Consider the following 56,098-nt stretch of genomic DNA (forward strand, 5'->3'; position numbering starts at 1 on the left):
GCGGGCGGGTGGGCGCCCTCCAGGCTGTCGGGAGCGCCTGGGAGGCCGGGGCGTGCGGAGGAGCCGGGGAGGTTCGGGGAGTCGACGACGCCTGGAGAACCGGCGGCGCCCGGGCGGGTGTAGGCAGTCGCCGCGGCAGAGGAGGAGACGGGGGCAGAAGACGAGACCGGGACGGAGGAGGAGACGGGGGCGGGAGCGGCAGAGGCAGCTCCCGAAGCGATGGGAGTGGCAGAGGCAGTGGAGGCGGCAGGTGGTGAGGAAGCAACAGGGACATCGGGGGCGGTGGGGGCAGACGCGGCGGTCGGGGCGGTGCAGCGGTCCGTCCCAGGAAGGTCCACGGCGTCGGGCAGGGTCTCGCCGTGACCGTGACCGGCGCGCAGGCCGCTCCCGTCATCGCGCTGCTCCGCTTCGCGGGAACCGGCCCGGCGACGGCTCCCACCGCTCTCCGCCGGAGCGCCGGAACCCGCCTCTGCCTCGCCCCCGCCACCGGTGGTCGCGGTGTCCACGTGTGCGGTCTGCCAGGTGCGCGGCGGCGCCGCGGCCGCCGGTTGCCCGGTCACGGCCTCGGATCCGCACAGGGACCCGGCCGCCCGGGCGCCGGTGGAGCGCCCGCCGGGCAGCCATTGCCCGGCCGGGGTGCTCGGCGTGACAGCCGCTTCAGCGTCGGCCCGAGCCGAGGAGGCCGTGGCGGCACGGTGGAGGAGCGTGCCGAGACCGCGGGTGGTCAAGGCGGGCGCCTGATCCGCCGAGGGCCGCCGCGGAGCGGGGGTGAGTCTGCCGTGACGGTCCCCGGTGGCGGGCACGGCGTTCCCGGAGTCCCTGCCTCCGCCAACGGCGGCTTCGCCGGGCGGCTCCTCCGGGGCCGCGGGGCCGGGGCCGGTCTCGTCGGCGAGGCGGTGCAGGAGGATCCCGTGCCGGAAGGCCACCTCTCCCACGTCGGCGCAAGTACCCCCGTACACGTGGAGCCGGTTGCCCGACTCGGTCACGACCTCCAGGGCACGGCGGGCGGTGCGGGCCTCCCGGCCGAGCAGCGCGGCGAGTCGGGCGGCGTGCGGGGTGTGGACGGCGACACGCGGGCGCAACCGTGTGGCGGCGAAGGACTGCACGTCCTGGTCCGCGACCAGCCGCCCGGCGGCGACGGCGACGACCCGGTCGGCGACGCGCGCGGCCTGCCGGGGATCGGAGGTGGTGAACAGAACGGTGCCCCCGTGGGCGGCGTGAGCCCGCAGCACTCCGCTCAGCCACCCGGCCTCGCGGGGGGAGAGGCCGGCGGCGGGTTCGTCGAGGACGAGGGTGTGCGGGTCCCCCAACAGGGCGGCGGCGATGCCGAGTCGGCGTTCCATGCCGAGGGAGAGGGTGCCGAGCCGCTGGTCGCGGAGTTCGGCGAGGCCGACCACGTCGAGGAGTTCGTCCGCGCGTTCGACGGGCACCCCGGTGGCCGCACAGAGCATCCGGAGCTGTCCGCGGACCGTACGGGCCGGGTGACCGGGCACGTCACCGAGGAGGACGCCGACCTCGCGGAGCGGGTGGGCGACCCGGTCCAGCGGACGGCCGCGGAAGTAGGTGACGCCCCGGCCCTGTTCGAGGCCGAGCATGAGCCTCAGGGCCGTGGTCTTGCCCGCGCCGGCCGCGCCGAAGAGGGCGGTGACGCGGCCCGGCCGCGCCTCGAAGGTGAGGTCGTGCACAGTGGGCGGCCGGTTGCGGCGGGGAGTGCTGGTCAGTCCGATGGCCTGGAGCATCGCTTCTCTCGCGGGAGGTGAGACCGCTCGGCGGCAGGGCGGGTACCGCAGCACGATAACGCCACATTTCGGACTTTCAGCGCAGCGTCTCGGAAGGTCGGCGAAGGCCGGTGCACCGCCGGCACCCGATGGAAGGCATCAGCGGCGGCCCGCGACGACCGCTGTCACACTTCCGGTCGCAGCATCGGAGGGTTGAGCAGGGTCGCACCACCGGCGCGGAACAACTGCGCGGGGCGCCCGCCCTGCCGCGTCGTGGTCCCGCCCGCGGGCACGAGGAAGCCGGGCGTGCCGGTGACCTTGCGGTGGAAGTTCCGCGGGTCGAGGGCGACGCCCCAGACCGCTTCGTACACCCGCCGCAGCTCTCCGACGGTGAACTCCGCGGGGCAGAACGCGGTGGCCAGCGAGGAGTACTCGATCTTGGACCGCGCCCGCTCCACACCGTCGGCCAGGATGCGCGCGTGGTCGAAGGCGAGCGGGCCCGCCTGTTCGCCGCTCCTGTCGGGACCGCTGTCGGCGCTGAGCAACTCCTCCACGGCGGCCCAGCGCACGCTGTTGGCGTCGCCGCCGGGTCGGGGTGCCGGCAGGTCGGGGGCGAGGGCGAGGTGGGCAACGCTGACCACGCGCATGCGGGGGTCGCGCAGGGGGTCGCCGTAGGTGGCGAGCTGCTCCAGGTGGGCACCGGCCCCGGGGGCGGCTTCGGGGTCCCCCGGCTCGTGCACGCACAGCCCGGTCTCTTCCGCCAGCTCGCGGGCGGCGGCCGCGTCCAGGTCCTCATCGGGCCGTACGAATCCCCCGGGCAGTGCCCAGCGGCCCTGGAACGGCGGCTCGCCCCGCCGCACGACCAGCGCGCACAGGGCGTCACGGCGAACCGTGAGCACGACCAGGTCGACGGTCACGGCGAAGGGCGGGAAGGCCGAGGGGTCGTAGGGGGGCATGACGCGATCATAGTCGTCTTCCTGACGATAAACACGCCCTCGGCGATCTTCCCGCGATGCTGCGCGCACTGTGGTCACACCCCCAACTGGAGTCCGGGGGCCGCTTCCTCCACCATGCCGAGACCCAACCTGCTGACGCGCACGGCGAACGGTTCCCCCGCGACGCGCAGCCCGGCAAGCCTGATCGCCCCCAGCGGAGCGCAGCGTACCGGCTGGAGGGCCACCGTCCGGGCGGGAGCGTCGGGCCGGATGCCCGCCAGCGCCACCAGAACGTGCACGGCGGCGGCCGCAGAGACGGCGGCCGGGCGGCAGGCTGCCGGGTGCGGCACGGGCGCGCCCCCTGCCGTTCGCTGCTCCCCCGCATACATCTCCGGTAGCCGGTACGCAAAGGCCTCGGCGGCATCGAGCAGGCCGCGCAGCAGTCCGGCCGCCTCCCTCTCGTAGCCCGCGGCCGCGAGCCCGGCGACGGCGACGGCCGTCTCATGGACCCGCACGGCCCCCGCGCGGTGGCCGAACGGGTTGTACGCGGCTTCCTTGGCGGCCAGCCCGCGCAGCCCCCAGCCGCTGTCGCAGGAGGGGCTCCCCAGCAGCCTCGCGAGCTGTTCCGTCTGAACCTTGTCCAGCAGGCCCTCGGCGATCCGCCCCACACCGAGCATCCCGGTGTCCAGCAGATGGGCGGCTCCACCTCCGAGCACCGGGACCGGCCGTCCCTCCACGGTGAGCGCCGCCGCCGGCCGCCCACCCGCCGGGTCCTCGCACCAGAAGTCCGCCCCGAACCGGAGACGCAGCGCCCGTGCCCAGTCCCGCCATTCCTCGGCCCCGGGCCGGTTGCATGCCTCCAGCAGGTCGGCGCCGAGCAGCGCCGCGCGGTGAGCATGAGCCTGGGTCTCGGCGCGGCTGACTCCCGCGCCGGGCCCCGGCTCGGCGACGAGCCCGCTCTCTCCGGCCGCGCCCCGCAGCCATCGCATGCACCGCTCCGCGGTCGGCAGCAGTTCGGCCAGTTCCTGCTCGGGGAGCCCCCACAGCCGGGCCTCGGCGAGCACGGCGGGGAAGGCCAGGGTCGCCTCGATCCCCGTGCAGACCGGTGGGAGGTACGGCCCGGCGTCCCGCAGTGGGCCGGCCACACGCCCCTCCGACGCACCCGCGCCGGTCCGCACGGCCCTGGCGACGCTGCGCAGCGTGCCCGCCGCGAGCTGCGTACCCAGGGGGAGCAGCATGCGCGCGGCCCACAGCGCCTCGGCGGGGGCCGCGCCGCAGCGCCACGGCACGCCGGCGGCGAGGTGGATGTCCGCCGGGTGCGCCGGGTCCCGCACCAGGAGGGCCCGCACGTCATCGAGGCTGGTGCGGAGCAGCGGCTCCACCCGCGGGTCGTCGCCCTCGGCGAGGCCCTCCGGAAGGCACTGCCCTCCGCTGCGTGCGACCGGCCGGGCCGCGCGGCCCGCGTGGACACCGACCTCGATGGTGCGGCGTGCCCCGGGGCCGAGGACCAGCTCCCAGCGCAGCACGCCAGCCGAGGCCAGGGCGTCCTTCGGCGGCGGGTCGGCAGTGACGACGGCCTGCGCGCCGTCCGGTGCCGACCAGCGCAGCCCTGTGCCGTGGACGGAGGCGCGCAGTTCCGGTCCCGCCCGGCCGGCGGCCACGGCACCGAGCGCGGCCAGGTCCGTGCCGAGGGCCAGTTCGACGGGAAGGCGCAGGGGGCGCCCCGTGGCGTTGCCGAACGTGATCCGCTCGGTGCCGTCGGCGTCCCGGGTCCGTTCGACCGTGGCTCCGGGGTCGGGCCCGAGGTCGGCGGGTGTGCGGACCGCGCCGAGGAAACGTGCCCGGTCGGAGGCGGCCATGCGCCCCTGGAGGACGAGTGGTTCCTGGTCGAAGACCCGGAGTCGACTGCGGGAGAGCAGTCGGCGACCCGACTGGTAGACGCCTTCGAGTCCGCGGCCGACAAGCTGACCGTCCTCGGCGGAGAGCGCCATGCACGGCAGGGCGACGCAGACGAGCGCACCGTGCACGGAGAGGGGTTCCGCCACCCGGGCGGCAGGGAACGGCACCGCTCGCCCTGCGGCGGGCTGCCTTTCGCCCGGTGGGCGGGCCGGGGCCGCGTCGGGGCCTGTGGATGCGCCCGGTGGCACGGCCGGGCCGCCGGACGGCCGGCCCGGGGGCGCGCCGGCGGGACGGGGGGAGGGTGCGCGGGCAGTGCGGTCCATGGGTCGTCTGCTGAGCCTTCTGTGCGCTCCGGACAGCCGCTGGAGGTACGGCGGCACGGGTCGGTCGACTCCGCCACAGACGTGAACGCCGCACGGCGCACCCTGGTCACGCCCGCGCCCCCCGCCCCGGTGCTGTGTCGCCCCGGCCACCGGCACGGCTTCCGTTCCCCGCCCGGGTCCGTGGACTGCTCCCTGCACCGCCCGGAGCGGCGTGGGAGGGACGGCTCCGCACCTCACCTCCCGTCCCGGCTCCGGCTCCGGCTCCGGCTCCGGCTCCGGCTCCGGCTCCGGCTGAGTGTGGGGTCCCGGGCGTCTGCGGCGCGTCCACGGACGGCACGGCGGAGGCGGGCGGGCTCGTCGCGGTGCGCCCGGAGCCGTCGGCGGGGCGCGCCTGCGCCGGGCCGAAGGCACGGGTGGCGGTCGGCGAGGCCACGGCGTGGGGTCGGGGCGTGCGTCGCGGCTCGCCCCGGGGCGGGCGGGGCCCCGACCGGCCACTGCCGGAGGGCGAGGGAGTGCCGGAGCCTGCGGCCGAGGCGGCCCGCGCCGTACGGCCCACCCGGGACGTGCGGGCGCGCATCCGGCGCCGCGCGCCCGCACCGGGCAGGCGCCCGCTCGGCCGCGAGGCACCGGTCAGGGCGCCGGTCGCCTCCCTCGCGGCGCGCTCACCCCGCAGGCACTGCCGCAGCGACTCCGGATCCACCTGCTCGTTGCACGCCTGGTGGAGGAGCCTGGCGAAGACGTACTCCGGGTCGGCTTCCAGGGCGAGCCCGAGGGCCACACGGGCGCTGGGCTCGTCATGCGTGGACCAGGCCACCCAGCCGGCCAGGCACAGCGGCGCGGCGGCGTGCTCTCCGTAGGCGCCGACGCAGCGCCGAGCCAGCGCCCGCCACAGCCGCAGCGCGGGGGCGGCGTCCGCACCCTCCATCCATTCGGCAGCCCGGTCCCTGGTCAGGCGGTCCTGAAGTCCGACGATCAGCTCTGCCGCCTCCTCGTGTGTGAGGAGCCGGTCGTCCGCGGCGTCGGCCTCCGCCGGGACCGGGGGCTGGGGCCGGTCGGCGAGGCGCCGGATGAGCCGCCCGGCCCTCCGGATCGTCTCCTCGCGCACCCGCTCGCAGCCCTCGGTGCCCACCATCCGGTGCAGGAGTGCCGCGCTCGCCTCATCGAGCGCACTGAGCTGCTCGGCCACGGCTCCGGTGGTCCAGGGCCGCAGCCGCGCCTGCATGTCGCGCAGCGAACCCCGGAGATGGATCCCGGAGTACGCGGCTGCCGCCGCCATCACCGACGTGCCGGGCTCGGCCAGTGCCCGTCCGCCCGGCGGGCAGCAGTCACTGTCGGGGCAGCAGTAGGACCAGAAGCGGCCGGCGGAGATGCACAGTGCCTCGTACACCGGCACGTCGAGGGCGCCGCAGGCGGTGCGCAGCTTCTGGGCGAGGGGCCGCAGCCGCTCCATGACGCCCCGGCCCGTCTCCCCTTCGCCGGGATCCTGGCAGAGGAAGACCACGATGCCGTCGGGCCTCGCGCCCTTCCGCTCGCTTCCGCCCACCAGGCACTCGGCGAGCTGCTCGGCGACGGGCTCCCATTCGCGCGGGGAGCGGGGGATGCCCAGCCGCAGCCGCCCGCCGAACCTGCCGCGCTCGCCGTGCAGGGCCAGCAGCACCACGCTGTCCGTGGGGTGGAAGCCGAACATGTACGGCAGGGCGTCGGCCAGTTCGGCCGGACCGCGCAGGGTGAGCTGCGGCCCCTGTCCGAACAGGACGCGGTCGGGCCGTGCCGGCCCCTGCCCGACTCCGTTCTGAGTGCTCGCGCCGTCCTGTGGGCTCGCGACGTCCGCCGTGCCGCGGCCGTCACCCGTTCCGGCCGGACCGTCCGTCGCCCCCGCAGCGCCGCCCGCCTGCCTCTCCGGCGTGCGCGCCCCGTGCCGGCCCGCTCCTCCCCGCATACGTGTCTCTCCCGCCGTGCCGTGGTCGTCAGCCGTCCCGTCCCCGTCCGGCCGGGCGGTGTCGTCGGGACCCGTGATGTCGTCGTGTCGTTCGTTCATGGCATGACGGTCCCGCGTCCCCGGCCCCCCGTCGAGCCCTGTGGAAAACCCCCGGCCTGCGGCGTCTGCGCTGTCCACAGGGCTTGACGGCGGCCGGAAGCGGGGGCGGCCCTGCGCCGTTCGACCGGCCTGTTCGCCCGGTGTCAGTCCTGTGCTGTTCCATGTGAGGCATGGACCACACGCAGCAGGGAGATCTCCGCGCGACCGCCGACGCCGTGCTCGCCCGCCTGGTCGGCGACGCCACCGGCACGGCCAGGCTGCGCGAGGACCAGTGGCGGGCGATCGAGGCACTCGTCGCGCACGGCAGACGCGCCCTGGTCGTGCAGCGCACGGGCTGGGGCAAGTCGGCGGTGTACTTCGTGGCCACCGCGCTGCTGCGGGCGTCGGGTTCGGGCCCGACCGTGATCGTTTCGCCGCTGCTCGCGCTCATGCGCAACCAGGTGGAGTCCGCGGTCAGGGCCGGCATCCACGCACGGACCATCAACTCGTCGAACCCGGAGGAGTGGGACGCGATCCAGGAGGAGATCGCCGAGGGCCGGGTCGACGTCCTGCTGGTGTCCCCGGAGCGGCTCAACTCGCTGGGCTTCCGTGAGGAGGTGCTGCCCCGGCTCGCCGCCGCGGCCGGGCTGCTCGTCGTGGACGAGGCGCACTGCATCTCCGACTGGGGCCACGACTTCCGGCCCGACTACCGCCGGCTGCGCAGCATGCTGGCGGAGCTTCCCCCCGGCGTGCCGGTCCTGGCGACCACGGCGACCGCCAACGCACGCGTGACGGCGGACGTCGCCGAGCAACTCGGCACGGGGGCGGGCACCGACGCGCTGGTGCTGCGCGGGCCCCTCGACCGGGAGAGCCTCAGCCTGGGCGTGATCCGGTTGCCCGACGCGGCGCACCGCCTGGCCTGGCTCGCCGACCACCTCGGTGAGCTGCCGGGTTCCGGGATCGTCTACACCCTCACGGTCGCAGCGGCCGAGGAGGTCGCCGCGTACCTCCGCCAGTGCGGGCACACGGTGGCTTCGTACACGGGCCGTACGGAGGACGCCGACCGGCGCAGGGCCGAGGAGGATCTGCTGGCCAACCGGGTCAAGGCGCTCGTCGCCACGTCGGCGCTCGGCATGGGGTTCGACAAGCCTGACCTCGGGTTCGTCGTGCACCTGGGCTCGCCCTCCTCCCCCATCGCCTACTACCAGCAGGTGGGCCGGGCCGGGCGAGGAGTGGAGCACGCCGAGGTGCTGCTGCTTCCGGGCCCGGAGGACGAGGCGATCTGGCAGTACTTCGCGTCCGTCGCGTTCCCTCCCGAGGAGCAGGTGCGGCGGACCCTGGACGTGCTGGCGGGCGCGGGCAGGCCCCTGTCGCTGCCGGCCCTGGAGCCGCTGGTCGAACTGCGGCGCACCCGGCTGGAGACCATGCTCAAGGTCCTCGACGTGGACGGCGCGGTGAGCAGGGTCAAGGGCGGCTGGACCAGCACGGGGCGCCCGTGGTCGTACGACGCGGAGCGGTACGAGCGGGTGGCGCGGCAGCGGGCCGCGGAACAGCAGGCGATGCGGGACTACGTCGCGGCGTCGGGGTGCCGGATGGAGTTCCTGCGGCGGCAGCTGGACGACGAGGAGGCGGCCCCGTGCGGACGCTGCGACAACTGTGCGGGGCCCCGTTTCGACCCGAAGGTGTCGGCGGCCGCCCTGGACCTGGCGCGTGGCGAGCTGCGCAGGCCGGGTGTGGAGCTGGAGCCGCGGCGGATGTGGCCGACCGGTCTCGCGGCGGTCGGGGTGGACCTCAAGGGCCGCATTCCCGCTGGGGAGCAGGCGTTCGCGGGCCGGGCGCTCGGCCGGCTCTCGGACATCGGCTGGGGCAACCGGCTGCGGCCGCTGCTGGCGGAGCAGGCGACGGACGGGCCGGTGCCGGAGGACGTGCTGGACGCGGTGGTGCAGGTGCTGGCCGACTGGGCCAAGGGGCCGGGCGGGTGGGCGTCGGGCGGACCGGACGCGCCGCCCCGGCCCGCCGGGGTGGTGACCGTCCCATCGCGCGGCCGACCCGAGTTGGTGGCGTCGCTCGGCGCGCGGATCGCCGCCGTGGGCCGGATGCCGCTGCTGGGCTCCCTCGCCTACGTACCGGAGGAGGCCGGTGCGCGGATCTCGCGGACGAACAGCGCGCAGCGGCTGTGCGGTCTGCACCGGGCCCTGACCGTGCCGCCCGTGCTCGCCGAGCGCCTGGCGTCCGCCGACGGTCCGGTGCTGCTGGTCGACGACTTCGCGGACAGCGGCTGGACGCTGGCGGTCGGGGCGCGGCTGCTGCGCCGTCAGGGCGCACCCGGTGTGTTTCCCCTGGTCCTCGCGGTCGCAGGCTGAGACCGGCGGTAACGGAATTCACCACGTCGGAATTGGGCCCCATACCATCCCATTCCCGTCAGGGGCCCCAATTGCTCGTTGCCGCCCACCCATGCCGCCCGCAAGAATCGGATTGAGCCCCTACACGGCCATTCGCGGTCCGACAGGGCCGTGTGGCGGCACGCCCCCACCCGTCCCTGCCCGCTCTGTGGGCGCGTATGCGAAGGGAGGACCGTGACCTTCGGATTCGCTCCGTCCGCAGCCGCTTCGTTGACCACGCCGACCGCCTCCGCCAACCGGCTCGCGCGCATTCTTGAACCGGACGAGTGGGCGGCCGCCGAAATTCCCCTGCTGCGCAATCCCCGTGAGGTGGTCACCGGATTGCACGCGCGGCATCGACCGACACCGGGAACCGTCGTCGTCGCCGTGCTCGACCACGGGGAACGGCTCGCGGCCAGCGCCTCGTTCCGGCCCCGGCCGACCGCGGCCGACGGATGGGAGTTCCGCAACGCCCTGCTCGCCCACCTGCGCCGTGTCGTCCCGCACGACCTGCGGCGGCGCGTCCCCGTCCGTACCGCCGTGCTGCTCTCCTGCCGGGAGGGCGACGAGCGGTGGACGGCCGAGGACGGCGCGTGGTTGTGGGGTCTGCGGGACGCCTGCACCCTGCACGGCCTGCGCTGCGGTGCGTACATCACGCTGACGCAGGGCGGCTGGCAGGTGCTGGGTGACGGGCGCGGCGGGCGGCACCCCCACTCCGCATCCCCCGCGGGCGACCTGGCGGATGCCCTTGCCGGCGGGGACCAGGAGGCGCCGCGGCGCGCGAGCGGCGCCGCCGGGCCCCTGCGGCGCACGGCTGCGCGCTGAGGCGCAGCACGGGTCGGCGGAGTCACGACGGCGCACGCCGGGCGCTGCCCCACGGTGTCCCGCGCCTGCCGCCCCGGTGCAGCCGCCGCCGAGCCTCGGGCTCGGCGTGCGGCAACCGGCATGAGGCGCCCGGCAACCGGCCTGCCGCCCCCGCCCCCGCTCCCGTGGGGTGCCGAACCGCGGGCGGGCCGACCGTCGCTCCTACGGAGCGGCTCAGCCGCTCCTAGGCCGCGAACCGCTGCACACACGCCGCACGGCCGCGCCGCCGCCGTGCGCGCTGCGGCGCACGCGCCCCGTACCACCCTGGGCAGGGGCTCGGCGCGGCCTGCGGACCACGCGGCACGGTGCGCCGCTCGCCGTCCGCTGCGGCGTGCAGGCGAGGCGCCGTCAGACGCCCGCGCCCAGCACGGCGTTGACCCGCTGGGGGTCACCGCACACGATCAGCAGCGTGCCGGCGCGGTTCAGGGCCGCCGGCAGGGCGCGGACCGTGGCGGCCTCGTCGCCGCCATTGACGGCGACGACCACCACGGGCCGGTCCGAGGCGCGCTCGACGGCGGACGCATCCGCGAAGAACACGTCCTCGCGGGCGTCGTGCTGAGCCCAGTACGAGGCTTCGCCGAAGGACAGCTCGTGCGCCGCCCACGGGTGCTGCTCCCCCGTCGTGAGCACCAGGATGTCGCCGGGTGCACGGCCGCTCTCCAGCAGGAGGTCGACCGCCTCCTCCGCGGCGTCCACGGCACCGTCCGCCGGGGCGGGAATCAACTGGATCTGGGGTCGGGCCTTTTGGCTACCGGAACGATTCTCCGCCGCCGGCTTCGGCCTGGCAGGACCGGGAGCCGGGCTGCCGGGCCGGGGTGTGGCCGCGGAACGCGGTCCGGGTACGGGACGGGGTCCGGGTACGGGACGTGGGGTCGGCGCGGGCCGGCCGGCGGCCGGCGTGGCGCGGGGACCCTGGGCACTCTCGTGAATCTGAGGCTCCTCGGGGATGAGAGGCATAAATGCATATGTATCAAACGCCGTTGCGGAAAGCATCGGCGGGTCACGTGCCCGGTCGCGGCCCGTGGGCCCGGACCGGGCGGAGAGTCAGCGGTCAGAAGTCGAAACCGAGCTGGCCCCCGCTCTCCAGGGCTGTCGCGTCGGCGGGGACACGGACCTTCTTCAGGTGCCGCCACTGCGGCAGCGCGTCCAGGTAGGCCCAGGACAGCCGGTGGTGCGGGGTGGGACCCCGCTCCGCCAGCGCGGCCTTGTGCGTGGGCGACGGATAGCCGGCGTTGGCACCGAATCCGAAGGGCGCGTATGCGGAGGACTCCTCCCCCAGCGCCGCCATGTAGGCGTCGCGCCGCACCTTCGCGAGCACGGAGGCCGCGGCCACCGCGACGCAGGACTGGTCGCCCTTGATCACCGTGCGGACCCGCCAGGGGTCGCCGAGGTAATCGTGCTTGCCGTCGAGGATCACCGCGTCCGGCCGCACCGGCAGTGCGTCCAGCGCGCGGACCGCCGCGAGCCGCAGCGCCGCCGTCATCCCGAGTGCGTCGATCTCCTCGGGGGACGCGGAGCCCAGGGAGTGGGCGGTGACCCACTGTGCGAGTTCCGCGGCCAGTTCGCCGCGCCGCTTGGGCGTCAGGAGCTTGGAGTCGGTGAGTCCGGTCGGCGGTCGGCGCAGTCCGGTGACGGCCGCGCACACCGTGACGGGCCCCGCCCACGCCCCGCGTCCGACTTCGTCGACTCCGGCGATGACTTTGGCGCCGGTGGTCGCCCGGATCGAGCGCTCGACGGTGTGGGTGGGAGGTTCGTACGGCATGGCGCCTGACAGGTTACGCCGCCCGTCCCGGCCCGCAACACCCGGATGCCGTTTCTGCGCGGTACCGGTGCCGTGCGGCCGTCGGCAGCCGTACGGGACAGCGGGGCGACGGCGGCGGGGCGGCACTCACCGCCGCGGCACGCCACCATCGTAGGCCCCGCGTGCGGCGCGCGGACACGGGCCGCCGGACGTCAGTACGCGGGCCCTGCCGGGAGCCAGCCCGGCAGGGCCTCGGTCCGCTCCCGCCAGTCCGCCGGCGGCGCCCCGGCCGGTGCCGCCGCGACGACGCCGCCCACGATGGCGCAGGTGGTGTCCACGTCCCCGCCCACCTGCGCGGTGGTCCAGAACGCCTGCTCGTAGTCGTCCAGGGCCCGGGCCGCCGACCACAGGGCGAACGGCACGGTGTCGTGCGCGCTGGTGCGCCGTCCGCAGCCGAGGACGGCGGCGACGGTCTGCGGGTCGCCGTAGTCCAGCATGTCCCGTGCACGCCGCAGCCCGGCGCCGACGGCGCTGCGCGGTACGAGGGCGATGACGGCGTCCAGGAAGTCCGTGGCCTTCGGCGGGCCTGCCGGGGCGGCGGCCAGTGCTGCCGCGGCCGCCACCGCCATGCAGCCCACGACGGCCTCGCGGTGCTGGTGCGTGGTGTACGAGGAGATCTCGGCCTGGTGGGTGGCCTGCTCGGGATCATCCGCGTACCAGGCGCCGAGCGGCGCGATACGCATGGCGGCGCCGTTGCCCCAGGAGCCCTGTCCCTGGAACAGGGCGGCGGCGAGCTCCCGCCAGTCGCCGCCCTCCCGGATCAGCCGCAGCATCCGGTTGACCGCGGGACCGTAGCCGCGGTCGAAGTCGTGGTGCTCGGCGAAGGAGCGGGCGAGGGAGTCCTGGTCGATGCGGCCGTGGGCGGCGAGGACGGAGACGACGGAACAGGCCATTTCCGTGTCATCGGTCCACTGCCAGGTGCCGGGGGGCAGCTCGCGGCGCTTCAGCAGGGGGTAGTGGGCGGGCACGAAGAACTGGGAGCCCAGGGCGTCTCCCACGGCCAGCCCCCGCAGGCTGGCCAGGGCGCGCTGGAAGCGCTGGGCGGAAGCGGAGTCAGCGGTCATCGCACCGCCACTCTATCCGGTGGGAGGGCGCCGCCCGGGGTGACGCCGTGCACGCCGGCACCCGCGGCGAGGCCGCTGCGCCGCGCCACCTCTCCCGCTCCGCAGGGCCGTGGCGGAGGGAGCGGCGCCGTGTACGGATCCGACCCGCGGACCCGCCAGAGGGGCTGACCGGGTCACCGCACCCTGTCGCGTCCTCCCGGGTCGGCCCCCGTCCGCGGCCTCAGACGGTCCACGCCGCGTCGAGGTCCACGACATCCCCCGTCAGGGCCACCACGTCGACGGCGAGCTGGGCGCGCAGCGCGAGCCGTTCCACCCGCTCGGTGCGGTACTTGCCGTGCTCGGCGGCGGAGCGCCACATGGAGAGGACGACGAACTCGTTCCCGGGGGCCTCGCCGAAGAGCCCGCGCAGCATGCCGGGGGATCCCGCCATGGCGGGGTTCCATACCTTCTCCTGCATGAGGGCGTAGTGCTCGACCCGGTCCTCCCGGATCCGGCTGTGGGCGACGCGCACGACGTCGGCGTCGGTGAAGCGCGGCTCGAAGCCCGTCTTCACGTCGAAGCGGTGATCGAACAGCCGCACCTGTGCGTCCGTGTAGGTGCCGGTCTGCGCGGCGGCCAGCCGGTCGTGGGAGCGGGCCATGAAGGAGTCGTAGAAGGCCCGGCTCTCCCAGAAGGAGAACACGTGTGCCACACCGGGGCGCAGTCGGCTCCATCCGCCGCCCTGCCCGCGGAACCCCGGCTCCCCCGGCAACCCCGCCCATTTCCGCTGCCCCCTCTCGAACCCCCGGCGGTCCACGACGGTGCAGCGCATCCACTTGACCAGCACCGCGCCATCGTACGGCGCGTGGCCCGGCCGGGTCCCGGCCACGGCGGACCCCGCCCCGGCTGCGGGGGCGTTCTCCCGGCTCCCGGTGAATCCGGGCGCGCCCGCGTGAGCCGTGCCGCCAGAATGGGCGCCCATGAGCTCCCTGCACGTGAATCCCCTGTTCGCCCGGCTCGACACGGCGCAGCGGGTGCTCGTGGCGGGCGCCGGCGGGGGCTTCGACGTCTTCGCCGGGCTGCCGCTGGCACTGTCGCTGCACCACCAGGGCAAGCGGGTCCACCTGGCGAACCTGTCCTTCAGCGCACTGGCGGGGCTGCCGTCCGAGGCGTGGCTCGCGCCGGACGTGGCCGTCGTGACACCTGAGACGGGAGTGCACCACCGGTACTTTCCCGAGCGGGTCCTCGCGGAGTGGCTCGCGCTGCACGGGCTGCCGAGCACGGTGTACGCCTTCCCCCAGGTCGGCGTACAGCCGCTGCGCGCGGCGTACCGGGCACTGATCACCCACCACGCCGTCGACGCGGTCGTCCTGGTCGACGGCGGGACGGACATCCTGATGCGGGGCGACGAGTCGGGGCTCGGCACGCCCGAGGAGGACCTGGCGAGCGTGGCGGCGCTGGCCGGCCTGGCCCCTGGGGACGGAGCGGCGCCCGAGTGCTTCGTGGCCTCGATCGGCTTCGGCGTGGACGCGTACCACGGGGTGAGCCACGGACTCGTCCTGGAGAACATCGCGGCGCTGGAGCGGGACGGCGCCTACCTGGGGGCGTTCTCCGTCTCCCGCTCGACGCGGGAGGGCGCGCTGTTCCTCGACGCCGTGGCCTACGCCCAGAGCCGGACGGAGGACCGTCCCAGCATCGTGAACGGCTCCATAGCGGAGGCGGTGCGCGGCTCCTTCGGGGACGTGCGGTTCACGTCCCGTACCGCCGACAGCGAGCTCTTCGTCAACCCGTTGATGGGGCTGTACTTCACCTTCGAACTGGCGGGTCTGGCGCGCCGCTGCCTGTACCTGGAGCAGATCGAGGACACCCATCCGATGCGGCAGGTGAGCAGCCGTATCGCGGAGTTCCGCGAGGACGGTGTGACCCGGCAGCGGCCACCGCGCGGCATTCCGCACTGACGCTCCGTGACACCATGTGCAAGGAGACCGGTGCGGGCGGCAGTTGGCCGGGCCGCACGGACAGGCAGCAGAGAGGGGGAGCCGATGAGCAGCCTCAACAAGGGGATCGCCAAGGCCGAGGTGGACCTCAGGTGGGACCCGAGCACGGGCGGCGGGCCCGTGCACGACCTGGACATCATCGCCGCGGTGTACCGGGCGGAGGACCCGTACGGGGAGCCCGCCTACCTGGTGCACTTCGACAGCCGTTCGCCGGACGGCACGATCACGCTGACCCGGGACAGCCGCACCGGGCAGGGCTTCGGCGTCGACGAGTCGATGGTCCTGGAGCTGGACCGGCTGTCCGACGCGTACGCGCGCGTGGTGGTGGGTGTGGCCATCCAGCAGGGCGGCGGCCAGGTCGTCTTCGGGCAGGTGGCACACACACAACTGGTGCTGAAGGAAGGCTACGACGAGCTGATGGCGGTCGACTTCAGCGGTCTGCGGGACGCCACGGCGGCGACCGTCGTGGAGTTCACGCGGGAAGGGGGCGGCCCCTGGCGGATGCACCCGCTCGTGCGCGGCTTCGACGGCGATCCGCAGTCCTTCGCCCGCGACATGGGCGCCCGCCTGCCCTGAGCCCGTCTCCGTCCCCGTCCCGGAGCGTGCGCCCGGCAGGGGCCACGGGCACAGGATCACGGCCATGCGGCGCTGCGCCTCCTGGACGGGCGGGCGCGGTACCCGCCGGCACGCCCTTCCCCCCGAGCCCTGGGCAGGGGTGCGCGCGGGGCTGGACGACAGGGGCCTGCCGCGGGAGCGCCGGGCCCGAGCAGTCCCGGACGCAGGGAGCGGCAGGGGTCTCGGCGGCGTACGCGGCGGCCCGAGCCCTCCCGGCGCACGGGCGGAACGGCGAAGGGGACCGGCGCTCGGCCGGTCCCCTTCGTCAGCGGCGGTTCAGGAGCACGCCGGCCGCCACGGCCGACGCGTCACCACCCGTTCTCAGCTGCACCCGCTGGTGGAGCCGCAGCCCTCGCAGATGTAGCAGGAGCCGGCGCGCTGCATCTTCGTGCCGCAGGAGAAGCACAGCGGGGCGTCGGCCTGGATGCCGAGCTGCATCTCGACGAGTTCCGCGGACGTGTGCGCCTGCTGCGGCGCCGGGACCTCGGCCTTCGCCTCGGGGGCGGCCGGCTTCGGGGCCTCCGTGGCCCGCGGGGCGGACTGGGCGAGGCCCTCCACGTCGACGTCCTCGTCGACGGGCTCGTACGAGCCGGTCTCCAGGTGGCGCTGGCGCTCCTCGGCGGAGTGGATGCCGAGTGCGGAGCGGGTCTCGAACGGCAGGAAGTCCAGCGCGAGGCGGCGGAAGATGTAGTCGACGATCGACTGCGCCATCCGGACGTCCGGGTCGTCGGTCATACCGGCCGGCTCGAACCGCATGTTGGTGAACTTCGAGACGTACGTCTCCAGGGGGACGCCGTACTGGAGGCCGACGGAGACCGCGATGGAGAAGGCGTCCATCATGCCCGCGAGGGTGGAGCCCTGCTTGGACATCTTGAGGAAGACCTCGCCGAGGCCGTCGTCCGGGTAGGAGTTCGCGGTCATGTAGCCTTCGGCGCCGCCCACCGTGAAGGAGGTGGTGATGCCGGGACGGCCCTTGGGGAGCCGCTTGCGGACCGGGCGGTACTCGACGACCTTCTCGACCTTGGTGGGCACCACCGCCGCCTCGGGCTCGGCCTTCTTCTCCTCCTCCTTCTTCTTGGCGGAGAGGGGCTGGCCGACCTTGCAGTTGTCGCGGTAGATCGCCAGGGCCTTGATGCCCAGCTTCCACGCCTCGAAGTAGATCTCCTCGACCTCCTCGACGGTCGCCGACTCCGGCATGTTGACCGTCTTGGAGATGGCGCCGGAGATCCACGGCTGGATGGCCGCCATCATGCGGACGTGCCCCATCGGGGAGATGGCGCGCTCGCCCATGGCGCAGTCGAAGACCTCGTAGTGCTCCTGCTTGAGGCCGGGGGCGTCGATCACATTGCCGTGCTCGGCGATGTGGGCGACGATCGCCTCGATCTGCTCCTCCTGGTAACCCAGGCGGCGCAGGGCCTGCGGGACGGTGCCGTTGACGATCTGCATCGAGCCGCCGCCGACCAGCTTCTTGAACTTGACCAGCGCCAGGTCGGGCTCGACACCGGTGGTGTCGCAGGACATGGCGAGGCCGATGGTGCCGGTGGGGGCGAGCACGGACGCCTGGGAGTTGCGGAAGCCGTTCTTCTCGCCGAGGCGGATCACGTCCTGCCAGGCCTCGGTGGCGGCGGCCCAGACCGGGGTGTCGAGGTCGTCCATGCGGACCGCGGTGCCGTTGGCGTCGGCGTGCTGCTTCATGACGCGCTGGTGCGCCTCGGCGTTGCGGGCGTAGCCGTCGTACGGGCCGACGACGGCGGCCAGCTCGGCGGAGCGCCGGTAGGCGGTGCCGGTCATCAGGGAGGTGATGGCACCGGCGAGGGCGCGGCCGCCGTCGGAGTCGTACGCGTGGCCGGTCGCCATCAGCAGGGCGCCCAGGTTGGCGTAGCCGATGCCGAGCTGGCGGAAGGCGCGGGTGTTCTCGCCGATCTTCTGGGTCGGGAAGTCCGCGAAGCAGATCGAGATGTCCATCGCGGTGATGACGAGCTCGACGACCTTCTGGAAGCGCTCGGCGTCGAAGGACTGGTTGCCCTTGCCGTCGTCCTTCAGGAACTTCATCAGGTTCAGCGAGGCCAGGTTGCACGAGGTGTTGTCCAGGTGCATGTACTCGCTGCACGGGTTCGAGCCGTTGATGCGGCCGGACTCGGGGCAGGTGTGCCAGTGGTTGATGGTGTCGTCGTACTGGATGCCGGGGTCGGCGCAGGCCCAGGCGGCCTCGGCCATCTTGCGGAAGAGCGACTTGGCGTCGATCTCCTCGATGACCTCGCCGGTCATGCGGGCGCGCAGGCCGAACTGCCCGCCGGTCTCCACGGCCTTCATGAACTCGTCGTTCACGCGGACCGAGTTGTTGGCGTTCTGGTACTGGACGGACGTGATGTCGTCGCCGCCCAGGTCCATGTCGAAGCCCGCGTCGCGCAGGGCGCGGATCTTCTCCTCTTCCTTGACCTTGGTCTGGATGAAGTCCTCGACGTCCGGGTGGTCGACGTCCAGGATGACCATCTTGGCGGCGCGGCGGGTGGCGCCACCGGACTTGATCGTGCCCGCGGAGGCGTCGGCACCGCGCATGAAGGAGACCGGGCCCGAGGCGTTGCCGCCGGAGGACAGCAGCTCCTTGGAGGAGCGGATGCGGGAGAGGTTCAGGCCGGCGCCGGAGCCGCCCTTGAAGATCATGCCCTCTTCCTTGTACCAGTCGAGGATCGACTCCATTGAGTCGTCGACGGACAGGATGAAGCAGGCGGAGACCTGCTGGGGCTGCGGCGTGCCGACGTTGAACCACACCGGCGAGTTGAAGCTGAAGATCTGGTGCAGGAGGGCGTAGGCGAGCTCGTGCTCGAAGATCTCGGCGTCGGCGGGGGACGCGAAGTAGCCGTGGTCCTCGCCGGCCTTGCGGTACGTCTTGACGATGCGGTCGATGAGCTGCTTCAGGCCCGTCTCGCGCTGGGGGGTGCCGACGGCGCCCCGGAAGTACTTGCTGGTGACGATGTTGACCGCGTTCACCGACCAGAAGTCGGGGAACTCGACGCCGCGCTGCTCGAAGTTGACCGAGCCGTCGCGCCAGTTGGTCATGACGACGTCACGACGCTCCCAGACGACCTCGTCGTACGGGTGCACGCCGGGGGTCGTGTGGACGCGCTCGACACGCATGCCCTTGCTCGCCTTGGTCCCCTTGGAGCGTGAGCCTCGTGCCGAGCCGCTCGCCGTCTCTGTCATGCCGCCTCCCATATACGGGCAAAAACACCCTGATGTGCCCAGATCTTCCCAAGGCACGGTCTCTGTCTGTTGTCATGAACGCCTGATGGACGCCCATCACAGGTCTTGTGGCCGCCACGACGCGGCCCGTCATCGGCCGACCCCGCGCCGGGGCGGCCGGTCAGCCGGTCAGTCGGCGGCACCCGCGGGCACCGGGACCTCCTGGGCCCCGCCGGCGCCGCGCTCCGATGCGGGCCGCCGCTCGCGCAGCTCCGCGATGGCGGCCTCGAAGTCCTCAAGCGTGTCGAACGCCCGGTACACGGACGCGAAGCGCAGGTAGGCGACCAGGTCGAGCTCCTGCAGCGGGCCGAGTATGGCCAGCCCCACGTCGTGGGTGGTGAGCTCCGCGCTACCGGTGGCGCGCACGGCCTCCTCGACCCGCTGGCCGAGCTGCGCGAGGGCGTCCTCGGTCACCGGCCGCCCCTGGCACGCCTTGCGGACGCCGTTGATGACCTTGGTCCGGCTGAAGGGCTCGGTCACCCCGCTGCGCTTCACGACCATGAGCGAGCAGGTCTCCACCGTGGTGAACCGGCGGGAGCAGTCGGGGCACTGGCGGCGGCGTCTGATGGACGTTCCGTCGTCGGTGGTGCGACTGTCGACGACGCGGCTGTCGGGGTGCCTGCAGAAGGGGCAGTGCATGGATCCCAACCCTCCTTCACAAGCACGACTGAACAGCCCGGCAACCCCTCGCGGGCCTCCCGAAGCAGGCACCAGCATAGGCGATCGCCACGCCTCCGACCGACCGGGGCACCACAACTTGTGGGCGGCGAGCCTCATGCAACCACTACATGTGGTGTCTGGCCGCTCATTCACTGTGTAGCGCGTGTCGCGCTGAGCTACCGGCCCGCGGCGGGCCACGAGCCTACGGCACGGCGGCCCCGCGGCGGTTTTCCGCGCGAACGCCGAGCGGGGAAAGGGTGCGAGGAAGCGGCGGGCGAGCACCGCCGCGCGCCCCCCGGCGCCCGGAAAACACGACGGGGAGGCTACCGTAATGGCCGGAATTCGCTCGATGGGCGACGGCGGGCGGGAAGCCTCCGGACCACCGGCGAGCGGTACGCGACGGGGCCGGTGGAGAGGGTCGCGCATACACGCCTCCCCACGCACACGTAAGCGTTTCCGGCTTTTTTCACTCGAACGTGTGTTTGGCGCAACCTTTCGAAAGCAACTACCGTTGTGCCAGCCAGGGAGACCATTCGAGAGGGGCCGACGTGACCACCACAGCAGACAGTGCCACCATCACCGCCCAGGACCGCTCCCAGGGCCGATTCGACCCGGTACACGCCATGAACGTCAAAAAGGCGAACGAGGTGACCGCCACGCCCGAGCCGCCCAAGCCGGCCCGCGCCCTGCCCGGTCGGCCTCCCGGCATCCGCGCCGACAGTTCGGGGCTCACCGACCGCCAGCGCCGAGTCATCGAAGTGATCCGGGACTCCGTGCAGCGCAGGGGCTACCCACCGTCGATGCGCGAGATCGGCCAAGCCGTCGGCCTCTCCAGCACCTCCTCCGTGGCACACCAGCTGATGGCACTGGAGCGCAAGGGCTTCCTGCGCCGCGACCCGCACCGTCCGCGTGCGTACGAGGTCCGTGGATCCGACCAGCCCAGCGCTCAGCCCGCGGACACCTCGGGCAAGCCCGCCGCCTCCTACGTGCCGCTGGTCGGCCGGATCGCCGCCGGTGGGCCGATCCTCGCGGAGGAGTCCGTCGAGGACGTCTTCCCGCTTCCCCGGCAGCTCGTCGGCGACGGTGAGCTGTTCGTCCTCAAGGTCGTCGGCGACTCGATGATCGAAGCCGCCATCTGCGACGGCGACTGGGTGACCGTGCGCCGTCAGCCGGTCGCGGAGAACGGCGACATCGTGGCGGCCATGCTGGACGGCGAAGCCACGGTGAAGCGCTTCAAGCGGGAGGACGGCCATGTGTGGCTGCTCCCGCACAACGCCGCCTATCAGCCGATCCCTGGCGACGAGGCCACCATCCTCGGCAAGGTCGTGGCGGTCCTGCGACGGGTGTGATCCATCCGTCGGCTCCGACCAGCCCCGGGACCTCTGCGCCGGTCCCGGGGCTGCTTACTGCCGCGCACACACGCGCGGCCCCGCTGGCAGGGGGACCGGTGTGCCGCACCGCGCTTGCCACACACGCGCGGCCCCACCCCACGTGGACGGGTGGGCGGGCAACCCCACAGTGCGCCCCTGTCGTGTGCGGAGCAGGCGCCGTGCTGACGTCAGCCCCGCCCCGGTCCAGGTCACGCCGTCCGGCCGCACCCACCGGCTGACCACCGACGACCGGGCACCGGCCGATGCGGCGCGCCCACCACCACAGCCACGGCCCACGCGAGGAGTCCCACGCCCCGGCCCCCGCCCCGCACGAGCCGGGCCCGACGGGATGCTCCCGCGCTGCGCCGTGCACGGTCCGCCACGTCCGCCGCGCTACACGCCGGCACCCTTCGCCGCGGTGTCGATCGCGGCGAGCGAGCGGCGGACCTGATTGCGGTCCGTCGTGTACCAGAAGTCCGGCATGGACGTACGGAGGAATCCGCCGTAACGGGCGTTCGCCAGCCGAGGGTCGAGGACCGCGACGACACCCCGGTCCCCGGTGGCCCGCACCAGACGGCCCGCCCCCTGTGCCATCAGCAGCGCCGCATGGGTCGCGGCGACCGCCATGAAGCCGTTGCCACCCGCCTCCTCCACGGCCTTCTGCCGGGCGCTCATCAGCGGATCGTCGGGGCGGGGGAACGGAATCCGGTCCATGACGACCAACTGGCAGTTCGGCCCCGGCACGTCCACGCCCTGCCACAGCGACAGCGTGCCGAAGAGGCACGTCTCCGGATCGGCCGCGAAGTTCTTGATCAACTCTCCGAGGGTGTCCTCGCCCTGCAGCAGGATCGGCCGGTCCAGTCGGCCCCTGAGCTCCTCCGCCGCGGCCTGCGCCGCGCGCATGGAGGAGAAGAGCCCGAGCGTACGCCCGCCGGCGGCCTCGACCAGCTCGGCCAGTTCGTCGAGCATGTCGGCCCGTCCGGCCTCCCGGCCCGGGGTGGCCAGGTGCCGGGCGACGTAGAGGATGCCCTGCTTGCGGTAGTCGAACGGGGAGCCGACGTCGATGCCCTTCCAGACGGGCAGGTCGTCGCCCTCCACTCCCTCCGGTGCGAGACCGAGGGACGCGCCCACGCCGTTGAAGTCGCCGCCGAGCTTCAGCGTGGCCGATGCCAGGACCACCGAGCGGTCGGCGAAGAGCTTCTCGCGCAGCAGGCCGGACACGGACATGGGGGCGACCCGCAGGGACGCACCGAAGCGGTCGTGCCGCTCGTACCACACCACGTCGTACTCGCTGCCGCCCAGGATGCGCTCCGCCACGGCGTGCACGTTCTCCACGGAGGCCAGCGCCTGCTTGCGGACGGCGTCCTCGTCCTGCACGGACCGGTCGCGGGTGGCTCCCAGCGCCGAGACCACGGTGCGCCCGGCGTCCCGCAGCGCCATCAGCGCGTACGCGAGATCCTCCGGGATCTCCTCCAGGCGCCCCGGCAGGGCCAGCTCCATCAGCCGCTCGAAGCCCTCCGCGGCGGTCTGCAACTGGTCGGCCGCCTTCTCGTCGACCAGCTTGGCGGCGCGCCGCACCGCCCGGTTGACCTGCCCCGGGGTGAGCTCGCCCGTGGCGACGCCCGTCACCCGCGACACCAGCTCATGGGCCTCGTCGACGATCAGCACCTCGTGCGGCGGCAGCACGGGGGCGCCCTCGATGGCGTCGATGGCGAGCAGCGCGTGGTTGGTGACGACGACCTCCGCCAGCTTGGCCCGCTCACGGGCCGCCTCCGCGAAGCACTCGGCGCCGTAGGCGCACTTGGTGGCGCCCAGGCACTCCCGGGAGGTGACGGAGACCTGCGACCAGGCACGGTCGGAGACCCCCGGCGTCAGGTCGTCCCGGTCGCCGGTCTCCGTCTCGTCGGACCAGTCCCGCAGCCGCAGGAGGTCCTTGCCGAGCTTGCTGGTGGGGGTGGCCGCCTCGAAGGGGTCGAAGAGCCCGTCCTCCTCTTCCTGCGGGACGCCTTCGTGCAGCCGGTGCAGGCACAGGTAGTTCGAGCGGCCCTTCAGCATCGCGAACTCGGGCCTGCGGCGCAGCAGCGGGTGCAGGGCCTCGACCGTGCGCGGCAGGTCGCGCTCCACGAGCTGCCGCTGGAGGGCCAGGGTGGCGGTGGCCACCACCACGCGGTCGCCGTGCGCCAGAGCCGGCACGAGGTAGCCCAGGGACTTGCCCGTACCGGTCCCGGCCTGGACGAGCAGGTGCGAGCCGTCGTCGATGGACTGGCCGACGGCCTCGGCCATGGTGACCTGGCCCGGCCTCTCCGTACCGCCGACGGCGGTGACGGCGGCGTGGAGGAGATCGCGGAGGGATGGCTTCGTCATAACCCGTCCACCCTAAGGGGCGCCGCCGACAGTCGGGATCACGCGAGCCCGGCCCCGGCCGCTGCCCGGCCGGATCCGGTACGGTCCACCGCGGCCAGGGCGTCCGCGAATCGTTCGAGCACGGCCTCCGCCTGCTCCGGGGTGAGCGTGAGCGGCGGCAGCAGCCGGACGGTCCCCGGGCTGCGGGCGTCTGCGTCCACGATCAGCCCCCGCTTGAGGCACTCCTGCCGTACGGCCACGGCCCCTCCCGATGCGGACGGATCGTCGAGTTCGAGGCCGATCATGAGGCCGCGTCCGTGGACGGCCCGCACCCAGGGGAGCGCGCCGAGGTCCGCGCGCAACCGGGCGAGCATCCGTGCGCCGAGCTCCGCCGCGTGGCCGGCGAGCCGGTTCCTGCGGACGTACGCGAGGGTGGCCGCGCCGGCCGCCATGGCGAGCTGGTTGCCCTGGGACGGACCGACCGGGCGGTCGAGCGCCGAGCGGTAGACGATCACCGCGAGGGGCAGCGAACCGCCGATGGCCTTCCCCATGACCATCACGTCCGGGACGACACCGCTGTGCTCCACCGCCCAGAACGTGCCGGTGCGGCCCACGCCGGTGTGGGTCTCGTCCGCGATCAACGGCGCGGAACCGGCCTCCGTGGCCGCGCGCATCCGGCGCAGCCAGCCGTCCGGTGCCGGGAGCACACCTCCCTCGTGGCGCACCGCCTCGACGAGCACGCCCGCGAGCGCGGTCAGGTCCTGCCCACCGCCCTCGCCCTCCCCGGCCGGAGACCGGTCGTCACGGGGGAACGGCAGCCGCGTGACGTCCGGCGCCGGATGCGCCGGGTCGGGTTCGTGTCCCGTGTAGGAGAGGATGCCCGTGCGTCCGGTGGCGGCGCGGGCGAGTGCGAGTGCTGCCCCGACGGCGTCCGGAGCCGCCGGGCCGCAGAACCGGATCCGGGCGTCGCGTGCCAACGCGTCGGGCAGCGTGGCGAACAGCTCCGTGGTGAAGGTGTCCTTGACGGGCGACGCGAGGTCGGGCGCGTGGAGCGGTTCTTCGGAGTCGATCACGCGCTTGACCGCCTCCAGCACGACGGGGTGGTTGTGACCGAGGACCAGCGTCCCGGCGCCGGAGGCGCAGTCCAGGTAGCGCCGCCCGTCCGCGCATTCGATCGTCAGCCCGCGGGCCCGCACGGGGACGACGGGCAGCGAACGGGCGTACGTGCGCGCGGCGGGTTCGCGCAGCCACTGGCGCCGGAGGATGCCTTCCGTTCTGGTGGTGGCGGTGGGCGGTGCGACTGGAGCTGTCTCTATGGCGGCCACGTCCTTCGGTCCTCCCGGTGTCCCCGTGCGTCCCCCTTGAGGGGGTAACGACCGGAGCACCGGCGGATCACGGTCCTGCCGGAGATCCTTGCGGAACGGAACCGTCCCCCTGCCGCGTGCCGTCCCCCACTGCACCGGCATAGTGGGGGCCGCACGTCGGCGCGTCCGCGGGTCCGGGCACGCACCCGAACACGCCCGCTCCGGTACGTCCTTGACATGAAGTCCCAGGGGGATCAGACACATGCGCACGATTCGTCCGCTGTTCGCCACGGCCGCCGCCGCGGCACTGGCGCTGACGGCCACCGGCTGCGGCCCGAGCGAGGACGTGGCGGGCGGCTCGCCCACCGCGTCCGCCGGCACCGCCGCCTCGCCCGACGGCAAGATCACGATTCCGGACGACCTGAAGGACCGGCTCAAGGAGCACGGGATCGACCTCGACAAGTGGCGCGGCGGCGAGTGGCGGAACTGGGACAAGGACACGTGGCTGCGCGAGGCGAAGGACTTCGTCAACCCGATCATCGAGGACCTCTGGGACCCGGACCGCATGCGGGAGGCGGACGAGCCGGGCAAGGAGCCGGTAGAGGAGGGTGACCTCCCCGGCGACGAGGGGGTGACCGACCCGACCCCGAAGCGGGTGGAGGCGGCACCGGTCGGGACGCCGTACCACACGAACGCCCCGGAGGCCGGGAAGCTGCTGTTCGACGGGCCCAAGGGCTCGATGGTGTGCTCGGCCACGGTGGTGGAGGACCCGGCGAACCCCGGGAAGTCCAACCTCGTGTGGACGGCCGGCCACTGCGTCCACGCGGGCAAGGACGGCGGCTGGTACCGGAACATCGCCTTCGTCCCCTCGTACAACGACAGCGGCCTGTCCACCGCCCGGTTGGAGAAGGCGCAGCGCGAAGAGGTCGCACCGTACGGCGTGTGGTGGGCCGACTGGGCGCAGACGTCGGAGCAGTGGATCGCCGAGGGCGGCCCGGTCGGCGGTCAGGGAGCGCCCTACGACTTCGCGGTGATCCACGTGACGCCCGAGAAGGGCAGCGGGGGCAAGTCGCTGGAGGAGACGGTGGGCTCGGCGCTGCCGGTCGACTTCGCGGCGCCGACCGCGGCGGGGATCGCCGGGGTGAAGGCCACCGGATACCCGGCCTCGCCGCCGTACGACGGCCAGAAGCTCTACCAGTGCGCGGACAAGCCGGGCCGGCTGTCCGTGAAGGCCGGTCAGCCCACGATGCACCGCATCGGATGCAGCATGACGGCCGGGTCGTCGGGCGGCGGCTGGGTGCACACGGGCAAGGACGGCAAGCCCGCGCTCGTGTCGAACACGTCCATCGGGCCGGTGACCTCCGGCTGGCTCGCCGGGCCGCGGCTCGGCAAGGAGGCCGAGGGCGTGTACACGGCGGTCAGCGAGCGCTTCGCCCGCCGCTGACCCCGCCCGTACGCGGCGGTGGCGCGACCGCCGTCGCCGGGCGTCCTGTCCGGCGCAACCCACGACGAGGGGAGGGCCCCCGGCTGTTCAGCCGGGGGCCCTCCCCTGTTCCGGTGCGTGCCGCGGCGCCGCGTACGGGCGCGGTCAGGCCGCCGCGGGGACGAACGGCGCGAGGAGCGCCGCCAGTTCCTCGTGGACCCGGGCCTTGAGGAGTGTGCCTTCCGGGGTGTGCTCCTCGGACAGCACCTCGCCGTCGGCGTGGATGCGGGAGACGAGCTCGCCCCGCGTGTACGGCACGAGCGCCTCGATCTCCACCTCCGGCCGGGGCAGTTCGGCGTCGATCAGGGCGAGCAGCTCGTCGAGGCCCTGGCCCGTGCGGGCCGACACGGCGATGGCGTGCTTCTCGACCCGGAGCAGCCGCTGGAGCACCAGCGGATCGGCGGCGTCGGCCTTGTTGACGACCACGATCTCGGGCACGTTCACCGCGCCCACGTCGCGGATCACCTCGCGGACGGCCGCGAGCTGCTCCTCGGGCGCCGGGTGCGAGCCGTCGACCACGTGCAGGACGAGGTCGGCGTCCCCCACCTCCTCCATCGTGGAGCGGAACGCCTCCACCAGGTGGTGCGGCAGGTGCCGGACGAACCCGACCGTGTCGGCGAGCGTGTAGAGGCGGCCGCTCGGCGTCTCGGCCCGGCGCACGGTCGGGTCGAGGGTGGCGAACAGCGCGTTCTCCACCAGCACGCCCGCGCCGGTGAGCCGGTTCAGCAGGGACGACTTGCCGGCGTTGGTGTAGCCGGCGATCGCGACGGACGGCACCTTGTTGCGCCGCCGCTCCTGCCGCTTGATGTCGCGGCCGGTCTTCATGTCCGCGATCTCCCGGCGCAGCTTCGCCATCTTCTCGCGGATGCGCCGACGATCCGTCTCGATCTTGGTCTCACCGGGGCCGCGGGTGGCCATGCCGCCGCCCGAGGAACCGGAGCCGCCACCGCCCATCTGGCGGGACAGCGACTGACCCCAGCCGCGCAGCCGCGGCAGCATGTACTGCATCTGCGCCAGGGAGACCTGTGCCTTGCCCTCTCGGGACTTGGCGTGCTGGGCGAAGATGTCGAGGATCAGTGCGGTCCGGTCGACGACCTTGACCTTGACGACGTCTTCGAGGTGGATGAGCTGGCCGGGGCTGAGCTCACCGTCGCACACGACGGTGTCGGCGCCGGTCTCCAGGACGATGTCCCGCAGCTCCTCGGCCTTGCCGGAGCCGATGTACGTGGCCGGGTCCGGCTTGTCGCGGCGTTGGATGACTCCGTCGAGGACCACCGCGCCCGCCGTCTCGGCGAGGGCGGCCAGCTCGGCCAGCGAGTTGTCCGCGTCCTGCACGGTGCCCGTGGTCCAGACGCCGACGAGCACGACGCGTTCGAGACGCAGCTGCCGGTACTCGACCTCGGTGACGTCCTGGAGTTCGGTGGAGAGTCCCGCCACCCGGCGCAGAGCGGCACGGTCCGCGCGGTCCAGCTGGTCGCCGTCCCGCTCTCCGTCGATCTCGTGGCTCCAGGCGACGTCCTCTTCCATCAGGGCGTCGGCCCGAAGGCTCTCCGTGCGGCTCTGCTCGGTGAGGCGCTGCGCGTCCTGGGAAAAGGATGAAGAGGAGGTCATTGGATCCTTACGTCGATGGAACTTCTGGTGTGACGGTGACAACGCGGGAACGGGCCGGAAGATTCCCGGCGGGTTCCACGGCGCCGCCGACACGTCGATGGTCGCACGGCCCGGTGCGGACCGTCACCCTGGTTTCGTCGCCCGGCGCCGGTGCGCGCCCGCCGGGCCTAACCGGTGCCGGGCCTCAGGCGGCCGGCGTTCCGACCGGTGGTGCGGCACCCGTCCGGGCCTGCGTCGCGGCGGGGCTCTTCGCGGGTTCCTCGCTGTGCCAGTCCGGGTGTCCGGGCATGGGCGGCGTCTTCTCGTCGTACAGCCACGCGTGCAGGAAGGACGTGAGGTCGCGGCCCGCGACCTCGGAGGCGAGGCGGACGAAGTCGGACGTGCCGGCGACGCCGTGGGCGTGCTCGGCCACCCAGCGCCGCTCCAGCTGCCGGAAGGCGTCGTCCCCGATCTCCCTGCGCAGTGCGTAGAGGATCAGGGCGCTGCCGTCGTAGACGACGGGGCGGAAGAGGCTGATCTTGTGTCCGGGCGCAGGGGGCCTGGGTGCGGCCGGGGGCCCGCCCGCGGCCCGCCAGCGGTCGGACACCGCGTACGCGTCGCGCATGCGGCGCTCCAGCGGGTAGTGGCCCGCCTCGTCGGCCCACAGGGCCTCGTACCAGGTGGCGTGGCCTTCGTTGAGCCAGAGGTCGGACCAGGAGCGGGGGGTGACGCTGTTGCCGAACCAGTGGTGGGCCAGCTCGTGCACCATGATTCCCTCGACGTACCAGGCGGGGAGCTTGGGGTGGGTGAACAGGGGCCGCTCGAAGAGGGAGAGGGTCTGCGTCTCCAGCTCGAAGCCGGTGCTCGCGTCGGCGACGAGCACCCCGTACGTCTCGAAGGGGTAGCGGCCGACGTGCTGCTCCATCCACTCCATGTGCCCGGGCGTCTTCCGCAGCCAGGGCTCCATGCGCTCGCGGTCCCGTTCCGGGACGACGTCCCGCAGGGGAAGCCCGTGCGGTCCCGTCCGGTGGACGACGGCCGAGCGGCCGATGGAGACCTGGGCGAGCTCCGTGGCCATGGGGTGCAGGCCCCGGTACACCCAGGTGGCGTGCGCCCCGGACACCGAGCGGCCCAGGGACGTGCCGTTCGCGACGGCCGTGAGGTCCTTGGGGACGGTGACGCGGAACGTGAAGTACGCCTTGTCGGCCGGGTGGTCGTTGCAGGGGAAGACGCGGTGGGCGGCGTCCGCCTGGTTCGCCAGGGCGAGCCCGTCGGCGGTGCGGAGCCAGCCGCCGACGGACTTGGGGGCGGCCGGGTCGCTGGTGTGGCGCACGGAGATGCGCATCCGGGTGCCCGCCGGAACCGTCCGCTCGGGCGTGACGACCAGGTCCTCCCCGGTGAGGGCGTGTGCGGCGGGGCGGCCGTTGACCCGGACGTCCGTGACGGTGCCGTGCGCGAAGTCGAGGTTCACCCGGGCCAGGTCCTGGGTGGCCAGGGCGTCGATCTTGGTGAGGGCGTCCAGGGGTTGGGTGTTGTCGCCGCTGTACGCGAGGGCGATGTCGTACGCGCGGACGTCGTACCCGGGGTTTCCGAGGTGCGGGAAGAGCGGGTCGCCGATGCCCAGGGGCTGGGGCGGCGGGAGGGCCGCGGCGAGGAGGCCGGTGGACGCGGCGGCGAGGAGTGCGGCGCGCAGCCGGCGGGAGGTGAGGCGCATGCACCCACCGCTTACCAGCGGGTCGGCGGCGGACCGGGACGGCACGCACGGGCGCCACCCGAACGAGCGGGCGTGACGCCTACGCGCCCGTGGCGGCGGCCCGATGTGGTGCCCCGGCCGGGGCGGGGATCCGATCGTCGGCGGGCTGCGGGCGGGGCAGGGGGTGGCGGAGGCCGGTGCCCGGGTCGGGGCGCCCCTGGGGCGGCCGGGACCGGGCGCGGCGAGCGGACCCGCAGGTGTGGTGCCACCGTGGCGCGGTGCGGACCGACCCGGGGCAGGCAGGGCGGGCGGGGGTGCGGGCCGGGCCGGGGCGGCATCCGGCCGAACCGGGCGCGGTGACGCGGCGGCGCGGCCGACGTGGGGGTGCGGCTGATCCGGGCGGGCGGCTGACGTGAGGGTCCGGCTGACGTGGGCGTGCGGCCGGATCGGGTCAGCGGGGTGCGGCCGGGTGCTGGGCGCGGCTGACGTCGTAGACGCCCGGCACCTCGCGCATCGCGCGCATGAGGGAGGGCAGCTCGGCGGCGTCGGGGAGGTGGAGGGTGTAGGTGTGGCGCACCCGCTGTTCGGTGGGGGGCTCGACGGTGGCCGACACGATCTCCGCGCCCGCGGTGGCGATGGCCTCGGTGAGGTCGGCGAGCAGCCGGGGGCGGCCGAACGATTCGGCAACCAGCGTGACGCGGCAGGCGGCCTCGCCGCCCCAGCGGACGGCGACGGGGGCGCGGCCCAGGTTCTGCATGCGGTGCACGGCGGGGCATTGGGCGCGGTGCACGGTGACGGTGCCGCCGCGCACCGCGAAGCCCGTGACGGTGTCGGGCGGCACGGGGGTGCAGCAGCCGGCGAGGCGGACGGCGGAGTGCGGCGCGTCGACGACGGCGTTGGCGGTGCGGGGCCGGTCCGCGACGACGGAGGCGGCCGGGCGGGGCCCCGCGGCGGGGGCGGCCGCGGTGGGCTGCGGGGGGTGGGCGGCGAGCCAGCGGTTGATGGCGATGCGGGCGGTGGGCGTGCGGGCGTGCTCCAGCCAGTCCGGGGAGGGGCCGGAGCCGGGGTCCTCGGCGAGCAGGGGCTGCACGGTGTCACCGTCGCGCAGGACCGTGCCCAGGGTGGCGAGGCGACCGTTGACGCGGGCGCCGACGCAGGCGTGGGCGGCGGGGCCGTGCTGCTCGTAGGCGGCGTCGAGGCAGGTGGCCCCGGCGGGCAGGGCGAGGGTGCCGCCGTCGGGGCGGAAGACGGTGATCTCGGTGTCCTGGGCGAGGTCGTCGCGCAGGGACGTCCAGAACGTGTCGGGGTCCGGGGCGAAGCGCTGCCAGTCCAGCAGCCGGGACAGCCAGCCGGGCCGTGTCGGGTCGACGCGCTCGCCGTCCTTGGCGGCGTCCACCGGGTCGTCGGCGTCGTACGGGTTGCCGAGGGCGACGACGCCGGCCTCCGCGACCTTGTGCATCTGGTGGGTGCGGATGAGGATCTCGGCGACGGCGCCTCCGGCGGTGACGACCGCGGTGTGCAGCGACTGGTACAGGTTGAACTTGGGCGCGGCGATGAAGTCCTTGAACTCGGAGACCACGGGCGTGAAGCAGGTGTGGAGCTCGCCGAGGACGGCGTAGCAGTCGGCGTCCTCGCCGACGAGGACGAGGAGGCGGCCGAAGTCGGTGCCGCGCAACTCGCCGCGCTTGAGGCTGATGCGGTGCACGGAGACGAAGTGGCGGGGTCGGACGACGACGTCGGCGGTGATGCCGGCGTCCCGCAGGACGGTGCGCACGGCGTCGGCGACGGTACCGAGGGCGTCTCCCTCGGCGGCGACCGCGGCGATGCGGGTGCGGGTCCGCTCGTACTCGACGGGGTGGAGGATGGCGAAGACCAGGTCCTCCAGCTCGGTCTTCAGTGCCTGGACGCCGAGACGTTCGGCGAGGGGGATGAGGACGTCGCGGGTGACCTTGGCGATGCGCGCCTGCTTCTCGGGGCGCATCACGCCGAGGGTGCGCATGTTGTGCAGCCGGTCGGCGAGTTTGATCGACATGACGCGCACGTCGTTGCCCGTGGCGAGGAGCATCTTGCGGAAGGTCTCGGGTTCCGCGGCGGTGCCGTAGTCGACCTTCTCCAGCTTGGTGACGCCGTCCACGAGGTACGCGACCTCGTCGCCGAACAGCTCCTGCACCTGCTCCAGGGTGACGTCGGTGTCCTCGACCGTGTCGTGGAGGAGGGACGCGGTGAGGGTGGTGGTCTCCGCGCCGAGCTCGGCGAGGATGAGCGTGACGGCCAGCGGGTGCGTGATGTAGGGCTCGCCGCTCTTGCGGAACTGGCCGCGGTGGGAGAGCTCGGCGAGGGCGTACGCCCGGTGCAGGACGGTCAGGTCCGCGTCCGGGTGGTGGGCGCGGTGCGCTTCGGCGACGTGGCCGAGTGCGTCGGGGAGCCGGTCGCGCCCGGTGGGGCCGAGCAGGGCGGCGCGACCGAGTCTGCGCAGGTCGATTCTGGGGCGCCCGCGCCTGCGGGTGGGGACGGCGGGGGCGCTGGGGTTGGTGGCCTCTGCGCTCATGGGGCACCTCCGACGGCGTCGACCGGCGGTGGGCGGGCAAGGCGTGCACGCCCGGCCGGTGCTTGATGCTACCGAGCCCACCACGCGCCGCTGTCCCGCTCTCGCCCAGCGTGAACGGGATCACCCATTCGAGCGAGGTTTTCGCGGGTGCGGTTTCGCTGTGTGACAGGCGGGGGCGCGCTGTGCCGCCCACCCGGGCGTGCCGGGGCGTCCCTTACGCGGGGGTGCCCAGCCAGGAGGGCTCGACGGTGCCCTCGGCGACGATGACGGCGGGCCCGGTCATCTCGATCTCGCCGTCGGGGTGCTCGGTGATGGTGAGGGTGCCGCCGAGGACGTCCACGGTGTACGTCACCGGGGTGCCGGTCTCGGCGGGGTCGGCGCCGTCGCGGCGGGCCGCGGCGACGGCGACGGCGCAGGCACCGGTACCGCAGGAGCGGGTCTCGGCGGCGCCGCGCTCGTGGACGCGCATGGCCACGTGGCGGGGGCCGCGGTCGGCGACGAACTCGATGTTGACGCCGTCCGGGTAGACGTGACCCGGGCTGTACGGCGGTTCCGCGTGCAGGTCGCCGGCGTGCGCAAGGTCCTCGACGAAGGCGACGGCGTGCGGGTTGCCCATGTTGACGTTGCGGGCCGGCCAGCTGCGGCCGTCGACGGTGACGGTGACCCCGTCGCGGGGCAGCACCGCGCGGCCCATGGAGACGGTGACGTCGCCGTTCTTCGCGAGGTGGACCTGCTTGACGCCGCCGCGCGTGGCGACGGCGACATCGCCCGCGGTCGCGTGGCCGGCGTGCTCCAGGTAGCGGGCGAAGACCCGTACGCCGTTGCCGCACATCTCCGCGACCGAGCCGTCGGCGTTGCGGTAGTCCATGAACCATTCGGCCTCGTCGGCCATGTGCCGCGCCTCGGGGTGTGCGGCGGACCGCACCACGTGCAGCACCCCGTCGCCGCCGATGCCGGCCCGGCGGTCGCAGAGCCGGGCGACGAGGGCAGCGGACAGCTCGGTGGCGTTGTCCGGGTCGGGCACGATCACGAAGTCGTTCTCCGTGCCGTGACCCTTGAGGAATGCGAGGCGGGGGGTGACGGCGGTGGGTGCGGTGCTCACGCGTTCCATCGTACGGGGCGGGTGCGGCCGCCGGCTCGGCCGTCCGTCGGCTGGACGGCGGCATCGACGGGCGTCGGCGCCCGGCCCCCGTCACCGGGGCACGGGGCTGCTGCGGGGGCCGCGGCCGGCGGGGCTTCCCGCGCCGCGAGGTGCGGAACGCGGGCCACCGATGCCGCAGGCGCGTGTCGCCCGGCGGAGGCGCGGGTGGACCGGAGCGGAGGCTGCGGGGCGGTCACGTCAGGTCCGGAGCGTGCCGGCCACGCGGGGGAGGCCGGTCAGCGGAGGCGGGCCACGCGCCAGACGGCAAGGGTGACGAGGACGGTCACCGCGGCGACGTACAGGGCGATGACCCGCCAGTCCGGGCGTTCGCCGGAGCCGCGGGCCGGGAGGCCGGGCCAGGTGTATCCGACGCGGCGGGCGGCCATCATGCCCCAGCCCGCCGCGCAGCCGGTCAGCAGGAGGCCCAGCATGGCGAGGACGGCGCCCCCGTCCCCCGAACCGAAGGCGAGCGGGAAGGCGAACATCAGGGAGCCGAGTGCGCCGAGTCCGACGATCGGGGCCAGTTGCCACACCCTCAGCCGCCCCTGCGGGCGCAGCTCGACCTCGACCTCGTCCGGGGTGATCTCCTGCGTGCCGTCCTCGTCGAGCTCGGGTCCGTCCGGGCTCAGCTGCGGGGCCGCGTGCACGCGGGACACCGCGGAGACCTCGGGCGTGTCCGCCACTCCGATTCCTCCCGATGTCCCTGGTGCCGCCTGCGTCTCGGGCGCGCCGGTCGCTGCCGGGGCTTCAGCGGACGCCGCCGCGTCCGGACCTGACGCTCCGGAAGGCCCTGTGCGCGCAGGTGTGTCCGACGCCTCGGGCGTGTGCTCCTCGGACGTGTCCAGGCTGTCCGGTGTGTCCCGCCGTTCTCTGTCGCGAGGGCCGGCCTCCATCGCCACGCGCCCTCCCCACGTCGGATTCACTGGTCGATCGATGCTCGATGATGGCACGGCCACGCACGTCGATCTGACGGCCGGAGCGTCCCGATGCCATCACGTGATCAGGCTGTAACCGCTCGTTCGACCAACGTGAGGGCACGCCCCGGGAGTTCCCCGCGGTCGGCGGCGCCCCCGCCGAGCCACCGGACCCGCGGGTCGCGGCGGAACCAGGAGTCCTGACGGCGGGCGAAGCGCTTGGTCGCGCGGATGGTCTCCTCGCGGGCCTCCTGCTCGGTACACTCCCCCGCCAGCGCGGCGAGGACCTGCTGGTAGCCGAGGGCCCGGGAGGCGGTGCGGCCGTCGCGCAGGCCCTGCGCCTCCAGGGCGCGCACCTCGTCGACGAGGCCGTCCTCCCACATGCGGTCCACGCGGGCGGCGATGCGGGCGTCGAGCTCGGGCCGCTCGACGTCGACGCCGATCTGGACCGTGTCGTAGACCGGGTCGGGCCCGGGGAGGTTCGCGGTGAACGGCCTGCCGGTGATCTCGATGACCTCCAGCGCGCGGACGATCCGACGGCCGTTGCTCGGCAGGATCGCGCGCGCCGCGTCCGGGTCGAGGCCGGCGAGCCGGGCGTGCAGGACGCCGGAGCCCCGCTCGGCCAGCTCGGCTTCCAGGGCGGCCCGCACGCCGGCGTCGGTGCCGGGGAACTCCAGGGCGTCGATGGCACCGCGTACGTAGAGGCCGGAGCCGCCGACGAGGACGGGGGTGCGGCCTTCGGCGAGGAGCCGGTCGATCTCCGCCCTGGCGAGCCGCTGGTACTCGGCGACGCTCGCGGTCTCGGTGACGTCCCAGATGTCCAGCAGGCGGTGCGGGACGCCGCCGCGTTCCGCCGGGGTCAACTTCGCGGTGCCGATGTCCATCCCCCGGTACAGCTGCATGGAGTCGGCGTTGACGACCTCGCCGCCGAGCCGCTGGGCCAGATGGACGCCCAGGTCGGACTTTCCTGCGGCGGTGGGGCCGACGACGGCGATGACGCGGGGGGCGGGGGTTGCGGTGCTCACCGGCCCAGTCTCCCAAACCCCGCAGCATTACCCGAACGAGCTACGTGACACCGCCGACGGCTTGTCGTTGCCAGTTGCGAGGTCCCGACCGCCGGTTCACGGGCCGGCCCCACCGGGCGCAGCAAGGGGACGCTCCGACCGGCACGGGATTTCGCCCACACGAGTACGCTATGGAGTGGATATGGGCGTTTTTGGATGGTTTCGCCGGAAGAGTGAGCAGGAGGCCGCGGCCACGACCGGTGAAGCGGCCGGGGCCGAGGCGGTCAGCGCGGAACCCGGACCGGAGGACGGCCGGGGCGAGGACGAGGTGACCGCAGCGTCGACGAGCGAGGACGGGGACGCGCGGACCCAGGCCGAGCCGGCGTCCGGTGTGGCCGAGGAGCGTGCGGAGCCGGACGCCTCCGCGAGCACCACGGACGCCTCGGTGGGCTCCGCGGGCGGGGCCGCGACCCGCGGGGAGTCCTCGTCGCCCGCCGAGGAGGCGGCGGGCGAGTCCCCGGGCATCCCCCGGCAGCAGTCCGCCGAGGAGGCGGCGGACAGCGAGGCTCCGGACAGCGCCCGCAGGTAGACCCGCGCGGTGACCTCCCGCAGGTCGTTCAGAGGAAGGTGGGCCATGGGCATCGTGGATTCGCTGAAGGCCAGGATGGGTCCGGCCAGGGAGAGGGTCGCCGGGTTCGCCCGGCAGCACGGCGACCGGATCGACCACGGCATCGACAGGGCCGCGCAGGCCGTCGACCGGAAGACCAAGGGCAAGTACAGCGACAAGATCGAGTCGGGCACCGGCAAGGCCAGGCACGCGATGGACCGGTTGTCCCACCGGAACGGCGGGAGCACTCCACCAGAGCCGCCGCCCGCCACCTGAACCGGCCTGCCGACGACGGCGGGCGGCCGTGGGGCACCTGACGCTCCGCGGCCGCCCGCCGTCGTCGTTGCCGGCCTCCGGATCCGTGCCGGATCACGCCGCGGGGCCCGGTCAGGACCAGGCGGCCACCAGATAGCCGACGCCGTAGGGGGCGTCGTCGTACAGGAGGCGGCCCGCCAGGCCGGCCTCCCGGGCCGCCCCGGCCAGGACCTGCCAGGGGGCGCGCCCGGCCGCCTTCAGCTCGTGCGCGAGTGCGGGGTCGAGCGCCGCCAAGGCGGCCGTGTCCGCTGCGGCGAGGGCGCGCGCCGCGTCCGCGTCGAACCCGCCGGCCCGCTCGTCGAGGTAGCCGGGAGCCTTGACGGTGCGGCAGGCACTGCCGTCGCCCAGGACCAGCAGGGCGACGCGGGGGGCACGGTCGGCGATCTCCCGGCCCCGTGCGGCGCAGCGCCCGGGGGCGAGCCGCTCGTCCACGCCCAGCCCTTCCACGGGGGCGTCCGACCAGTCGGCGCGCCCGAGCAGCCACGCGCCCACGGCGAGGGAGTCGGGCAGGGGCGGGCCCCCCACCGGGCCGGACGTCGGCCCGGCGGGCTCCACCGCCGTCCCGCCGGGACCGAGCATGACGTCCAGATCGACGCCGAAGCCCTGGAAGCCGCCCGAGGTCCCCTCCGGGTAGCTCAGGGCACCTCCGGCGGCCTCGGAGGTGGCGGCGCGTGGATCGGTCCCGACCACGACCAGCCGGTCGGGGCGCGAGGCGGCCAGCACCCCGAGGGCGTCCAGGCAGGCGGCACGTGCCGCGTCAAGCTCGGACGCGGCGCCTGCGGCGACCTCGGGGACGAGCAGGGGCGGGCAGGGGCACACGGCGGCGGCGACAAGCATGATCCGCAGCGTAGCCAACGCGGCCGGCGCCTCCCCGCCGGATGGGCCGAACGGCCCCGCCCCGGCCGGGGCCGCTGCCGGTGGACGGTGCGGCCGGCCCCCGGAGCCGGGCGGGTCCGGCCGGGCGGACCGGGTCAGTCGACGGCGCAGCGGGAGGTCGCCGGCGGCAGCGGGGCCGGGATGCCGACCTGGGGCAGGCCGAGCATGACCCCCGCGGGCCTGGCCGCCTCCGCTGCGTTCCGCTTCTCCCAGGCGTCTCCCGCGCGGGTCCGGCGGACAGCGGTCACGGGTCCCTCGGCCAGCAGGTGGTGCGGCGCCGCGTACGTGATCTCCACGGTCACGACGTCGCCGGGGCGCACCTCCTGGCCGGGCTTGGTGAAGTGGACCAGCCGGTTGTCGGGGGCGCGGCCGGACAACCGGCGGGTGGCGTCGTCCTTGCGGCCCTCGCCTTCGGCGACCATCACCTCGACGGTGCGGCCGACCTGCTTCTTGTTCTCCTCCCAGGAGATCTCCTCCTGGAGTGCGACCAGCCGCTCGTAGCGCGCCTGCACGACCGCCTTCGGGATCTGGTCGTCCATCTCGGCGGCCGGGGTGCCGGGGCGCTTGGAGTACTGGAAGGTGAACGCCTGGGCGAACCTGGCCTCGCGGACCACGTGCAGGGTCTGCTCGAAGTCCTCCTCGGTCTCCCCGGGGAAGCCCACGATGATGTCCGTGGAGATCGCCGCGTCCGGGATGGACTCCCGGACCTTGCGGATGATGCCGAGGAAGCGCTCCTGACGGTACGAGCGGCGCATCGCCTTCAGGACCGTGTCCGAGCCGGACTGGAGCGGCATGTGCAGCTGCGGCATCACGTTCGGCGTCTCGGCCATCGCCGCGATGACGTCGTCGGTGAAGTCGCGGGGGTGCGGGGAGGTGAAGCGGACCCGCTCCAGGCCCTCGATCCGGCCGCAGGCCCGCAGGAGCTTGCTGAACGCCTCGCGGTCGCCGATGTCGGAGCCGTACGCGTTGACGTTCTGGCCGAGCAGGGTGATCTCGGAGACGCCCTCGCCGACGAGGGCCTCGATCTCGGCGAGGATGTCGCCGGGGCGGCGGTCCTTCTCCTTGCCGCGCAGGGCGGGCACGATGCAGAAGGTGCAGGTGTTGTTGCACCCGACGGAGATCGACACCCAGGCCGCGTACGCCGACTCGCGACGCGTGGGCAGGGTCGAGGGGAACGCCTCCAGGGACTCCGCGATCTCGACCTGCGCCTCCTCCTGGACGCGGGCGCGCTCCAGGAGGACCGGCAGCTTGCCGATGTTGTGCGTGCCGAAGACGACGTCCACCCACGGCGCCTTCTTCACGATGGTGTCGCGGTCCTTCTGCGCCAGGCATCCGCCGACCGCGATCTGCATGCCGGGCCTGCGGGCCTTGACCGGAGCGAGGCGGCCGAGGTTGCCGTACAGCTTGTTGTCGGCGTTCTCGCGGACCGCGCAGGTGTTGAAGACGACGACGTCGGCCTCGCCCTCGGCGTCCTCCGGTGCCCGGACGTATCCGGCGTCCTCCAGCAGGCCGGAGAGGCGCTCGGAGTCGTGGACGTTCATCTGGCACCCGTAGGTGCGCACTGCGTAGGTTCGTGTGACGTCCACTGCCTGGCTCCGGTCGCTGCTGGTCATGGGACAAGGGTAGGCGGTCGCACCGACACCCCCGCCCCCAGCCGCCCACCGCCTGTGGCGTGCGCCACAGGCGGGTGCGGGAGTCGTGCCCGGGGGACACCGCCGAGGTTCCCCTACGGCGGGCCGACTGGCAGGATCGCGCCATGCCTGCCGTCCCTCACCCCCTCCATCGGCTTGCCCGCCTCGGCCGCCGCCGGGCCTTCCAGGCCCCCGCCGTGCTGCTGGTGGTGCTCGCCGTGTTCCTGTGGTGGTGGGTACCGGACCGCGCGCCGCGGCCCGAAGGGCGGATCACCTTCAGCACCGGGGTCCCGTCGGGCGTGTACCAGCGGTACGGGGAGCTCCTGCAGGAGGCGCTGCGGCGGAACCTGCCCGACGTGGCGACCGGGCTGCGCGACAGCGAGGGCTCGCAGCAGAACCTGGCCCGGCTGGCGTCCGGCGAGGCGGACTTCACCATCGCCACGGCCGACGCCGTCGCCACGTACCTGTCCGAGGGGCGCCCCGGCGCCTCCAGGCTGCGGGGCTGCGCCCGGCTGTACGACGACTACGTGCAGCTCGTCGTGCCGGAGGACTCGCCGGTGCGGTCCACACGGGAGCTGCGGGGTCTGCGCGTGGGAGTCGGCCAGGAGGGGTCCGGGGTGCGGCTCCTGGCGGACCGGCTGCTGCTCGCCGCCGGGCTGGACCCGGCCGTGGACGTGGAGTCCGTCTCCGCCGGGATCGACACGATGCCGGCGCTGATGGAGCAGAAGCGGCTGGACGCGTTCTTCTGGTCGGGCGGGCTGCCGACGAGCGCGGTGAAGCGGCTCTCCGAGCGGTTCCCCGTGCGGCTCCTCCCGCTGGAGGAGGAGGTCGTCGAGGCGGCCCGCAGGAGCGGCGGACCGAGCCGCTACTTCCGTACGGCCACGATCCCGGCCGACGCGTACCCCGCCGCGCAGGGCGGCGAGCCCGTGGAGACGGTGGCGGTACCGAACCTCCTCGTCACCATGGAGGAGATGGACCCCGCACTCGCCGAGGGGGTCACCCGGACCGTGATACGGAGCCGGGACCGGATCGGCCACGAAGTGCACCCGGCGCAGCTGGTGGACCTGCGCACCGCGATCTACACCGATCCGCTGCCCCTGCACGAGGGCGCGCGGCGCTACTACCGCTCGGTGAAGCCGTGAGCCGACCGGCGAGGCCAGGGCCGCCTGTGCCGGACCGGCTCTCACCCACCCCGTGGCACGGCCCCATGTCGCCCGGTCCGCTGAGCCCGACCCCGGCAGAGCAACGGCCTGACCCCGGCTCCCGCCCGAGGGCCCGGGCCGGCCCGCCGGACCGGCTCTCACCCACCCCGTGGCACGGCCCCCACGTCCGCCGGGACGGCATGGCGGCGGGGGCGGCGGGCGGGGCAGGGGCGCCCGCGGGGCACGCAGCAGGGGCGCCCGCGGGCCGCTGCCTCTGCCCCGGCCGCCCCTGCGGCACCTGCCGCCGCAGCCCGCCGCCCGCTGATGCCGCCCGGCGGCCGTCCGTCGGGGCAGGAGCCCGTGTCGGGCGCCGGGCCGGGGCGGTCGGCCGTCAGACCCCGGCTGGTGCCGCGGCCGTCTCCGCCGGGGCCGTGCGCGGCACGGCGACGGTCACGCGCAGCCCCCGGGGCTCGTTGTGCGCATAGGTCATCGAGCCGCCGCCCGCGGCCAGCAGCGTGCGGCATATGGACAGCCCGAGTCCGGAGCCCCTGACGTTCTGGTGCCGGCCGCTGCGCCAGAAGCGGTCACCTATCCGTTCGAGCTCGTCGTCCGTGAGGCCCGGCCCGTGGTCGGCCACGACGATGGTGGACGTGTCCCCGCGCGCCCCGACCTCGACGGTGACCTCCTCCCCCTCCGGCGTGAACTTCAGCGCGTTGTCGATCACCGCGTCCAGGGCGCTGGACAGGGCCACCGGGTCTGCCCAGGCGGTGACGGCACAGGCGCCGCAACCGGTCAGGCGGACACCCTTCTCCTCCGCGAGCGGGCGCCACGCGGCCACCCTCTCGGTGGCCAGCAGCCCTATGTCGGTCAGCTGCAGGTCGGCTGAGGCGTGTTCGGCGAGGGCCAGGTCCAGCAGGTCGTCCAGGACCTGCGCCAGGCGCTTCCCCTCCGTCCGGACGGACGCGATCTCCTCGTTGCCTTCGGGCAGTTCGAGGGCGAGGAGTTCGATGCGCAGCAGCAGGGCGGCGAGCGGGTTGCGCAGTTGGTGCGAGGCGTCCGCGACGAAGGCCCGCTGCTGCTCCAGGACCTCCTCGACGTGGTCGGCCATCTCGTTGAACGACCGCGCCAGGCGCCGCAGTTCCGGCGGGCCCCCGGCGGGCGCGACCCGCGAGTTGAGCTGTCCGGTGGCGATGCCGTGGGTGGCCGCGTCCAGGACGCGCACCGGCTTGAGCACCCAGCCGGTGAGGCGGAAGGCCGCGCCGACGGCGAGCAGCATCGCGGCGCACTCCCCCGCCGCCAGCAGCAGCCAGCCGTGCAGGATGCGGGAGCGCAGCGGCCCCGTGGGCGAGTCGGTGACCACGACGGCGACGACGTCTCCGTCCCGTACGACGGGTGAGGCGACGGACAGCCGGGCTTCGGGCTGCCAGGGCCACACCTGGGGCGGGTCGTGGAAGCGACGGCCGAGGAGGGCCTCGCCGAACGCGCGGCGCACCTCTCCCCCGGCAGGTATGCGCCAGCCCTGCGGGGCGGCGACCAGGGCGTTGCCGTCGCGGTCGAAGACGCCCGCGTCGATGCCGTACACCTCGTGGTACCGGTGGAGTTCGGCCTGGAGCGTCGCGCGGCGCTCGCCGGTGCCGGGGCCGGTCTCGGTGACGTACTGGGCGAGGGCCGCGAAGCGGGCGGTGTCGTCGATGCGGTCGACGACGACGCCCTGCTGGTGGGCCGCGGCCAGGCTGCCGGCGAGCGGGAAGCCGAGGGCGAGCAGGACACCGGCCATCAGGACGATGAGCAGCGGGAGGAGACGCGTACGCACGGGTCGCTGGTCGTTTCGTTGTCTGGGGTCCGGTGTGGGGGCCGGTGGCGGGCACGGGTGTCCGCCGGTCCGGCTGCTGCCACCCTACGGGGCGACCAGCCGGTAGCCCACGCCGCGCACGGTCTCGATGAGCGCGGGCGTGCCCAGCTTGGCGCGCAGGGAGGCGACATGGACCTCCAGGGTGCGGCCGGTGCCCTCCCAGCTGGTGCGCCAGACCTCGCTGATGATCTGCTCCCGGCGGAAGACCACCCCGGGCCGCTGGGCGAGCAGCGCCAGCAGGTCGAACTCCTTGCGGGTGAGCTGGACGACCGCGCCCCGCACGCTGACCCGGCGGGTCGGCAGCTCGACCTCGACGGCGCCCAGCCGGAGGGGTGCGGCGGCGCCCGCGGGCAGGGGGGTGGATCCGGTGTCCTCGGGGTCCGTACCGCCACCGGCGGTGCGCCGGCTGACGGCGTGGATCCGGGCGAGCAGCTCCCCCGTGTCGTACGGCTTGACGACGTAGTCGTCCGCCCCGAGGTTGAGTCCGTGGATGCGCGAGCGGACGTCGCTGCGCGCGGTGACCATGATCACGGGGGTGCTGGTGAGCTTCCGCAGCTTGCCGCAGACCTGATAGCCGTCCTGGTCGGGCAGGCCGAGGTCGAGCAGGACGACGCCGAACGGCGCCCGCCCGGCGTCCCCCGACGGCAGGACCGCCTTGAGGGCCTCCTCGCCGTTCCTGGCGTGCGTGACCGCGAAGCCGTGGCGGCTGAGGATCGCGGTCAGGGCCGCGGCGACGTGGTCGTCGTCCTCGACAAGCAGCAGTCTCATCTGGGCCCCCTCCGAAGGTGGATCGCGTTCGCGTACAACGCCCGGCCCGGGCCGGTGCCGCCGCGGTCCCCGCCACGCCGAACAGCGGTGTGGCGCGTGCGCACGGTTCCGTGCCGCTGCGCTCGGGGCCGTACGGGTCCGTGCCGCTCGTACGGCTGTGCGCGGGCGGTGGGTCGCACGCACGTGGTCAGGATGCGTGGCGCTGGTCGCCGGCCCGTGCGGGGCAGCCCTGCGGGACGTGGCTGTACCCAGGCATGAACCCCGATGCCGGGGCCCGTCGTCAAGGGGCGTCCCCCTGCGGCACGGAATCCGTTATGCAGCCGGTACAGGGGGTCGTTTCGGCACACTTCCCCCTTCACGCGGAGTGTCCGGTTGCAGCCGGATCGTTATGCTCAATTTCCGCTCAGATGTGATGACGCTGCGTGCGGGCCGAGCCTAATGTCCTCTGCAACCCGAGCAGGACGGAAGCGAGAGGCCGATGAGCGGAGTGTCAGTGACCAAGGGCGCGGAGGGCACCGCAGCCACGGCCGGCGACCTGGTGGTGCTGAGCAATGTCAACAAGCACTTCGGCGCGCTGCACGTGCTGCAGGACATCGACCTGACCATCGCCCGGGGCGAGGTCGTGGTCGTGATCGGCCCCTCCGGGTCCGGCAAGTCCACCTTGTGCCGCACCATCAACCGGCTGGAGACGATCGACTCGGGAACGATCACGATCGACGGCAAGCCGCTGCCCGACGAGGGCAGGGAACTCGCGAGGCTCCGGGCCGATGTCGGCATGGTCTTCCAGTCGTTCAACCTGTTCGCCCACAAGACGGTTCTGGAGAACGTCATGCTGGGCCAGGTGAAGGTCCGCAAGACGGACAAGAAGAAGGCCGAGGAGAAGGGACGGGCCCTGCTGGACCGCGTGGGCGTCGGCACGCAGGCCGACAAGTACCCCGCGCAGCTCTCCGGCGGCCAGCAGCAGCGCGTCGCCATCGCGCGGGCCCTGGCGATGGACCCGAAGGTGATGCTCTTCGACGAGCCCACGTCGGCACTCGACCCGGAGATGATCAACGAGGTCCTGGAGGTCATGCAGCAGCTGGCGAGCGAGGGCATGACGATGGTCGTCGTGACCCACGAGATGGGCTTCGCCCGCTCGGCCGCCAACCGCGTGGTCTTCATGGCCGACGGCCGCATCGTCGAGGAAGCGGCGCCCGACCAGTTCTTCAGCAACCCGCGCAGCGACCGCGCGAAGGACTTCCTGTCGAAGATCCTGCACCACTGAGAGTCGCCGGCCCGCCCGCCCCCGGGCGGTGCCGCCGCACCGGTCACCCCCATCACGCCGGTCACCCCCTATCCGAGGCCCCGGATTCCGGACCACGGCCGATCCACGACACAAGGGATGTTCACCATGCAGTTCCGCAAGACCAGTGCGGCCCTCGCCGCGGTGCTGACCCTCTCTCTCACGGCGACCGCCTGTGGCTCCGGCAGCGGATCCGACGGTGACAAGATCACCATCGGCATCAAGTTCGACCAGCCCGGATGGGGCCTGAAGACCCCGGACGGCAAGTACACCGGCTTCGACGTCGACGTCGCCACGTACGTCGCGAAGGAGCTGGGCTACGACGCCGACCAGATCGAGTGGAAGCAGGCGCCGAGCGCCGAGCGCGAGAACTTGATCAAGAACGGCGACGTGAAGTTCGTCGCCGCCACCTACACGATCAACGAGAAGCGCAAGGCCGTCGTCGACTTCGCCGGCCCGTACTTCCTGGCCCACCAGGACCTGCTGGTGCGCGCCGACGAGTCCTCGATCACCAAGGCCGAGGACCTCAACACCAAGAAGCTCTGCTCGGTCACCGGCTCGACCTCGGCGCAGAACGTCAAGGAGAAGCTGGCCCCCAAGGCCGACCTGCTGGAGCAGGGCGGCTACTCCGAGTGCCTCTCGGGTCTGGAGAAGGGCACGGTCGACGCCCTGACGACGGACGACTCGATCCTGGCCGGCTACGCGGCACAGGACCAGTACAAGGGCAAGTTCAAGCTCACCGGTCTGAAGCTGAGCGACGAGCCTTACGGCATCGGCCTCAAGAAGGGCGACACCGAGCTCCGCGAGAAGGTCAACGCGGCGCTGGAGAAGATGACGTCGGACGGTTCCTGGGACAAGTTCGTCGAGAAGAACCTGGGCCCGGCCGCCTACAAGCCCGAGCCCGCTCCCGCGATCACCGAGAAGTGAGCTGAAGGCCGCGGCTGACGCAGCGGCCAACGGACAGAACCAGCAGCCAGGGTGAGGCGCCGTCGGCTCCGGCCGGAGCCGACGGCGTACCCCACGATCCGACCAGGGGAGAGCGCGGGTCAACGTGTTCGACTTCCTAGACAATCCGCAGTACGACCTGCTCGGCGCCTTCTGGGTGACGGTCCAGCTGACCTTCTACTCGGCGGTGGGGTCGCTGATCTGGGGCACGCTGCTGGCAGGCATGCGGGTGAGCCCGGTTCCGGTGATGCGGGCCTTCGGCACCGCGTACGTGAACCTGGTGCGCAACACCCCGCTGACGATCATCATCGTGGCCTGCTCCCTGGGCCTCCACCAGACGCTCAAGTTCACGCTGGCCGGCGACGACTTCAAGACGATCGGCTTCCGCATGGCCGTCCTGGGCCTCGTCGCCTACACCGGGACGTTCGTCTGCGAGGCGCTGCGCTCCGGTATCAACACGGTGCCGGTGGGACAGGCGGAGGCCGCTCGCGCGCTGGGGCTGAGCTTCACGCAGGTCCTCCGAATGATCGTGCTGCCGCAGGCGTTCCGCTCGGTGGTGGCCCCGCTGGCCAACGTGCTGATCGCCCTGACGAAGAACACCACCGTCGCGGCCGCCATCGGTGTGGCCGAGGCCGCGAACCTGATGAAGACCATGATGGAGAACGAAACCGACGCGCTGTTCGCCGTCTTCGGCGTCTTCGCCCTCGGATTCGTCGTTCTCACCCTCCCCACCGGCCTGATTCTCGGCGGGGTGGCCAAGCGTGTGGCGGTGAAGCGATGAGTTCGGTCCTGTACGACACGCCAGGCCCCAAGGCCAAGCGGCGGAACGGCCTCTACACGGCGCTCTTCGTCGCCGTCCTGGCGCTGGGGACCTGGTGGGTGCTCTCCGTCATGGCGGACGAGGGCGAGCTCACCGCGGCGAAGTGGAGTCCGTTCGTCACGGACTCCCGGGTGTGGACCACCTACCTGCTGCCGGGACTCGGCGAGACGCTCAGGGCGGCGGCTCTCGCCCTGGTGATCGCCCTGCCACTCGGTGCGCTGCTGGGCATCGCCCGGCTCTCCGACCACGCCTGGGTGCGGGTACCCGTCGGCACGGTGGTGGAGTTCTTCCGGGCCATCCCGGTCCTGCTGATGATGATCTTCGCGAGTGCGCTGTACCGGGAGTTCACCACCATCGGCTCGGACCTGCGCCCGCTGTACGCGGTCGTCACCGGCCTGGTGCTGTACAACGCCTCCGTCATCGCGGAGATCGTCCGCGCTGGCATCCTCGCCCTACCTCATGGCCAGACCGACGCCGCCAAGGCGATCGGCATGCGCAAGGGCCAGACCATGCTCTACGTGCTGCTGCCGCAGGCGGTCACGGCCATGCTCCCGGCGCTGGTGAGCCAGCTCGTCGTCATCGTCAAGGACACGGCGCTCGGCGGTGCGGTCCTGGGCCTGGCGGAGCTGATGTCCCAGGTGCGCACGCTCAGCGCGAACTACAGCAACATCATCGCCACGCTGATCGTGGTCGCCGTCATCTTCATCGTCGTGAACACGGCGCTCACCCAGTTCGCGAGCTGGCTGGAGGGCGCGCTCCGGCGCGGGAAGAGGACCACCGGCGCGACCGTCGACATCACGGAGATCGACACCGACATGGGCGGCGGCGTCGCCGCCGAGGTGGCCGACGACGAGCTCGGGGGCCGCGGCGGGCGCACCTGAGGCGCACCCGGCGCAGGACCCGTACGCACGGAGGAGCGGCAGCCGGACGGCTGCCGCTCCTCCGTGCGTACGCGCGCCGCTGCCCTGTCACTTGACGCAAGCACAGGCAGTGGGTTGCATACGTTCTGTGATCACATATCGGACCACAGCCGTCCTTCGCCGTCCGCTCCGACCGGCTCCGGGAGTCACGCCGTGGACCCGGTGATCATCGTCGGCGCCGGCCCGGTCGGGCTCGCGCTCGCCCTGGCGCTCGGCGCCCGGGAGGTCCCGTCGGTCGTCCTCGACGAGGGCGACGGACGGGACGAGCACCGCCCGGCCCGAACGGCGGTACTGCGCCCCGACACGGTGGCGTTCGTGGAGGGACTCGGCTGCGCGTCGGCCGTGCGGGACGCAGGGGCCCGCTGGTCGGGCTGGCGGTCGCTGCGGCGCAGGCAACCGGTGCGCCGGGAGCCGTTCGCGGCAGCGGGCGCGCCGGCCTCCCATGACGGCGTGCCGGCCGGTGGCTACCGGACCGCCGGGGAACCGGCCGTACCGGGCGCCGGCCACCCGGAGTCTCCGCTGCACATCGCGCAGCACCTGCTCACCGGGGCCCTGCGCCAGGCGATCGCGTCCCTTCCCGCCGGTGCGTTCGTGCGGGTCGTCACCGGCAGCCGGCTCGATGCCCTCGAACAGGACGCCCACGGAGTCACCGCGCACGTGCGCGGCGCCCGGACCGGCCGGTGGCGCGGTGCGTATCTGGTGGGGTGCGACGGCGCCCGGTCGACAGTGCGGAAACTGCTAGAGGTCCGCTTCCCGGGGCGCACGGCGGTGGAACGCCACGCCGTGGCGGTGCTCCGCACCGAACTCCCCTGGCCCGGCGAGAGCGTGCTGCACCGACAGCCCCCGTGGCGCGGTGTCGGCGAGGAGGTGACGGCCCGCCCGTTGCCGGACGACGTCTGGCGGTTGGACTGGCTGCTGCCACCGCACGGGGAGCTCGTCACCCCGGACGCCCTGGTGTGGCGGATCAGGGAGACCCTGTCCGGCTGGTGCGGGGGCCCGGCACCCGCGTACGACCTGCTCGACACGGGTGTCCACACCGTGCACCACCGGCTCGCCCGCCGCTGGCGCGTCGAGCGCGTGTTCCTCGCCGGGGACGCCGCGCACCTGGTGGGCGCCGTGGGGGCGCAGGGGCTCGACGAGGGGCTGCGGGACGTGCGGAACCTGGCGTGGAAACTGGTGCAGGTCTGGCACGGAGGCCCGTCGGACGTGCTCCTGGACAGCTACCAGGCGGAGCGGCGCACCGCAGTGGCCGCCCGGCTGCGCGCCGCGGACCAGGCCCTTCCCGTGCTGCGCGGCGGTGGCGGGCTGCGGGGCGCCCTGCGGACGGGGCTGGGGGGCGGCCATGAGGGCCTGCTGGCCGGCGGGCACCTGGGGCGGGGCCCGCTCGGGGCGCCCCCCGCGTATCCGCTGTCGCCGCTCGCGCCGGCCCCCGACGAGGCGCACGTGGACGTGGGGACGCCCCCGGGCGCACTGGTCGCGGACGTGCCGGTCACCTCACCGGACGGTACGGCGGGGCGGCTGCACGACCGGTTGGGCGGGGACCTGCTGGTGGTGCTGGTCGCGCCCGGTACGGGAGTGTGGGACCGGCGGCACTGGGTCAGGGCCGGTGTGATGCCCCGCCTGGCGGAGGCGGTGCGCACCCTGCCGATGCGCGCCGAACTGCTGGTCACGGAGGCGTACCCCGGGGCGGCGGCCCACGCGGTGCTGCTGGTGCGGCCTGACGGGCATCTGGCGGCCGCACTGGGCGGCGTGCGGGCGTCGGCGCTGCATGCCGCGGCTGCGGCGGTGTGCGGCGGCGCGCCGGATGGTGCCCCGCACCCGGGCCGCCCGGACACCGACGCGCCGGGCGCCCCGGATGCGTGCGGCGGGAAGCCGGAGGGCGCGGGGCAGCGGGGCACGGGTTCGCGGGGTGCGGGCCGGCAGGGCGCGGCATCGGAGGGCACGGGTCCGCGGGTCGGGGAGGTGGGAGGCGCCAGCCCTGGGGGCACCGCCGCCCCAAGGGGTACGGGGCCGGTCACCGCGGGCGCCGCGACCACCGGCACGGCGGGCACCGCCTCGGTGGACACCGCCTCGGTGGATGCCGGCACGGCGGGCCCCGGTCCGGTGGCTGCCGGTTCGGTGGATGCCGCGCGGTGAGAACCGGTGGGGCGGTGGGTGTCGCCCCGAAGGGAGCGGGCACGGTGGGCGCGGTCTCGTAAGCGTCTGCTCGGAGGGACGGATACCGCCGTCACCGGCCCGGTGGGCGGCGCGGCAGCGCGCCTGGGCCTCGGGTGACAGGGCTACCGGTGCCGTGGCCACCGGCGGTGGAACCACCGGTTTCAGCAGCAACCGCTGCCGTGGCCGTCGCCGCTGGGAAGCCCAGCGGCGGCCCGGGGGCGGCGGCGACCAGCGGGAGTGCAAGCGCGGCGGCGGTCTGCACCGGCACGACGGCAGCCGACTACACAGGCCTCCACCAGGCGGTGCTACCGGACTGAGGGGAGGCGACGTTGCCTGGCGGTGGCCGCTGCCGGTGCTGCGCGGTACGGAACGACCCCGTGGTGGGGCTGCGGGCGGGCCCCCTGGCCGTCACTCCTGGGGGACCGCCCGGTCAGAAGGGATCGGCGTGTAGGTCGTCGACCTCCTCGCCTTCCTCCTCCAGGGCCTGCCTGACCACCCGCAGGGCCAGCCCCTCGGGGTAGCCCTTGCGGGCGAGCATGCCGGCGAGGCGGCGGAGTCGGCGGTCCCGTTCCAGCCCCCGGGTGGAGCGGAGCTTGCGCTCCACCAGGGCGCGGGCGGTGGCTTCCTCCTGCTCGGGGTCCAGCTGACCCACGGCTTCGTCGATGAGTGCCGAGTCGACGCCCTTGGTGCGCAGCTCCCGGGCCAGGGCGCGGCGGGCCAGACCGCGGCCGTGGTGCCGGGACTCGACCCAGGCCCCGGCGAAGGCCGCGTCATCGATGAGGCCGACGTCCTCGAAGCGGGAGAGGACGTCCTCAGCGACTTCGTCGGAGATGCCTCGCTGGTGCAGGGCGTCCGCGAGCTGCTTGCGGGTGCGGGGCATCCCGGTGAGCAGGCGCAGGCAGACGGCCCGCGCCCGCTCGGCCGGGTCCTGGGGCGGCGGCTCCTTGCCGGCCCTCGACGGGTCGGAGCCGCCGCCCGGCCATTCGCTGCGCCGGGCCACGGGCTAGCCCTTGGCCGCAGCGGCCTTGGTGGCCTTGGCGGCCTTGACGGCGGGCGCCGGGACCGCCTTCGCAGCGTCGGTGCCCGCTGCGGGGGCCGGGGCCGTGCCCGTCGTGTCCGTGCCGGGCTCGGCCGCGGGAGCATCGGGTCGGACGCCCACGCCCAGCTTCTCCTTGATCTTCTTCTCGATCTCGTTGGCGAGGTCGGGGTTGTCCTTGAGGAAGTTGCGGGCGTTCTCCTTGCCCTGGCCGAGCTGGTCGCCCTCGTACGTGTACCAGGCCCCGGCCTTGCGGATGAAGCCGTGCTCCACGCCCATGTCGATGAGACCGCCCTCACGGCTGATGCCCTCGCCGTAGAGGATGTCGAACTCGGCCTGCTTGAAGGGCGGCGCGACCTTGTTCTTGACCACCTTGCAGCGGGTGCGGTTGCCGACCGCCTCCGTGCCGTCCTTGAGGGTCTCGATACGGCGGATGTCGATCCGGACCGAGGCGTAGAACTTCAGTGCGCGGCCACCGGTCGTGGTCTCCGGCGAGCCGAACATGACGCCGATCTTCTCGCGGAGCTGGTTGATGAAGATCGCCGTGGTCTTGGACTGGTTCAGGGCGCTGGTGATCTTCCGGAGGGCCTGGCTCATGAGCCGGGCCTGGAGGCCGACGTGCGAGTCGCCCATCTCGCCCTCGATCTCGGCCTTGGGCACGAGCGCGGCGACCGAGTCGATGACGATCAGGTCGAGGGCACCGGAGCGAACGAGCATGTCGACGATCTCCAGGGCCTGCTCGCCGTTGTCCGGCTGGGACAGGATCAGGTTGTCGACGTCGACGCCGAGCTTCCGGGCGTACTCGGGGTCGAGGGCGTGCTCGGCGTCCACGAACGCGACCTGACCGCCGGCCTTCTGCGCGTTGGCCACGGCGTGCAGGGTGAGAGTCGTCTTACCCGAGGACTCGGGGCCGTAGATCTCCACGACGCGGCCGCGCGGCAGACCACCTACGCCGAGGGCGACGTCGAGGGCCGTCGAACCGGTCGGGATGATCTCGATGGGCTCCTTCGACCGCTCGCCCATGCGCATCACGGCGCCCTTGCCGAATTGCCGTTCAATCTGTGCGAGCGCGGCGTCGAGCGCCTTCTCGCGGTCGCTTGCTGCCATGGGTTCCACCCGGGTTGCTTGAGTCGATCGCTTCACGTCAAAGACGCTAACCCCTACCACTGACAATGCGCCTCGACGTGCCTCCGACCTGTGGATAACTCCGGAGCGTCACGACCCGTCACGGGTGCCGCAGGGCCGCTTCGATGGCCCGGAGCCCAGGCCATCCACCCCATAAGAATGGATGTTCGATTTTAGTGTCAAGCGAGGCACGCGGGGGCGACGCCCGGCATGCCGCCCGGCTTCGGAGGCCGCGCGGCGCGCCCCGCACCGACCGCTACCGGGGGCCGGGAGGGCCGGTGCCCCACCGGCAGGACCGCTCGTGGCTTCCCGGTCGCAGCCGGCCTCGTGGGCCGGGCCGGCGGAGTCACCCCCCGCCGCCGCGCCCGCGGTCCGGCGTCGGAGCGGGGCCGCCCTCCGCGGCCGTGCCGGTGCCCGCGGCGCCGACCGCACCGGGCCGGGCTGCGGAGTCCCCGGAGGGGCCGCGGTCCTCCGGGGCAAGAGCGGCGGCGTTCGCCCGCAGGGCGCGCTGGAGGCGGGCCAGCACCATCTCTCCGTTCCTCCGGTGGCCGTGCACCCGCGGATCCTCCGTCACGTCGTACCGCTTCACGTACGCCCCGAGGAAGGCCTGCAGCGTGGCGACCGCCGGGATGGCGATCAACGCCCCCACGGCGCCGAGCAGCGCAGTACCGGCGACGACCGAGCCGAAGGCGACGGCGGGGTGGATGTCCACCGTCTTAGCGGTGAGCTTCGGCTGCAGGACGTAGTTCTCGAACTGCTGGTACACGACGACGAAGCCCAGGACCCACAGGGCGTACCAGGGGTTGACGGTGAACGCGAGCAGCATGGGCAGCGCACCGGCCATGTACGTGCCGATGGTCGGGATGAACTGGGACACCAGTCCCACCCAGACCGCCAGGGCCGGGGCGTACGGCACGTCGAGGAACTGGAGCAGCACGTAGTGCGCGACGCCGGAGATCAGCGCCATGAGGCCGCGGGAGTACAGGTAGCCGCCCGTCTTGTCGACGGCGATCTCCCAGGCCCGCAGTACCTCGGCCTGCCGGTGCGGCGGGAGGACGGAGCAGAGGGCGCGGCGCAGCCGGGGCCCGTCGGCCGCGAAGTAGAACGAGAACAGGAAGATCGTCAGAAGGCGGAAGAGCCCGCCGAGGACCGTGGCGGAGACGTCCAGGACGCCGCTCGCGCTGTTCTCGACGTAGCTGCGCAGGGTGTCCGAGCGCAGCAGCCCCTTCTGGACCTCGACCCTGGACAGCTCCGTGCTGAACGTGTGGTTGATCCAGGCGATGAGGGAGTCGATGTACTTGGGGAACTCCTCGACCATGTCGACGATCTGGGTCGCGAGCATGGACCCGAGCAGCACGACGAAGCCGACGCTGCTGATGAGCACGACCAGGAAGACCAGGAAGGTGGCCAGCCCCCTGCGCATCCCGCGGGCGGCCATCCACCCGACCGCCGGCTCGACGGCCAGGGCCAGGAAGAAGGCGATCAGAATGTTGATCAGCAGCCCGATGAGCTGGTGGAAGGCCCAGCTCCCGAGTTGGAAGCAGGCGTAGAGCGTCAGCGCGAGGATCATGGCCCGCGGCAGCCACCGCGGCATGCGCGCGGGCACCCCGGCGCCCGCGGCCGCTGTCCCGCCGGTGGTCCCGGAGGCCGCGGGTAGCGGTGGTGCCGGGGACGACGGGGCGGCCGCGGCCCGTCCTGCCGGGGGCTCCACCGCCGGGCCGGCGCCGGCCCCGCGCGGCGGTTCCGTGAGGGGCGCCGGGTCGGTCCTGGCCGCCGGAACGGTCGGCCCCGCACCGCCCTCGGTGGCCGGCTCCGCCGTGGACGACGCGGTGCTCCGCTCACCGGGGTGCCCGGCGCCCGAGGCGCCGGTCTGCTCGGTGCGGGGCCCTTCCGTCGGCTCGGTGCGGGGATCGCTCCCCGGCCCGGGGTCGTCGGGTACGTCGGCGGAAGCCGCCGGTCCGGGTCGGCCCTGCCGATCCCGGACCGCCTGCCCGGACGCGGCCGCGGTCGGCACGGGTGCGGGCTGCGGGACGGCCGGGGTGCCGGACGCCGCACCGCCCACCGGCGCGCCACTGGTCGGCTCGCCGGTCGTTCCGGGGTCTTCGGTGGTCGTCTTCGGGGTCTCGTCAGTCGGGGCCACGAGCCAAGTGTGGCGTACGTCCGTGACAACCCCTCCCCTGGCGCCGTCGGGGACGGTGCCAGCGCCGGGCGACGCCGCCGGCGGCCACATCCAACAGGTCGGCGCTTCACCCGGTGGGCGCTGCACGGGGCAGGTGCCGGCCCCTAGGGAAGCAGCGCGCCGCGCCGGAACCCGACCTCATGCGCGGACGCCGTACCGCCGCCTGCGGTCGCCGCGGTCACCCACGGGACACCGTCAGCGCTTGTCGGCGGGTACGTCGACGGCCGCGCACACGGCCCGCCACACGTCCTTGGCCTCCCAGCCGGCCTCCAGCGCCCCGTACACGGTCCGACCCCCCAGTTCGGACATCACGTGGTCGCGGGCGAAGCTCTCCGCGTACACCGCACCGAAGTGCTCCGCCATCCGCTCCCAGAAAGTCGTCAACCGCATGGCCCCAGTATCCCGCTCCCGAGGGTGCAGCCGGGCCCCTCCGGCCTGCCGAAAGGCCTTTCCGCCCTACGGTCGGCGCATGGGTCCGCACATGGCTGGAACTCCTCACATCGCCACGACTCCCCTCGCACGCGCCGAGCAGTTCGTCTGGCTGTCGGCGCGCGTCCTCGAACAGCGGAGGTTCGCCTACCACTTCCTGGACGGTGAAGCCGACGCCGTGGAGGCCGCCCTCACCGCGTACGCCAACGGGGACGGCGGCTACGGGCACGCCCTGGAACCGGACGTGCGGGGGCCCGCGAGCCAGCCCCTGCACACCGCACACGCGCTGCGCGTCCTGGACTCGATCGGCCGCTGCGACGGGACGCGGGCGGAGCGCGTCTGCCGCTACCTGACGGGGGTCTCCACCCGGGACGGCGCCCTGCCTCCGGTCCGCCCCTCCGCCCGCGGCTACCCGGTGGCACCGTTCGTGCCGGTCGTCGACGATCCGCGGAGCGACCTGCGGGCGACCGGGCCCGTGGTGGGGCTGCTGCACCGCAACCGGGTGTGGCACGCCTGGCTGTTCCGTGCCACCGACTTCTGCTGGGCGGCCGTGGACGCGATCACCCAGGGGGTGCGGCCCCCGCAGCCGTACGAGATCGAGGCCGCTGTCGCGTTCCTGGACGGCGTGCCCGACCGGGCGCGGGCCGAAGCGGCCGCGGACCGGCTGGGCCGCCTCGTGCGGGAGCGGCGCCTGGTGCTGCTGGAACCGGGGAAGGCGGCGCGGCAGCCGGCGGCGCCCGGCGGCCGCCCGGGTGAGCACCACTTCGCGTACGACTACGCGCGCGTGCCGGACTCGCTGGCCCGCCGGTGGTTCACGGACGAGGAGATGGGGCGGGCCCTGGACCACCTGGCTGCGGCACAGCAGGGGGACGGCGGCTGGCCGGTCACCTCGCGCCGGTGGGCGCCCGGTCCGGCCCTGGAGGCCCGCCCGCTCGTGACGCTGGAGGCGCTGCGCACCCTGCGAGCCCACGGCCGGCCCCTGCGCTGACCGGGCTCCCCCGCCCCCGGGCGCGCGGTCAACCGCCGAGCGCGCGGACCCCTGCCGTCACCGCCACCGCGACGGCCACCACCACGAGGAACGGAGCCCTCAGCAGCAGCGCCACCGCCGCCGCCCCCAGCCCGGCGGCGCGCGCGTCGACGGTCAGGGTGCCGCCGGCGCTGAAGGTCTGCTGGGCGATCAGTGCGGCCAGCAGGGCGACGGGAAGCAGCGCGGCGAGCCGCTGCACCAGGGGCCGCTCCAGGACCTGGGCCGGCACGAGGAGGCCGCCGAGCTTGAGCAGGTAGCAACCGGCGGCCGTGAGGCCGACGGCCAGCCAGATCGACGTCGTCGCGGTCATCGGCCGCCGCCCTTCCCGATCCGGCGGCCCCGGGCCCAGAGCACGGCGGGCGCGGCGAGGGCCGCGGCGAGCACCGGCACACCCGCGGGGAGCACCGGCAGCAGGCCGAGGCCGACCACCACGGCGAGACCCGCCACGGCGCGCTCGGTCGCGGTGCGGAGCATCGGGGCGAGCAGAGCCAGGAACGCCGCCGGTCCCGCGGCGTCCAGGCCCCACGCGTCGGTGTCCCCGAGTGCCTCCGCCCCGAGGCCGCCGAGCAGGGTGGTGAGGTTCCACAGGACGTACAGGGTGAGGCCCGTCACGGTGAAGCCGAGACGGGCGGTGCGCCGGTCCGGCTGCGCCAGGGCGACCGCGGTCGTCTCGTCGATGACCCAGTGCGCGGCGACGGGGCGGACGGCACGGGGCAGGGCGAGGAGCTGGGAGAGGCGCAGCCCGTAGAAGGCGTTGCGGGTGCCGAGGAAGAAGGCGCCCGCCGCGGCGGTGAACGGGTTGCCTCCCGCGGCGAGTGCGCCGACGAGCGCGAACTGCGAGGCGCCCGTGAAGACGAGGAGGCTGAGCAGGCACGTCTGGAGGAGGTCCAGCCCCGCGCCGACCGAGGTCACGCCGAACGCGAAGCCGGAGAGGCCCACGGCCACGCCCACGCCGAGGGAGTCCCGGATGACGGCCGCGTCGGGCCGGCTCGCGGCAGTGGTGCCGGGCGGGACGCTCCCCGCCTGCCCCGGGGCCCCCGGGGACGCGTCGCCCGCCGCGGGCGGGGTGGGCTCGCCGGAGGTGCGGCGCCGTGCGGGCGCGGCCGGCCGCAGGTCCCGGGACGTGTCTGGTGGTGCTGTCTGTTCTGCCACGCCGGGGACGCTACGGCCGGCGCGCGTCCCCGGTCTTGTACGTTCTTGCGCGCTCCTTCCGGTACGCACCGGGCGGAACACCCACGATCCGGGCGAAGTGCCGGGTGAGGTGCGGCTGATCGGTGAAGCCCACGGTGACGGCGGCTTCTGCAGGGGCCGTCCCGGTGTCGAGGAGGCGGCGGGCGGCGCGTACGCGTGCGTCGGTCAGCCATGTGTGGGGCGGCATCCCGTAGGCGGCCTTGAAGGCACGCAGCAGCGCGAAGGGGCTGGTCCCCAGCTCGTGGGCGAGCCGCTCCAGGGACGGCGGGTCGGCCATGCGCTCCAGGAGGACGTCCCGCGCGGCGGCGGCCACACGGGCTCCGGCGGCCGACGGGGCGCGGGCCGGCCGGGTCTGACCGTGCCGCCGCAGGAGCCGCGCGACGACGATGCGCAGCAGGCTGTCGGCGGCCAGGGCGTTGCCCTCCTCCGCCGCACGGTGGACGGCGCGCACCAGGCGGGCGCTGTCCTCGTCGGCGACGATCGTCTCCTTGAAGCCGACCGTGCCGCGCAGCGTGGTCTCTTCCTGCGCGATGCCGGCGACGAGCTCGCTGGAGGGGTAGAGCGTGGCGTAGGCCCAGCCTTCAGGGACCCCGGCATGGGCGGAGTGCGGGACCTCCGGGTTGATCATGACGACGGTGCCCGGGTGCGCCTGGACGGTGCCGTGCGGCAGGACCACGTCCTCGATGCCGCGGCGGACCGCGCCGAGGACGAAGCCTTCGTGGGCGTGGCGGGTGAAGGAGTGGCGTATGTAGCGGGCGCGCAGCAGGTCGAGGCCGGGCACACCGGGGTAGTGCCAGTGGCGTGCCCACTCCGCGGTGTCCGCGGCGGCCTTCGGCGGCTCGTCCGCGGAGGCTGCGCCCTGCACCGCCGCAGCGGACCGCGTCCGCACCTCCGCCGGGGCCGCGGCCCG

The 56,098-nt window shown here is 73.9% G+C and carries 44 protein-coding genes; 15 read left to right on the top strand and 29 right to left on the bottom strand.

Annotated elements, in window-relative coordinates; all coding sequences use genetic code 11:
- From BJP40_RS35500 to BJP40_RS31715, 4 genes are all read right to left on the bottom strand, one after another.
- Positions 1-1,739: ATP-binding cassette domain-containing protein (locus tag BJP40_RS35500; protein WP_226962420.1), on the bottom strand; the 1,739-nt coding region annotated here is incomplete at its 3' end.
- A 164-nt stretch (positions 1,740-1,903) separates the two neighbouring features.
- Complete coding sequence (locus tag BJP40_RS12800) at positions 1,904-2,674, bottom strand: NUDIX domain-containing protein (protein ID WP_071280469.1); 771 nt, start codon at positions 2,672-2,674, stop codon at positions 1,904-1,906.
- 74 nt (positions 2,675-2,748) lie between these two features.
- Positions 2,749-4,875, bottom strand: coding sequence for a glycogen debranching N-terminal domain-containing protein (locus BJP40_RS12805; protein WP_079171128.1), 2,127 nt, complete (start codon positions 4,873-4,875; stop codon positions 2,749-2,751).
- A 106-nt stretch (positions 4,876-4,981) separates the two neighbouring features.
- Positions 4,982-6,913 (bottom strand): DUF4192 domain-containing protein, encoded by a 1,932-nt coding sequence (locus BJP40_RS31715; protein WP_371258632.1) that lies wholly within the window; start codon positions 6,911-6,913, stop codon positions 4,982-4,984.
- A 170-nt stretch (positions 6,914-7,083) separates the two neighbouring features.
- Between BJP40_RS31715 and BJP40_RS12815 the strand changes: the two genes are divergently transcribed.
- Together BJP40_RS12815 and BJP40_RS12820 are read left to right on the top strand one after the other, a co-directional pair.
- Positions 7,084-9,255: an ATP-dependent DNA helicase RecQ gene (locus tag BJP40_RS12815; protein WP_071280470.1), complete on the top strand. Its 2,172-nt coding sequence runs from the start codon at positions 7,084-7,086 to the stop codon at positions 9,253-9,255.
- Between the two features lie 213 nt (positions 9,256-9,468).
- A complete protein-coding gene (locus BJP40_RS12820) occupies positions 9,469-10,098 on the top strand; it encodes a hypothetical protein (RefSeq protein ID WP_071280471.1) in 630 nt (209 codons plus the stop codon).
- A gap of 387 nt (positions 10,099-10,485) precedes the next feature.
- Here the strand turns inward: BJP40_RS12820 and BJP40_RS12825 are convergent, their stop codons facing one another.
- The 4 genes from BJP40_RS12825 to BJP40_RS12840 form a co-directional block, all read right to left on the bottom strand.
- Positions 10,486-11,094 (bottom strand): hypothetical protein, encoded by a 609-nt coding sequence (locus tag BJP40_RS12825; RefSeq protein ID WP_071280472.1) that lies wholly within the window; start codon positions 11,092-11,094, stop codon positions 10,486-10,488.
- Between the two features lie 94 nt (positions 11,095-11,188).
- On the bottom strand, positions 11,189-11,899 hold the full coding sequence (locus BJP40_RS12830) for a ribonuclease HII (protein WP_071280473.1): 711 nt from the start codon (positions 11,897-11,899) through the stop codon (positions 11,189-11,191).
- Between the two features lie 191 nt (positions 11,900-12,090).
- Entirely contained in the window at positions 12,091-13,002 is a 912-nt protein-coding gene (locus BJP40_RS12835) for an ADP-ribosylglycohydrolase family protein (protein WP_071280474.1), read from the bottom strand.
- A 220-nt stretch (positions 13,003-13,222) separates the two neighbouring features.
- Complete coding sequence (locus BJP40_RS12840; RefSeq protein ID WP_079171135.1) at positions 13,223-13,828, bottom strand: YdbC family protein; 606 nt, start codon at positions 13,826-13,828, stop codon at positions 13,223-13,225.
- Positions 13,829-13,961: 133 nt separating this feature from the next.
- On the opposite strand from BJP40_RS12840, the gene BJP40_RS12845 reads away from it, so the two are divergent.
- Positions 13,962-14,939 (top strand): DUF1152 domain-containing protein, encoded by a 978-nt coding sequence (locus BJP40_RS12845; protein ID WP_071280476.1) that lies wholly within the window; start codon positions 13,962-13,964, stop codon positions 14,937-14,939.
- An 84-nt stretch (positions 14,940-15,023) separates the two neighbouring features.
- Entirely contained in the window at positions 15,024-15,554 is a 531-nt protein-coding gene (locus BJP40_RS12850) for a TerD family protein (protein WP_071263883.1), read from the top strand.
- A 360-nt stretch (positions 15,555-15,914) separates the two neighbouring features.
- Here the strand turns inward: BJP40_RS12850 and BJP40_RS12855 are convergent, their stop codons facing one another.
- Both BJP40_RS12855 and nrdR read right to left on the bottom strand, forming a co-directional pair.
- Entirely contained in the window at positions 15,915-18,797 is a 2,883-nt protein-coding gene (locus BJP40_RS12855; RefSeq protein ID WP_071280477.1) for a vitamin B12-dependent ribonucleotide reductase, read from the bottom strand.
- Positions 18,798-18,965: 168 nt separating this feature from the next.
- Entirely contained in the window at positions 18,966-19,475 is a 510-nt protein-coding gene (gene nrdR, locus BJP40_RS12860) for a transcriptional regulator NrdR (protein WP_071280478.1), read from the bottom strand.
- A 569-nt stretch (positions 19,476-20,044) separates the two neighbouring features.
- On the opposite strand from nrdR, the gene lexA reads away from it, so the two are divergent.
- Entirely contained in the window at positions 20,045-20,845 is an 801-nt protein-coding gene (gene lexA / locus BJP40_RS12865) for a transcriptional repressor LexA (protein ID WP_071263877.1), read from the top strand.
- Positions 20,846-21,259: 414 nt separating this feature from the next.
- On the opposite strand, the gene BJP40_RS12870 is transcribed toward lexA, so the two are convergent.
- Together BJP40_RS12870 and BJP40_RS12875 are read right to left on the bottom strand one after the other, a co-directional pair.
- Positions 21,260-23,230, bottom strand: a complete 1,971-nt coding sequence (locus BJP40_RS12870) for an ATP-dependent DNA helicase (RefSeq protein WP_071280479.1) — start codon at positions 23,228-23,230, stop codon at positions 21,260-21,262.
- A gap of 38 nt (positions 23,231-23,268) precedes the next feature.
- A complete protein-coding gene (locus tag BJP40_RS12875) occupies positions 23,269-24,534 on the bottom strand; it encodes an aminotransferase class III-fold pyridoxal phosphate-dependent enzyme (protein WP_071280480.1) in 1,266 nt (421 codons plus the stop codon).
- A gap of 241 nt (positions 24,535-24,775) precedes the next feature.
- Between BJP40_RS12875 and BJP40_RS12880 the strand changes: the two genes are divergently transcribed.
- On the top strand, positions 24,776-25,957 hold the full coding sequence (locus BJP40_RS12880) for a serine protease (protein ID WP_071280481.1): 1,182 nt from the start codon (positions 24,776-24,778) through the stop codon (positions 25,955-25,957).
- A gap of 144 nt (positions 25,958-26,101) precedes the next feature.
- On the opposite strand, the gene hflX is transcribed toward BJP40_RS12880, so the two are convergent.
- The 6 genes from hflX to miaA form a co-directional block, all read right to left on the bottom strand.
- Positions 26,102-27,607 carry a GTPase HflX gene (gene hflX, locus BJP40_RS12885; RefSeq protein ID WP_071280482.1) on the bottom strand — a complete coding sequence of 502 codons (1,506 nt, stop codon included), beginning with the start codon at positions 27,605-27,607 and terminating at the stop codon, positions 26,102-26,104.
- Between the two features lie 184 nt (positions 27,608-27,791).
- A complete protein-coding gene (locus BJP40_RS12890) occupies positions 27,792-29,300 on the bottom strand; it encodes a M1 family metallopeptidase (protein ID WP_079171129.1) in 1,509 nt (502 codons plus the stop codon).
- Between the two features lie 430 nt (positions 29,301-29,730).
- Complete coding sequence (locus BJP40_RS12895; protein ID WP_071280483.1) at positions 29,731-31,827, bottom strand: bifunctional (p)ppGpp synthetase/guanosine-3',5'-bis(diphosphate) 3'-pyrophosphohydrolase; 2,097 nt, start codon at positions 31,825-31,827, stop codon at positions 29,731-29,733.
- Between the two features lie 214 nt (positions 31,828-32,041).
- Positions 32,042-32,938: a diaminopimelate epimerase gene (dapF, locus tag BJP40_RS12900; protein WP_071280484.1), complete on the bottom strand. Its 897-nt coding sequence runs from the start codon at positions 32,936-32,938 to the stop codon at positions 32,042-32,044.
- 266 nt (positions 32,939-33,204) lie between these two features.
- Entirely contained in the window at positions 33,205-33,651 is a 447-nt protein-coding gene (locus BJP40_RS12905; RefSeq protein WP_071280485.1) for a hypothetical protein, read from the bottom strand.
- Between the two features lie 317 nt (positions 33,652-33,968).
- Positions 33,969-34,907, bottom strand: a complete 939-nt coding sequence (gene miaA / locus BJP40_RS12910; protein WP_071280486.1) for a tRNA (adenosine(37)-N6)-dimethylallyltransferase MiaA — start codon at positions 34,905-34,907, stop codon at positions 33,969-33,971.
- Positions 34,908-35,088: 181 nt separating this feature from the next.
- Here miaA and BJP40_RS12915 point away from each other — a divergent pair, with 181 nt between their 5' ends.
- Together BJP40_RS12915 and BJP40_RS12920 are read left to right on the top strand one after the other, a co-directional pair.
- Positions 35,089-35,475, top strand: a complete 387-nt coding sequence (locus tag BJP40_RS12915) for a hypothetical protein (RefSeq protein ID WP_071280487.1) — start codon at positions 35,089-35,091, stop codon at positions 35,473-35,475.
- 45 nt (positions 35,476-35,520) lie between these two features.
- Complete coding sequence (locus BJP40_RS12920; RefSeq protein WP_071268321.1) at positions 35,521-35,769, top strand: antitoxin; 249 nt, start codon at positions 35,521-35,523, stop codon at positions 35,767-35,769.
- Between the two features lie 111 nt (positions 35,770-35,880).
- Here the strand turns inward: BJP40_RS12920 and BJP40_RS12925 are convergent, their stop codons facing one another.
- Positions 35,881-36,645 (bottom strand): class III extradiol dioxygenase subunit B-like domain-containing protein, encoded by a 765-nt coding sequence (locus tag BJP40_RS12925; protein WP_071280488.1) that lies wholly within the window; start codon positions 36,643-36,645, stop codon positions 35,881-35,883.
- A gap of 134 nt (positions 36,646-36,779) precedes the next feature.
- Complete coding sequence (miaB, locus tag BJP40_RS12930) at positions 36,780-38,297, bottom strand: tRNA (N6-isopentenyl adenosine(37)-C2)-methylthiotransferase MiaB (RefSeq protein WP_071280489.1); 1,518 nt, start codon at positions 38,295-38,297, stop codon at positions 36,780-36,782.
- A 143-nt stretch (positions 38,298-38,440) separates the two neighbouring features.
- Between miaB and BJP40_RS12935 the strand changes: the two genes are divergently transcribed.
- Positions 38,441-39,457: a TAXI family TRAP transporter solute-binding subunit gene (locus tag BJP40_RS12935; protein ID WP_071280490.1), complete on the top strand. Its 1,017-nt coding sequence runs from the start codon at positions 38,441-38,443 to the stop codon at positions 39,455-39,457.
- Between the two features lie 391 nt (positions 39,458-39,848).
- Here BJP40_RS12935 and BJP40_RS12940 read toward each other — a convergent pair whose 3' ends face one another.
- Together BJP40_RS12940 and BJP40_RS12945 are read right to left on the bottom strand one after the other, a co-directional pair.
- On the bottom strand, positions 39,849-41,270 hold the full coding sequence (locus tag BJP40_RS12940; protein WP_071280491.1) for a HAMP domain-containing sensor histidine kinase: 1,422 nt from the start codon (positions 41,268-41,270) through the stop codon (positions 39,849-39,851).
- 84 nt (positions 41,271-41,354) lie between these two features.
- Complete coding sequence (locus tag BJP40_RS12945) at positions 41,355-42,077, bottom strand: response regulator transcription factor (protein WP_071280492.1); 723 nt, start codon at positions 42,075-42,077, stop codon at positions 41,355-41,357.
- A gap of 478 nt (positions 42,078-42,555) precedes the next feature.
- On the opposite strand from BJP40_RS12945, the gene BJP40_RS12950 reads away from it, so the two are divergent.
- From BJP40_RS12950 to BJP40_RS12970, 5 genes are all read left to right on the top strand, one after another.
- Positions 42,556-43,341 (top strand): amino acid ABC transporter ATP-binding protein, encoded by a 786-nt coding sequence (locus tag BJP40_RS12950; protein WP_071271856.1) that lies wholly within the window; start codon positions 42,556-42,558, stop codon positions 43,339-43,341.
- Positions 43,342-43,467: 126 nt separating this feature from the next.
- Complete coding sequence (locus BJP40_RS12955; RefSeq protein ID WP_071280513.1) at positions 43,468-44,286, top strand: glutamate ABC transporter substrate-binding protein; 819 nt, start codon at positions 43,468-43,470, stop codon at positions 44,284-44,286.
- A gap of 124 nt (positions 44,287-44,410) precedes the next feature.
- Positions 44,411-45,085: an amino acid ABC transporter permease gene (locus BJP40_RS12960; RefSeq protein ID WP_071271854.1), complete on the top strand. Its 675-nt coding sequence runs from the start codon at positions 44,411-44,413 to the stop codon at positions 45,083-45,085.
- The gene (locus tag BJP40_RS12965; RefSeq protein WP_071280493.1) at positions 45,082-46,005 is read left to right on the top strand and encodes an amino acid ABC transporter permease; all 924 of its coding nucleotides are present in this window, start codon (positions 45,082-45,084) and stop codon (positions 46,003-46,005) included. The genes BJP40_RS12960 and BJP40_RS12965 overlap by 4 nt, the downstream gene beginning before the upstream one ends.
- A gap of 192 nt (positions 46,006-46,197) precedes the next feature.
- Positions 46,198-48,180, top strand: coding sequence for an FAD-dependent monooxygenase (locus BJP40_RS12970; RefSeq protein WP_079171130.1), 1,983 nt, complete (start codon positions 46,198-46,200; stop codon positions 48,178-48,180).
- Positions 48,181-48,631: 451 nt separating this feature from the next.
- On the opposite strand, the gene recX is transcribed toward BJP40_RS12970, so the two are convergent.
- The 4 genes from recX to BJP40_RS12990 all read right to left on the bottom strand — a co-directional run bounded on the left by recX (position 48,632) and on the right by BJP40_RS12990 (position 52,931).
- Positions 48,632-49,201, bottom strand: coding sequence for a recombination regulator RecX (gene recX, locus BJP40_RS12975; protein WP_071280494.1), 570 nt, complete (start codon positions 49,199-49,201; stop codon positions 48,632-48,634).
- Positions 49,202-49,204: 3 nt separating this feature from the next.
- A complete protein-coding gene (recA, locus tag BJP40_RS12980) occupies positions 49,205-50,344 on the bottom strand; it encodes a recombinase RecA (RefSeq protein WP_071280495.1) in 1,140 nt (379 codons plus the stop codon).
- Positions 50,345-50,708: 364 nt separating this feature from the next.
- Positions 50,709-51,956, bottom strand: a complete 1,248-nt coding sequence (locus BJP40_RS12985; RefSeq protein WP_107416766.1) for an AI-2E family transporter — start codon at positions 51,954-51,956, stop codon at positions 50,709-50,711.
- A 780-nt stretch (positions 51,957-52,736) separates the two neighbouring features.
- Positions 52,737-52,931, bottom strand: coding sequence for a DUF3046 domain-containing protein (locus BJP40_RS12990; RefSeq protein WP_071280496.1), 195 nt, complete (start codon positions 52,929-52,931; stop codon positions 52,737-52,739).
- Between the two features lie 91 nt (positions 52,932-53,022).
- Here BJP40_RS12990 and BJP40_RS12995 point away from each other — a divergent pair, with 91 nt between their 5' ends.
- Entirely contained in the window at positions 53,023-53,958 is a 936-nt protein-coding gene (locus BJP40_RS12995; protein WP_071280514.1) for a hypothetical protein, read from the top strand.
- A 28-nt stretch (positions 53,959-53,986) separates the two neighbouring features.
- Here the strand turns inward: BJP40_RS12995 and BJP40_RS13000 are convergent, their stop codons facing one another.
- Genes BJP40_RS13000 through BJP40_RS13010 form a run of 3 tightly spaced genes read right to left on the bottom strand, consistent with a single transcriptional unit; the run spans position 53,987 to position 56,053 of the window.
- On the bottom strand, positions 53,987-54,307 hold the full coding sequence (locus tag BJP40_RS13000) for an AzlD domain-containing protein (RefSeq protein WP_071271834.1): 321 nt from the start codon (positions 54,305-54,307) through the stop codon (positions 53,987-53,989).
- Positions 54,304-55,149 carry an AzlC family ABC transporter permease gene (locus tag BJP40_RS13005; RefSeq protein ID WP_071280497.1) on the bottom strand — a complete coding sequence of 282 codons (846 nt, stop codon included), beginning with the start codon at positions 55,147-55,149 and terminating at the stop codon, positions 54,304-54,306. The genes BJP40_RS13000 and BJP40_RS13005 overlap by 4 nt, the downstream gene beginning before the upstream one ends.
- A gap of 10 nt (positions 55,150-55,159) precedes the next feature.
- Positions 55,160-56,053, bottom strand: a complete 894-nt coding sequence (locus BJP40_RS13010) for an AraC family transcriptional regulator (RefSeq protein WP_071280515.1) — start codon at positions 56,051-56,053, stop codon at positions 55,160-55,162.
- Positions 56,054-56,098 lie beyond the last annotated feature (45 nt).

Source organism: Streptomyces sp. CC53, from assembly GCF_001865245.1.
In the GTDB taxonomy this organism is placed as follows: domain Bacteria; phylum Actinomycetota; class Actinomycetes; order Streptomycetales; family Streptomycetaceae; genus Streptomyces.

Coding starts and splice junctions, on each gene's coding strand:
- BJP40_RS12800 (WP_071280469.1), bottom strand. CDS start 2,674: ATGCCCCCCTACGACCCCTCGGCCTTCCCGCCCTTCGCCGTGACCGTC.
- BJP40_RS12805 (WP_079171128.1), bottom strand. CDS start 4,875: ATGGACCGCACTGCCCGCGCACCCTCCCCCCGTCCCGCCGGCGCGCCC.
- BJP40_RS31715 (WP_371258632.1), bottom strand. CDS start 6,913: ATGAACGAACGACACGACGACATCACGGGTCCCGACGACACCGCCCGG.
- BJP40_RS12815 (WP_071280470.1), top strand. CDS start 7,084: ATGGACCACACGCAGCAGGGAGATCTCCGCGCGACCGCCGACGCCGTG.
- BJP40_RS12825 (WP_071280472.1), bottom strand. CDS start 11,094: ATGCCTCTCATCCCCGAGGAGCCTCAGATTCACGAGAGTGCCCAGGGT.
- BJP40_RS12830 (WP_071280473.1), bottom strand. CDS start 11,899: ATGCCGTACGAACCTCCCACCCACACCGTCGAGCGCTCGATCCGGGCG.
- BJP40_RS12835 (WP_071280474.1), bottom strand. CDS start 13,002: ATGACCGCTGACTCCGCTTCCGCCCAGCGCTTCCAGCGCGCCCTGGCC.
- BJP40_RS12845 (WP_071280476.1), top strand. CDS start 13,962: ATGAGCTCCCTGCACGTGAATCCCCTGTTCGCCCGGCTCGACACGGCG.
- BJP40_RS12850 (WP_071263883.1), top strand. CDS start 15,024: ATGAGCAGCCTCAACAAGGGGATCGCCAAGGCCGAGGTGGACCTCAGG.
- BJP40_RS12855 (WP_071280477.1), bottom strand. CDS start 18,797: ATGACAGAGACGGCGAGCGGCTCGGCACGAGGCTCACGCTCCAAGGGG.
- nrdR (WP_071280478.1), bottom strand. CDS start 19,475: ATGCACTGCCCCTTCTGCAGGCACCCCGACAGCCGCGTCGTCGACAGT.
- BJP40_RS12870 (WP_071280479.1), bottom strand. CDS start 23,230: ATGACGAAGCCATCCCTCCGCGATCTCCTCCACGCCGCCGTCACCGCC.
- BJP40_RS12880 (WP_071280481.1), top strand. CDS start 24,776: ATGCGCACGATTCGTCCGCTGTTCGCCACGGCCGCCGCCGCGGCACTG.
- hflX (WP_071280482.1), bottom strand. CDS start 27,607: ATGACCTCCTCTTCATCCTTTTCCCAGGACGCGCAGCGCCTCACCGAG.
- BJP40_RS12890 (WP_079171129.1), bottom strand. CDS start 29,300: ATGCGCCTCACCTCCCGCCGGCTGCGCGCCGCACTCCTCGCCGCCGCG.
- BJP40_RS12895 (WP_071280483.1), bottom strand. CDS start 31,827: ATGAGCGCAGAGGCCACCAACCCCAGCGCCCCCGCCGTCCCCACCCGC.
- dapF (WP_071280484.1), bottom strand. CDS start 32,938: ATGGAACGCGTGAGCACCGCACCCACCGCCGTCACCCCCCGCCTCGCA.
- BJP40_RS12915 (WP_071280487.1), top strand. CDS start 35,089: ATGGGCGTTTTTGGATGGTTTCGCCGGAAGAGTGAGCAGGAGGCCGCG.
- BJP40_RS12920 (WP_071268321.1), top strand. CDS start 35,521: ATGGGCATCGTGGATTCGCTGAAGGCCAGGATGGGTCCGGCCAGGGAG.
- BJP40_RS12925 (WP_071280488.1), bottom strand. CDS start 36,645: ATGCTTGTCGCCGCCGCCGTGTGCCCCTGCCCGCCCCTGCTCGTCCCC.
- miaB (WP_071280489.1), bottom strand. CDS start 38,297: ATGACCAGCAGCGACCGGAGCCAGGCAGTGGACGTCACACGAACCTAC.
- BJP40_RS12935 (WP_071280490.1), top strand. CDS start 38,441: ATGCCTGCCGTCCCTCACCCCCTCCATCGGCTTGCCCGCCTCGGCCGC.
- BJP40_RS12945 (WP_071280492.1), bottom strand. CDS start 42,077: ATGAGACTGCTGCTTGTCGAGGACGACGACCACGTCGCCGCGGCCCTG.
- BJP40_RS12950 (WP_071271856.1), top strand. CDS start 42,556: ATGAGCGGAGTGTCAGTGACCAAGGGCGCGGAGGGCACCGCAGCCACG.
- BJP40_RS12955 (WP_071280513.1), top strand. CDS start 43,468: ATGCAGTTCCGCAAGACCAGTGCGGCCCTCGCCGCGGTGCTGACCCTC.
- BJP40_RS12965 (WP_071280493.1), top strand. CDS start 45,082: ATGAGTTCGGTCCTGTACGACACGCCAGGCCCCAAGGCCAAGCGGCGG.
- recA (WP_071280495.1), bottom strand. CDS start 50,344: ATGGCAGCAAGCGACCGCGAGAAGGCGCTCGACGCCGCGCTCGCACAG.
- BJP40_RS12985 (WP_107416766.1), bottom strand. CDS start 51,956: ATGCCGCGGTGGCTGCCGCGGGCCATGATCCTCGCGCTGACGCTCTAC.
- BJP40_RS12990 (WP_071280496.1), bottom strand. CDS start 52,931: ATGCGGTTGACGACTTTCTGGGAGCGGATGGCGGAGCACTTCGGTGCG.
- BJP40_RS12995 (WP_071280514.1), top strand. CDS start 53,023: ATGGCTGGAACTCCTCACATCGCCACGACTCCCCTCGCACGCGCCGAG.
- BJP40_RS13000 (WP_071271834.1), bottom strand. CDS start 54,307: ATGACCGCGACGACGTCGATCTGGCTGGCCGTCGGCCTCACGGCCGCC.